The 55,083-nt window shown below is 70.3% G+C and carries 55 protein-coding genes and 1 tRNA gene (1 of these 56 only partly in view); 36 read left to right on the top strand and 20 right to left on the bottom strand.

Annotation, left to right across the window (positions count from 1 at the left end; genetic code table 11):
* On the bottom strand, positions 1-2,458 hold the 5' portion of the coding sequence (locus ABS78_RS18935; RefSeq protein WP_293383053.1) for a hypothetical protein. Its footprint begins 188 nt before the window's first position; only the first 2,458 of its 2,646 coding nucleotides appear in the window; it begins with the start codon at positions 2,456-2,458; its stop codon lies off the left edge, out of view.
* A 96-nt stretch (positions 2,459-2,554) separates the two neighbouring features.
* Here ABS78_RS18935 and ABS78_RS18930 point away from each other — a divergent pair, with 96 nt between their 5' ends.
* On the top strand, positions 2,555-4,198 hold the full coding sequence (locus tag ABS78_RS18930; RefSeq protein WP_293383051.1) for a SpoIIE family protein phosphatase: 1,644 nt from the start codon (positions 2,555-2,557) through the stop codon (positions 4,196-4,198).
* On the opposite strand, the gene ABS78_RS18925 is transcribed toward ABS78_RS18930, so the two are convergent.
* A complete protein-coding gene (locus tag ABS78_RS18925) occupies positions 4,185-4,970 on the bottom strand; it encodes a hypothetical protein (protein WP_293383049.1) in 786 nt (261 codons plus the stop codon). The genes ABS78_RS18930 and ABS78_RS18925 overlap by 14 nt on opposite strands.
* 159 nt (positions 4,971-5,129) lie before the next feature.
* Here ABS78_RS18925 and ABS78_RS18920 point away from each other — a divergent pair, with 159 nt between their 5' ends.
* Entirely contained in the window at positions 5,130-7,658 is a 2,529-nt protein-coding gene (locus ABS78_RS18920) for a circularly permuted type 2 ATP-grasp protein (RefSeq protein WP_293383047.1), read from the top strand.
* Positions 7,655-8,548, top strand: a complete 894-nt coding sequence (locus tag ABS78_RS18915) for a transglutaminase family protein (RefSeq protein WP_293383045.1) — start codon at positions 7,655-7,657, stop codon at positions 8,546-8,548. Before ABS78_RS18920 ends, ABS78_RS18915 begins: the two co-directional genes overlap by 4 nt.
* Here the strand turns inward: ABS78_RS18915 and ABS78_RS18910 are convergent.
* Complete coding sequence (locus ABS78_RS18910) at positions 8,545-9,204, bottom strand: DsbA family protein (RefSeq protein WP_293383043.1); 660 nt, start codon at positions 9,202-9,204, stop codon at positions 8,545-8,547. The two genes, ABS78_RS18915 and ABS78_RS18910, sit on opposite strands and share 4 nt — an antisense overlap.
* A gap of 91 nt (positions 9,205-9,295) precedes the next feature.
* On the opposite strand from ABS78_RS18910, the gene ABS78_RS18905 reads away from it, so the two are divergent.
* Positions 9,296-9,949: a helix-turn-helix domain-containing protein gene (locus ABS78_RS18905; RefSeq protein ID WP_293383041.1), complete on the top strand. Its 654-nt coding sequence runs from the start codon at positions 9,296-9,298 to the stop codon at positions 9,947-9,949.
* A gap of 41 nt (positions 9,950-9,990) precedes the next feature.
* Positions 9,991-11,466 carry an MBL fold metallo-hydrolase gene (locus tag ABS78_RS18900; RefSeq protein ID WP_293383039.1) on the top strand — a complete coding sequence of 492 codons (1,476 nt, stop codon included), beginning with the start codon at positions 9,991-9,993 and terminating at the stop codon, positions 11,464-11,466.
* Positions 11,467-11,482: 16 nt separating this feature from the next.
* On the opposite strand, the gene ABS78_RS18895 is transcribed toward ABS78_RS18900, so the two are convergent.
* The 3 genes from ABS78_RS18895 to ABS78_RS18885 form a co-directional block, all read right to left on the bottom strand.
* On the bottom strand, positions 11,483-12,223 hold the full coding sequence (locus ABS78_RS18895) for an enoyl-CoA hydratase-related protein (RefSeq protein WP_293383037.1): 741 nt from the start codon (positions 12,221-12,223) through the stop codon (positions 11,483-11,485).
* Positions 12,224-12,322: 99 nt separating this feature from the next.
* Positions 12,323-13,213, bottom strand: coding sequence for a formylglycine-generating enzyme family protein (locus ABS78_RS18890; protein ID WP_293383035.1), 891 nt, complete (start codon positions 13,211-13,213; stop codon positions 12,323-12,325).
* 235 nt (positions 13,214-13,448) lie between these two features.
* Positions 13,449-13,700 (bottom strand): hypothetical protein, encoded by a 252-nt coding sequence (locus tag ABS78_RS18885; protein ID WP_293383033.1) that lies wholly within the window; start codon positions 13,698-13,700, stop codon positions 13,449-13,451.
* Between the two features lie 211 nt (positions 13,701-13,911).
* On the opposite strand from ABS78_RS18885, the gene ABS78_RS18880 reads away from it, so the two are divergent.
* Positions 13,912-14,355 carry a helix-turn-helix transcriptional regulator gene (locus ABS78_RS18880; RefSeq protein ID WP_293383031.1) on the top strand — a complete coding sequence of 148 codons (444 nt, stop codon included), beginning with the start codon at positions 13,912-13,914 and terminating at the stop codon, positions 14,353-14,355.
* An 18-nt stretch (positions 14,356-14,373) separates the two neighbouring features.
* On the opposite strand, the gene ABS78_RS18875 is transcribed toward ABS78_RS18880, so the two are convergent.
* Positions 14,374-15,045 (bottom strand): TlpA disulfide reductase family protein, encoded by a 672-nt coding sequence (locus ABS78_RS18875; RefSeq protein ID WP_293383029.1) that lies wholly within the window; start codon positions 15,043-15,045, stop codon positions 14,374-14,376.
* Here ABS78_RS18875 and argH point away from each other — a divergent pair, their 5' ends adjacent.
* Genes argH through lysA form a run of 3 tightly spaced genes read left to right on the top strand, consistent with a single transcriptional unit; the run spans position 15,046 to position 18,052 of the window.
* The gene (gene argH / locus ABS78_RS18870; RefSeq protein WP_293383027.1) at positions 15,046-16,476 is read left to right on the top strand and encodes an argininosuccinate lyase; all 1,431 of its coding nucleotides are present in this window, start codon (positions 15,046-15,048) and stop codon (positions 16,474-16,476) included.
* The gene (locus ABS78_RS18865; RefSeq protein ID WP_293383025.1) at positions 16,473-16,787 is read left to right on the top strand and encodes a hypothetical protein; all 315 of its coding nucleotides are present in this window, start codon (positions 16,473-16,475) and stop codon (positions 16,785-16,787) included. Before argH ends, ABS78_RS18865 begins: the two co-directional genes overlap by 4 nt.
* The gene (gene lysA, locus ABS78_RS18860) at positions 16,784-18,052 is read left to right on the top strand and encodes a diaminopimelate decarboxylase (RefSeq protein WP_293383023.1); all 1,269 of its coding nucleotides are present in this window, start codon (positions 16,784-16,786) and stop codon (positions 18,050-18,052) included. The genes ABS78_RS18865 and lysA overlap by 4 nt, the downstream gene beginning before the upstream one ends.
* An 8-nt stretch (positions 18,053-18,060) precedes the next feature.
* Here the strand turns inward: lysA and ABS78_RS18855 are convergent, their stop codons facing one another.
* From ABS78_RS18855 to ABS78_RS18845, 3 genes are read right to left on the bottom strand one after another with little or no spacing between them, the layout of a single operon-like run.
* Positions 18,061-18,522, bottom strand: coding sequence for a GNAT family N-acetyltransferase (locus ABS78_RS18855; protein WP_293383021.1), 462 nt, complete (start codon positions 18,520-18,522; stop codon positions 18,061-18,063).
* On the bottom strand, positions 18,519-19,046 hold the full coding sequence (locus ABS78_RS18850) for a phosphoribosyltransferase family protein (protein ID WP_293383019.1): 528 nt from the start codon (positions 19,044-19,046) through the stop codon (positions 18,519-18,521). Before ABS78_RS18850 ends, ABS78_RS18855 begins: the two co-directional genes overlap by 4 nt.
* Positions 19,039-19,842, bottom strand: coding sequence for a DUF3426 domain-containing protein (locus ABS78_RS18845; RefSeq protein WP_293383017.1), 804 nt, complete (start codon positions 19,840-19,842; stop codon positions 19,039-19,041). Before ABS78_RS18845 ends, ABS78_RS18850 begins: the two co-directional genes overlap by 8 nt.
* 57 nt (positions 19,843-19,899) lie before the next feature.
* On the opposite strand from ABS78_RS18845, the gene ftsE reads away from it, so the two are divergent.
* From ftsE to ABS78_RS18825, 4 genes are read left to right on the top strand one after another with little or no spacing between them, the layout of a single operon-like run.
* On the top strand, positions 19,900-20,640 hold the full coding sequence (ftsE, locus tag ABS78_RS18840; protein ID WP_293383016.1) for a cell division ATP-binding protein FtsE: 741 nt from the start codon (positions 19,900-19,902) through the stop codon (positions 20,638-20,640).
* Positions 20,637-21,530: an FtsX-like permease family protein gene (locus ABS78_RS18835; protein ID WP_293383014.1), complete on the top strand. Its 894-nt coding sequence runs from the start codon at positions 20,637-20,639 to the stop codon at positions 21,528-21,530. Before ftsE ends, ABS78_RS18835 begins: the two co-directional genes overlap by 4 nt.
* Positions 21,530-22,156 carry a YdcF family protein gene (locus tag ABS78_RS18830; protein ID WP_293383012.1) on the top strand — a complete coding sequence of 209 codons (627 nt, stop codon included), beginning with the start codon at positions 21,530-21,532 and terminating at the stop codon, positions 22,154-22,156. Before ABS78_RS18835 ends, ABS78_RS18830 begins: the two co-directional genes overlap by 1 nt.
* A 10-nt stretch (positions 22,157-22,166) precedes the next feature.
* Positions 22,167-22,871 (top strand): lysophospholipid acyltransferase family protein, encoded by a 705-nt coding sequence (locus ABS78_RS18825; RefSeq protein WP_293383010.1) that lies wholly within the window; start codon positions 22,167-22,169, stop codon positions 22,869-22,871.
* 30 nt (positions 22,872-22,901) lie between these two features.
* Here ABS78_RS18825 and ABS78_RS18820 read toward each other — a convergent pair whose 3' ends face one another.
* Entirely contained in the window at positions 22,902-23,441 is a 540-nt protein-coding gene (locus tag ABS78_RS18820; RefSeq protein ID WP_293383008.1) for a gamma-glutamylcyclotransferase, read from the bottom strand.
* A gap of 63 nt (positions 23,442-23,504) precedes the next feature.
* Between ABS78_RS18820 and ABS78_RS18815 the strand changes: the two genes are divergently transcribed.
* Together ABS78_RS18815 and ABS78_RS18810 are read left to right on the top strand one after the other, a co-directional pair.
* A complete protein-coding gene (locus ABS78_RS18815) occupies positions 23,505-24,551 on the top strand; it encodes a DUF2125 domain-containing protein (RefSeq protein ID WP_293383006.1) in 1,047 nt (348 codons plus the stop codon).
* An 18-nt stretch (positions 24,552-24,569) separates the two neighbouring features.
* Complete coding sequence (locus tag ABS78_RS18810) at positions 24,570-25,193, top strand: class I SAM-dependent methyltransferase (RefSeq protein ID WP_293383004.1); 624 nt, start codon at positions 24,570-24,572, stop codon at positions 25,191-25,193.
* Between the two features lie 21 nt (positions 25,194-25,214).
* On the opposite strand, the gene ABS78_RS18805 is transcribed toward ABS78_RS18810, so the two are convergent.
* The gene (locus ABS78_RS18805) at positions 25,215-25,409 is read right to left on the bottom strand and encodes a hypothetical protein (protein ID WP_293383001.1); all 195 of its coding nucleotides are present in this window, start codon (positions 25,407-25,409) and stop codon (positions 25,215-25,217) included.
* 162 nt (positions 25,410-25,571) lie between these two features.
* On the opposite strand from ABS78_RS18805, the gene ABS78_RS18800 reads away from it, so the two are divergent.
* Positions 25,572-25,790: a hypothetical protein gene (locus ABS78_RS18800; protein WP_293382999.1), complete on the top strand. Its 219-nt coding sequence runs from the start codon at positions 25,572-25,574 to the stop codon at positions 25,788-25,790.
* 96 nt (positions 25,791-25,886) lie between these two features.
* Here ABS78_RS18800 and ABS78_RS18795 read toward each other — a convergent pair.
* Positions 25,887-25,963: transfer RNA gene (locus ABS78_RS18795), tRNA-Met, on the bottom strand.
* 117 nt (positions 25,964-26,080) lie between these two features.
* On the opposite strand from ABS78_RS18795, the gene ABS78_RS18790 reads away from it, so the two are divergent.
* From ABS78_RS18790 to ABS78_RS18780, 3 genes are read left to right on the top strand one after another with little or no spacing between them, the layout of a single operon-like run.
* Positions 26,081-27,109 (top strand): glycosyltransferase, encoded by a 1,029-nt coding sequence (locus ABS78_RS18790; RefSeq protein ID WP_293382996.1) that lies wholly within the window; start codon positions 26,081-26,083, stop codon positions 27,107-27,109.
* Positions 27,109-28,923 (top strand): asparagine synthase-related protein, encoded by a 1,815-nt coding sequence (locus ABS78_RS18785; RefSeq protein WP_293382993.1) that lies wholly within the window; start codon positions 27,109-27,111, stop codon positions 28,921-28,923. Before ABS78_RS18790 ends, ABS78_RS18785 begins: the two co-directional genes overlap by 1 nt.
* Before the next feature lie 15 nt (positions 28,924-28,938).
* Positions 28,939-30,174 (top strand): PQQ-dependent sugar dehydrogenase, encoded by a 1,236-nt coding sequence (locus ABS78_RS18780; protein ID WP_293382990.1) that lies wholly within the window; start codon positions 28,939-28,941, stop codon positions 30,172-30,174.
* 199 nt (positions 30,175-30,373) lie between these two features.
* Here the strand turns inward: ABS78_RS18780 and ABS78_RS18775 are convergent, their stop codons facing one another.
* Positions 30,374-31,315 carry a nitronate monooxygenase gene (locus tag ABS78_RS18775; protein WP_293382987.1) on the bottom strand — a complete coding sequence of 314 codons (942 nt, stop codon included), beginning with the start codon at positions 31,313-31,315 and terminating at the stop codon, positions 30,374-30,376.
* A gap of 111 nt (positions 31,316-31,426) precedes the next feature.
* Entirely contained in the window at positions 31,427-32,539 is a 1,113-nt protein-coding gene (locus tag ABS78_RS18770; RefSeq protein ID WP_293382984.1) for an NAD(P)/FAD-dependent oxidoreductase, read from the bottom strand.
* 183 nt (positions 32,540-32,722) lie between these two features.
* Between ABS78_RS18770 and ABS78_RS18765 the strand changes: the two genes are divergently transcribed.
* The 3 genes from ABS78_RS18765 to ABS78_RS18755 all read left to right on the top strand — a co-directional run bounded on the left by ABS78_RS18765 (position 32,723) and on the right by ABS78_RS18755 (position 36,792).
* Entirely contained in the window at positions 32,723-34,015 is a 1,293-nt protein-coding gene (locus ABS78_RS18765; RefSeq protein ID WP_293382981.1) for a tetratricopeptide repeat protein, read from the top strand.
* A 68-nt stretch (positions 34,016-34,083) separates the two neighbouring features.
* Positions 34,084-35,244: a serine hydrolase gene (locus tag ABS78_RS18760; RefSeq protein ID WP_293382978.1), complete on the top strand. Its 1,161-nt coding sequence runs from the start codon at positions 34,084-34,086 to the stop codon at positions 35,242-35,244.
* A gap of 75 nt (positions 35,245-35,319) precedes the next feature.
* Positions 35,320-36,792 carry an amidohydrolase family protein gene (locus ABS78_RS18755; protein ID WP_293382975.1) on the top strand — a complete coding sequence of 491 codons (1,473 nt, stop codon included), beginning with the start codon at positions 35,320-35,322 and terminating at the stop codon, positions 36,790-36,792.
* A gap of 5 nt (positions 36,793-36,797) precedes the next feature.
* Here ABS78_RS18755 and ABS78_RS18750 read toward each other — a convergent pair whose 3' ends face one another.
* Positions 36,798-37,007 carry a hypothetical protein gene (locus ABS78_RS18750; RefSeq protein WP_293382972.1) on the bottom strand — a complete coding sequence of 70 codons (210 nt, stop codon included), beginning with the start codon at positions 37,005-37,007 and terminating at the stop codon, positions 36,798-36,800.
* Between the two features lie 159 nt (positions 37,008-37,166).
* On the bottom strand, positions 37,167-37,943 hold the full coding sequence (locus ABS78_RS18745) for a DUF169 domain-containing protein (protein ID WP_293382969.1): 777 nt from the start codon (positions 37,941-37,943) through the stop codon (positions 37,167-37,169).
* 132 nt (positions 37,944-38,075) lie between these two features.
* Here ABS78_RS18745 and ABS78_RS18740 point away from each other — a divergent pair, with 132 nt between their 5' ends.
* Positions 38,076-39,023, top strand: a complete 948-nt coding sequence (locus tag ABS78_RS18740) for an alpha/beta hydrolase (protein ID WP_293382966.1) — start codon at positions 38,076-38,078, stop codon at positions 39,021-39,023.
* A gap of 3 nt (positions 39,024-39,026) precedes the next feature.
* On the opposite strand, the gene ABS78_RS18735 is transcribed toward ABS78_RS18740, so the two are convergent.
* A complete protein-coding gene (locus ABS78_RS18735) occupies positions 39,027-40,235 on the bottom strand; it encodes an acyl-CoA dehydrogenase family protein (protein WP_293382963.1) in 1,209 nt (402 codons plus the stop codon).
* 202 nt (positions 40,236-40,437) lie between these two features.
* Here ABS78_RS18735 and ABS78_RS18730 point away from each other — a divergent pair, with 202 nt between their 5' ends.
* From ABS78_RS18730 to ABS78_RS18700, 7 genes are all read left to right on the top strand, one after another.
* The gene (locus ABS78_RS18730; protein WP_293382960.1) at positions 40,438-41,076 is read left to right on the top strand and encodes a hypothetical protein; all 639 of its coding nucleotides are present in this window, start codon (positions 40,438-40,440) and stop codon (positions 41,074-41,076) included.
* Positions 41,073-41,990 (top strand): YwqG family protein, encoded by a 918-nt coding sequence (locus ABS78_RS18725; RefSeq protein WP_293382957.1) that lies wholly within the window; start codon positions 41,073-41,075, stop codon positions 41,988-41,990. Before ABS78_RS18730 ends, ABS78_RS18725 begins: the two co-directional genes overlap by 4 nt.
* A 105-nt stretch (positions 41,991-42,095) precedes the next feature.
* Positions 42,096-42,272, top strand: coding sequence for a hypothetical protein (locus ABS78_RS18720; RefSeq protein ID WP_293382954.1), 177 nt, complete (start codon positions 42,096-42,098; stop codon positions 42,270-42,272).
* A 33-nt stretch (positions 42,273-42,305) separates the two neighbouring features.
* Entirely contained in the window at positions 42,306-42,977 is a 672-nt protein-coding gene (locus ABS78_RS18715) for a spermidine synthase (protein ID WP_293382951.1), read from the top strand.
* Positions 42,974-43,468, top strand: coding sequence for a YkgJ family cysteine cluster protein (locus ABS78_RS18710; protein WP_293382948.1), 495 nt, complete (start codon positions 42,974-42,976; stop codon positions 43,466-43,468). The genes ABS78_RS18715 and ABS78_RS18710 overlap by 4 nt, the downstream gene beginning before the upstream one ends.
* A 378-nt stretch (positions 43,469-43,846) precedes the next feature.
* Positions 43,847-44,380 carry a hypothetical protein gene (locus tag ABS78_RS18705; protein ID WP_293382945.1) on the top strand — a complete coding sequence of 178 codons (534 nt, stop codon included), beginning with the start codon at positions 43,847-43,849 and terminating at the stop codon, positions 44,378-44,380.
* Positions 44,364-44,903 carry a hypothetical protein gene (locus ABS78_RS18700; protein ID WP_293382942.1) on the top strand — a complete coding sequence of 180 codons (540 nt, stop codon included), beginning with the start codon at positions 44,364-44,366 and terminating at the stop codon, positions 44,901-44,903. The genes ABS78_RS18705 and ABS78_RS18700 overlap by 17 nt, the downstream gene beginning before the upstream one ends.
* A gap of 33 nt (positions 44,904-44,936) precedes the next feature.
* Here ABS78_RS18700 and ABS78_RS18695 read toward each other — a convergent pair whose 3' ends face one another.
* A complete protein-coding gene (locus ABS78_RS18695; RefSeq protein ID WP_293382939.1) occupies positions 44,937-48,377 on the bottom strand; it encodes an indolepyruvate ferredoxin oxidoreductase family protein in 3,441 nt (1,146 codons plus the stop codon).
* 142 nt (positions 48,378-48,519) lie between these two features.
* Between ABS78_RS18695 and ABS78_RS18690 the strand changes: the two genes are divergently transcribed.
* The 3 genes from ABS78_RS18690 to ABS78_RS18680 are packed head-to-tail and all read left to right on the top strand — an operon-like array spanning position 48,520 to position 50,891.
* On the top strand, positions 48,520-49,017 hold the full coding sequence (locus tag ABS78_RS18690) for an Lrp/AsnC family transcriptional regulator (RefSeq protein ID WP_293382937.1): 498 nt from the start codon (positions 48,520-48,522) through the stop codon (positions 49,015-49,017).
* On the top strand, positions 48,998-49,963 hold the full coding sequence (locus ABS78_RS18685; protein WP_293382934.1) for a hypothetical protein: 966 nt from the start codon (positions 48,998-49,000) through the stop codon (positions 49,961-49,963). The genes ABS78_RS18690 and ABS78_RS18685 overlap by 20 nt, the downstream gene beginning before the upstream one ends.
* Positions 49,964-49,994: 31 nt before the next feature.
* Complete coding sequence (locus ABS78_RS18680; RefSeq protein ID WP_293382931.1) at positions 49,995-50,891, top strand: pirin family protein; 897 nt, start codon at positions 49,995-49,997, stop codon at positions 50,889-50,891.
* Between the two features lies 1 nt (position 50,892).
* Here the strand turns inward: ABS78_RS18680 and pgsA are convergent, their stop codons facing one another.
* Complete coding sequence (pgsA, locus tag ABS78_RS18675; RefSeq protein WP_293382928.1) at positions 50,893-51,513, bottom strand: CDP-diacylglycerol--glycerol-3-phosphate 3-phosphatidyltransferase; 621 nt, start codon at positions 51,511-51,513, stop codon at positions 50,893-50,895.
* Positions 51,514-51,823: 310 nt separating this feature from the next.
* Between pgsA and ABS78_RS18670 the strand changes: the two genes are divergently transcribed.
* The 3 genes from ABS78_RS18670 (at position 51,824) to ABS78_RS18660 (ending at position 54,778) form a co-directional block, all read left to right on the top strand.
* Positions 51,824-52,507 carry a TetR/AcrR family transcriptional regulator gene (locus ABS78_RS18670; RefSeq protein WP_293382925.1) on the top strand — a complete coding sequence of 228 codons (684 nt, stop codon included), beginning with the start codon at positions 51,824-51,826 and terminating at the stop codon, positions 52,505-52,507.
* A 66-nt stretch (positions 52,508-52,573) separates the two neighbouring features.
* Complete coding sequence (locus ABS78_RS18665) at positions 52,574-53,380, top strand: enoyl-CoA hydratase-related protein (protein WP_293382922.1); 807 nt, start codon at positions 52,574-52,576, stop codon at positions 53,378-53,380.
* 123 nt (positions 53,381-53,503) lie between these two features.
* Positions 53,504-54,778 (top strand): MFS transporter, encoded by a 1,275-nt coding sequence (locus tag ABS78_RS18660; RefSeq protein WP_293382919.1) that lies wholly within the window; start codon positions 53,504-53,506, stop codon positions 54,776-54,778.
* Positions 54,779-55,083 lie beyond the last annotated feature (305 nt).

Raw genomic sequence — 55,083 nt, 5'->3', positions numbered from 1 at the left:
CGATGGAGGCGGCGGACAGATCCGGCCGCGTGCGGATCGCGCCGACCAGATCCACCAGTGTGGGTTCGTCGTCGCCCCCCGCCAGGATGCGGACGAGGCTTTCGCGATAGGTCGGCGCCAGGCCCGGCTCGACCACGCCGCGCGCGAGGGCGGCCAGCATCTCGGGGGGTGCGAGATCGCGAAGCGCCTGAGCCGCGACAACCGCATCGAAGCCCTGGGACGTGGCGGCCGCCCGGGCGAGGTCGGCGATCAGGTCTCCCGTATCGGCCGCCTTCCCGCCCTCGCGCCTGCGATGCAGCAAGGGCTCCAGGCGCCGCCAGGTGGGATGATCGACACCCGCCGCGATGGCTTCGATCGCATTGCCCCGGACCTTGGGGTTGGCCGAGTGCAGCGACACGATCAGGAGGTCGAAATCCGGCAACCGACCGCCCAGGGCCAGAAGCTCGAGTACGAAGTCGACGGCCTCCGCGATCCGCTGACGCGCCGCCTCGGCCAGAAGACCCAGCGCAGGCGAACGATCGGCCTGGGCTTCGAACCGCTCCACGAGCCCCTGGCGAAGGGTGGTGTCGGCCAGCTCCTCGCCCACCAGGCGGTCGAGCTGGGTCAGGAACTGGGCGTGCGACAGCACGCAGAGCGCACGGGCGGCCACGGCGCGGGCGCGATACGGCGCCTGGCCGTTCGCCATGGCCTGGATCAGGCGCGGCGCCGCCGCCTCGCCCATCTCGACCAGCATGGCCTCGGCCGCCCGCAGCTCGCGCGGCGTGAGCTGGGCGACGGCGGGCAGGATCTGCGGGATTGCATCGACATCGCCGATCGTGGCCAACATGCCGAGGACCGTGCGGCGACCCTCCTGGTCCAGGCTGTCCAGGGCGGCCACCAGCGGGCCGACCAGCCCGATGTCCCCGACGTCCGCGCGGGCCGACAGGGCTTGCAGAGCCGACTCGCGAACCGATGGCGAAGGGTCGGCCAGTCCCGCGGCGAGAACCTCGACCGACGCGCCGTCGCCGGCCTCGTCCGGCGGTCGCGACGACGGGGCGCCGGCGGGATCGTCGAGCAACGCCCGCGCCGCGCTCGCGGCCCCGGAATCCGGCGTATCGACCCGGGCCTCCAGAGCCGCACGGGCGGCCTCGTCGAACTGGGGCGCGGACTGGGCCAACTCGCCGAAATTCAGCCAGCCGCGGCGCATGTTGGCCGCCATGGCGGTCGGGTAGGTATGGCGAAGCAGCATCACGACCCCGACCAGGGTCGCGCCCAGCAACACGCCGATGCCCGACAGCTCCCGCATGTCCACGTGCTTCGCGAGCAGAAGCAGGAACGCGCCCGACAGCAGGCTGGCCAGCGGCTCGCACAACCCTTCCACAACGGTCCGGAAGGGCCGCTTCACATGGGAGGGCGTCGCGTTGAAGAGCAGGTTCTGGTTGTTGTACTCGATCGACGTCAGCACGCCGTGATAGGCGAAGAACGCCCCCAGAGCGGCCATTTCGCCGCCCACCAGGAAGAACACTGCGAAGACCGCGAAGTAGGTGAGCGGCAGGATCAGCGCCACGTTGCGCACCCCCATCCGCGTCACCAGACGGTTGAACACGAAGAGGCAGACGATCAGGTTGAACACGCTGGCCGCCGCATAGAGCTGGCCGAACAGCGCCGCCAGTTCGGCCTCGCTGCGGCCTTCCTGAAGTACGACCGAGTACTGATACTCGGCCAGGTTGGTCATCAGCAGGGTGACGAAGAGCGTGCCCACAAGGGCGACCGCGTAGGGCGAGGTGCGGAACACCTCGGCCACCATCCGCGCCTGATCGCGCACGCCGTGACTCCCTTCGTCCAGATCCGAGTCGCTGTCGGCGATCCTGCGCCAGCGGCGACGCAGCATCAGCGCCACCGGCGCCGTGGCGAGCGCGAGGCCGGACCAGACCAGCATGAAGCCGTGCATGGGCAGGACGTTCGCCAGCAGGCTGACGATCAAGGCTCCCAGCGTGGTTCCCAAAGCGCAGAAGGCCGCGAACAGCGGGAACAGACGCTTGGCGTCCTGGATGTCGAAGTAGCTGTCGGTGAAATTCCAGAACAGCGAATAGAGGCCGATGTACCAGACGGCCAGGTACAGCTTCAGCGCATAGTAGAGACCCGTGTTCCAGGGCGCGGGAAGGCCGAGTTCCATCAGGCCCCACAGCAGGGCGCCGCCGAAGATCAGCAGGCCGAGCGTCACCTCCACCACCCGGTCGATGGAGAACCGGACCAGCAGGTACGAGAACACGGCCGTGTAGACCAGCATCACCACCGGCGTGAGCAGGAAGATCACCGGCAGCTTGTCGGCGCCCACGTTGGTGAGAAAGGCCGCGTCACCGGCGGCGAAACCCACGCCCATCCCGGTCTGGAGGAGGAGGCCGAACACCCCGAACTGGAGAAGTTTCGACCATTCTCCCGCCTCGACCTTGAAAAGCCGGCTCGCAAGCCCCCGCACCCGCACCCCCGATCCGTCCTCGTTAACGGCCTGTCCGTAATTCCCCTATGATTAGCAGGACGTTCCCTTCGAAACCGTTGCGGGTCCCTGAGCGCGATGACCGACGCCACAGACGCTGCGCCCCAACGACGGTGGCGATTCCGGCTCAAGACTCAACTTCTGTTGTTGCTGGGCGCCCTGAATCTCGTTTCCGCGGTCGCGTACTCGACAGTCCTGTACCGGATCGACCGGCGGGAGATCATGGCCGGGATCGACGGACGCCTGACCACCGCGGTGCTGGCGGTGAACGAAATGGCGCCCGATCTGTACCACGCCCGTATCGTCGGCCCCGACTCCATACCCCAAGAGGAGTATGGAAGGCTCCAGTACCGCCTGTCGCGGTTCGCCCAGCGCGCTGATCTCGTCTACGTCTACACCTACATGCGCTTCGGCGACGATATCCGCACGGTCTCCACCAGCGCCACCCAGCGGGAGATGGAGACGCGAAGCGAGGTGCCGTTCTTCGCCCTCTACGAGCGCCCGCCGGCCGCCCTTCGCCAGAGCTTCGCCGACGGCAAGATGCGGTTCGACGAATACGACGACGAGTTCGGTCACTTCCGCTCGCTCTACCTCCCGGTGCGGGGGGTGGACGAACGAACCTATGTGGTCGGAGCTGACGTCGACCTGCGCATGGTCCGCCAGAGACTCGCCGGCGCCCTGCGGATGGCGATCACCGTCGGCATCATGATCTTCGCCGCCTCGATGGCCGTCGGCTGGCTGCTGGTCGACCGGTTGGTCCAGCCGCTCATGCGCCTCACGACCTTCACCGAGAACATGGGTCAACGAAACTTCCAGCCGGACGAGCGCGAGGTCGCGGCGATGAACGCCATCAGCCGCCGGCGCGGCGACGAGGTGGGCAGCCTGGCCGAGGCCATGACCGCCATGATCGCCCGCTTGCAGCGCTACCTGGCCGACATGCAGGCCGCGACCGCGGCGCGCGAGCGTGTGGAGGGTGAACTGTCGGCCGCCCGCGACATCCAGATCGGCATGCTGCCCCGCACCTTCCCGCCGTTTCCCGAGCGGGGTGAGATCGACGTCTACGCCCTGCTGGAATCGGCCAAGCACGTGGGCGGCGACCTCTACGACTACGCTCTCCTGGATCGTGACAGGCTGTTCTTCGTGGTGGGCGACGTCTCCGGCAAGGGCGTGCCGGCGGCCCTGTTCATGGCCATGACCATGACGCTGTTCAAGGCGACCTCGCTCACCACGCGATCGACCGGCGAGATCATGGCCCGCGTGAACGACGAGCTGGCCCGCGACAACGCCGGCCAGATGTTCGTGACGGCGTTCTGCGGGGTGCTGGATCTGCGGACGGGCGAGGTGGAGTACGCCGACGGGGGCCACGAGGCGCCGTTCGTCCGGCGGGCCGACGGCGGCGTCTCACGTCTGGCCAAGGGCGGCGGGATCGCGCTCGGCGTCATGGACGACATGCCGTTCCGCACCGAACGCTTCCAGCTTTCGCCCGGCGACGCCCTGATCCTGTTCACCGACGGCGTGTCCGAGGCCGCAAACCTCGCCGACGACCTGTTCACTGTAGGCCGCATCGAGGCGGCCCTCGCCGAGGCCCGGACGGGGGGGTCGGCGCGCGCGCTGGCCGAGGGCCTGGCCGACGATGTGCGCGTCTTCGTGGGAGAAGCGCCCCAGTCCGACGACATCGCGATCCTGGTGGTGCGCTGGGACGGCCCGCCTAGGTCAGGCTGACGGGCGCCCAGTCGCGGCCGTGCATGCGCTTCAGATACAGGCGCATGTCGGCGATCATCTTTCGCAGGTCTTCGATCGACGCCGGCTCGGCGCGCAGGGCGGCCGCCATCAGCGGGTCGGCGTCGACCTCCCAAGGCAGAAAGTCGAAGGCGGTCTCGGCGTCGAGCATCCACAGGATCGGATAGGGCCGGCCGAACAGGACGCCCTTCAGCGGCTCGCGGCCCATGATGTAGACCGCAGCGCTGGCCGCGTTCCGCGCGCCGAGCACCGTCTCGAGCACGTCGAGAGAGATCGTCAGGCAACCCGGCCGGGAGAACTTCGAGATGCGGAATCCCAGGTCGATGTCGGGGCCGATATAGTCGATATGCGCCCCGTTCTTGGAGGAAAGCTCGGGAATCTCGATCTGGATGTTCGGGCCGTCCACGTCGGCCAACCAGGCGGCGCCCTTCAGCCGCAGCGGCAGTTCCTCGAAGTGCCGCGCCTCGTACATCCGCATCGTGCGCTGGAGCACCAGGAGGATCGAGGTGAGTTCCTCGGCGCCCGTCGGCTCGGTGGCGAACACGACCTCGTCGCCCATGACCTTCCAGACGTCGATCGAGGGCGTCGCATCGTCGTCCAGGAACTCGAAGCCGATCTGACCCGCGAGCATCAGCGGAAAGCTGGAGAAGAAGGTGCGAAAGACTTCCAGCCAACCGTCCGCGCCCTGGCCGGTGAACCGGGCCTTGAATTCGGTCGAGCCGGCCATGTCGACCGACAGGAACAGGCGAGGCATTCGGGCTTCCCTCCCCGCGGACCCCGGGCCCGCTTCGCGGCCATAGCAGAGGCTTGGAGTCGCGGCCAGCGAAGCCCCGGACGGCTCGACCCGGACGCGCGCTATGATACCGTCCGCCGCCGAACGTGGGATCTCTGACCGCAGGACCGGGGGAAACTGGTGGCCGCCGACACATCCGTTGCGACGCGGCGAGGGAAGCCCGCGGCCGAGCCGGGGGCGACCCGCCGCCTGCGGGAGTGGCTGCGGGCGTATGAGCCCATCCCGGGCGTTCCCGACGAACTCTTCGACGCGCGGGGCCGCCCGCGCGACCATTGGCTGGACTTCCTGGGGCACTTCGCCGCTTTCCCGGCCGGCGATCCGGGTGCGCGCTTCGCCCTGCCCGCCCGGCATCTGCGCGACGCCGGCGTCGCCTACCGTCCGGCGGCGGACGAAGCCGAGCGCACCTGGCCCATCGATCCTCTGCCCTTGATCCTGACCCAGGCGGAATGGGACGAGATCTCCTCCGGCGTCGCCCAGCGCGCCCGGCTGATGGAAGCCCTCCTCCGCGATATCTATGGTCCGGCCCGGATGGTGGCGGAAGGTCGCCTCCCGGCCGCAGCCCTGACCGGCAGCGGCGACTTCATCCGCGCCGTACGCGGAATCGCGCCGCCCGGCGGCCGCCACACCCACATCTACGCCGCCGACCTGGGCCGCGGCCCCGACGGTCGCTGGTGGATCCTGGGCGACCGGACTCAGGCGCCGTCCGGCCTGGGCTACGCGCTGGAGAACAGGCTGGCCGTCAGCCGCGCATTCCCGAACCTCTACAACACGATGAACGTCCATCGGCTGGCGCCGTTCTTCGACGCCCACCGGCGCGGCCTGGCCTCGGCCGCCGATCGCAGCGATCCGCGCATCTGCCTGCTGACGCCGGGCAAGTTCAGCGAAACCTATGACGAGCAGGCGCATCTCGCCCGCTATCTGGGTTTCCTCCTGGTCGAGGGTGACGACCTGGTGGCCCGCGACGGCAAGGTCTATGTGCGGACCATCGCCGGGCTGAAGCGGGCCGACGTGATCCTGCGGCGCGTGGACTCGGGCTTCATCGACCCGCTGGAACTGAACAACGCCTCGCGGCTGGGCACGCCGGGCATGCTGGATGCCATCCGCGCCGGCGGCGTCACCGTGCTCAACATGCCGGGTTCGGGGGTGCTGGAGTCCCGCGCCCTGATGGGCTTCCTGCCACGCCTCTGCCAGGAGTTGCTGGGCGAGGACCTGGCCATGCCCCACGTCGCCACCTGGTGGTGCGGCCAACCCGCGGAACAGGCCCTTGTCGAGATCCGCCTCGACGACCTGGCCATCGCGCCCGCCTTCAACGCGCCCGGCGGGGACAGCATCCTGTCGCAGTCGCGGATGGTCGCCGACATGACGCCCGCCGAACGCGACGACCTGATCCAGAGCCTGCGGGACCGACCCGCCGACTTCGTGGGCCAGGAGGTGGTCCGGCTCTCGACCATGCCGGTGCTGAAGGACGACCGCCTCTCGCCCGCGCCGTTCGTCCTGCGCGTCTTTGCGGCGGCGACCCCGGACGGCATCCGCGTGATGCCGGGCGGCTTCTGCCGCACGTCGGACCGTCCCGACGTCCGGGCCATCTCGATGGGCGAAGGCGCGCGCGCGGCCGATGTCTGGGTGATCGGCGAGAAGCCCGTCGAGCGCATGACCCTGATGCCCAGCGCCGACAGCGTGCAGGTGCGCCGGATCATGGGCCACCTGCCCAGCCGGGCGGCCGACAACCTGTTCTGGCTGGGCCGCTATATGGAACGGGCCGAGGGCACCCTGCGCGTCGTGCGCAGCCTCTGCACCAGCAGCATCGCCGCCGAAGCGGCCGCCCATGCCGCGGGCGAGACGTTCGAGAGTCTCCAGCTCCTACTGACCGAATGGGGCGCGCTCAGCGCCCCGGCGGCCGACGTCGTGCACGCCGCGGGGCGCGCGCTGCTGGACCCCGACGCCTGGGGTTCGGTGATCTCGACCATCCGGGCCGAGATGCGGACGGCGGCCTCGATGCGCGAGCGTCTGTCGGCCGACTTCTGGGCGCTGCTCGTGGGGATCGAAGGGGGACTCGCCAAGGCCGGACGGCTCGAGACCGAAGCCGACGTCCTGCGCCTGACCAACCGGGCCCTGCAGACGATGGCGGCGCTGTCGGGCCTGGCTCAGGAGAACATGAACCGGGTGGCCGGCTGGCGGTTCCTGGACATCGGCCGGCGGATCGAGCGCGGGGTCAACGCCTGCCGCCTCTCGCGGCTGCTGGCGCGCGACGAGGCGACCACCGACGATCTCGACCTTCTGCTCGACCTCAACGACAGCCAGATCACCTACCGCGCGCGCTACCTTGCGGGCCTGGCGCTGACGCCGGTGCGCGATCTGGTCATGCTGGACCCGTTCAACACCCGCTCGCTGGCCTTCCAGCTCCAGACGCTCAAGGAGCACCTGTCGGTGCTGCCGCCCCTCAATGACGACGGCATGCTGGAGGAGCCGCAACGCATCCTGCTCACGCTGGTCGCCGACGTGGAGACCGAGGACGCGCGCAAGCTCACCGCCGACAAGGCCCTTCGGTTCGAACGCGCCCTGATGCGGTTCTCGAACGCCGTCGCGGACCGCTACTTCCTCCAGGGCGCCAGCGCAGTCCCGACGGTCAAGCTGGTGGGGCTGGCGTGATCTACGACCTGAAGCACAAGACGATCTACAGCTACGGGGACGCCGCGGTGACCTATGCGCGCTGCGTGCTGCGCCTGACGCCGGTGTCCAACGCCCATCAGACCGTGCTGGCCTCCGACCTGAAGGTGACCCCCCGGCCGTCCGTCACCGTGGACCGGACAGGCCCCTTCGGGGAACGGACGCTGACCGTCGTGGTCGACCGACCGCACAACACGCTGACCATCGAGGCCGTCTCGCGCGTGGACGTCCATTCGCCCCGACCGCCGGACGCCGGCGGAAGCCCGGCCTGGGAGACTGTGCGGGCCGCGGCCCTGACGGAACCCTCGATCGAGGCCGATGGACCGGCCGTCTACATCTATCCCACCGAGCGGACGCCGATCACCGCGGCCATCACCGACTACGCCCGCGAGAGCTTTCCGCCCGGTCGGCCGATCGTGGAGGCGGCGCTGGAGCTGAACCGGCGCATCCACGCCGATTTCCGCTACGATCCCGGCGCCACAAAGGTGACGACGCCCGTGCTGGAGGCTTTCGACGCCCGCCACGGCGTCTGCCAGGACTTCGCCCACGTGATGATCACGGGCCTGCGCGGGCTGGGCCTGCCCGCCGCCTACGTCAGCGGCTATCTGCGCACGGTGCCGCCGCCGGGCCAGCCGCGGCTGGAAGGCGCCGACGCCACCCACGCCTGGATCGGCGTCTGGTGCGGCGCGGGCCTGGGCTGGATCGGTTTCGACCCCACCAACGCCATCCTGGCGGAGGACGACCACATCATCCTCGCGGTCGGGCGAGACTATGCCGACGTGGCGCCCATCGACGGCATCATCCTGGCCTCGGGCCCGCAGTCGCTGCGGGTGGAGGTGGACGTGATCCCCGAGACCGAGACCGCAAACTAAGCGGCCGGCTTTTCGGTCAGCCCGTGCTGGCGGAGCCGCCACAACAGGACGTCGATCCGATCCTGACCGAAGAAGGGCTCGCCCTCGAAGACGAAGGTGGGCACGCCCCAGTGGCCGGCGGCGTCGAGGGCCGCATGACTGGCCTGGACCTCGGCCTCCAGCCGGTCGCCCTCGGCGGCGACGACGGCCTCCAGCGTGGGCAGGTCCAGGCCGGCGCGGGCCGTCGCCCGGGCCAGGTGGTCGCCCTGGTCCCATCCATCGGTCTGACCGTCCCAGATGATGCGTGCGACCTCGCAGATGAAGGGAATGCCCCGGCCCGCCTCGCAGGCGGCCTGGCCCAGGTGGGTCAGCCGGCGGATATAGGGCTGTTCCCGAGGGATCTCGCGCGTGGCGAGGTTCATGACGATGGGATCGGGCCGTGGCGGCCCGAACGTCATCCCCAGCATCTGGGCCGTCCGATAGCAGTCACGGCCCAGATACATCAGCCAACGGGGGTCCTGGCGGTCGAAGAACCCGTCCACGCGCACCGCGAGGGGATAGACCGGCCGGATGCGCATCTCCACGTCGTAGCGCGCGGCGATCTCGGCGATGCGCGTCGTCGCCAGGTACGAGTACGGGCTGCGGAACGACCAGAACACGTCGACTTGCAGGGTCATTGGCGCCTCCCCGACGCGGTCTTGATTTCGTAGGGCTTGATTTTCTGACTATATAGTTCAATAATGACCATATAGTCAAATTTGAACGACCATGTCCCAGCCTCGCCCCGACCGCCGCCGCCAGCGCACCCGCGCGGCCCTCCTGAAGGCGGGCCAGACGCTGTTCGCCGAGCGTTCGGTGGACGGCGTCAGCATCGACGAGATCGTCCAGGCCGCCGACGTGGCCAAGGGCAGTTTCTACAACCACTTCGCCGACAAGGACGCCCTGGCGCTGGCCCTGGCCGACCAGGCGCGCAAGTCGGCCGAGACGACCGTAGCCATCGCCGGCGAAGGCGTCGCCGATCCCGCCCAGCGGGTGGCCCGGGCCTTGTGCCTCTTCATCCGCAACGCGGCGGACTACCCCGAGCCGGCGCGCATGATGCTGCGCCTGTTCCACGGCGCAGCCGTGCCGGACGCGCCCATGAACGCCGGCGTCCGCGCCGACATAAAGCAGGGCCTGGGGACGGGACGCTTCCAGGGCCTCGGTCTGGAGGCGGGGATTCTGCTGGCCGTGGGCGTGGTGCAGATCGGCGTCGCCCGCACCCTGGAGCGCGGGACCGCGGACGGCGCCCGGCCTCTGGCGCGCGACCTGGCCGAGGGCCTCCTGCGCGGGCTGGGTGTCGCCGCGGGCGAGGCGCACGACCTCGCCGAAGCCGCCGTCGCCGACATCTTCAAGCCGGCCCGGACCGCGCGCCCGGAAGCCTGAGACGAAAGAGAGGCCGCCACGGCCTCGGGGGGAGAACAAGCATGGCCGTCGTCACTCGAATCCTGGTCGCCCTCTATGGCGTCCTCTTCGCGATCCTAGGCGCGGGCTTCTGGCTGGCGCCGGAGCGGTTGGCCGAACGGCTTTCCGTCGAGCCCATCGGGGTGGCGGGCCTCTCCACGTTGCGCGGCGACTTCGGCGGCGCGTTCCTGATCCTCTCGGCGCTTTGCCTCGTCGGCCTCTGGCGCCGCAGCCACACGCTGCTGAGCGTCGGGGCGGCCCTCCTAGGCCTGATCGTCACCGGCCGGCTCCTCACCTGGGCGGTCACTGGCGACGCTTCGGGCGTTCTGCCCAACGTGCCGATCGAGGCCATCGGCGCGCTGGCCCTGGGCCTGCACGTCCGCACGCTGGGCGACGGCTCGGCGCCCCGGCGGCCGCTGCGGGCAATCGCCATTTCGGCCCTCGTCATCGCGGGCGTCGTGCTCGCCCTGGGCGCGACGCTCAACAACGCCGGCGTCCAGGATCGCCTGCTCGCGACCTTCGCCCGGCAGGGCGTGGCGCGCGACACCTCCGCGCTGATGAAGGACGACGCCCTGCGTGTCGCCGTCTGCGGCACCTCGGCGCCGCTGCCCAGCCCCAAGCGCGCCAAGTCCTGCGTCGCCGTGATCGCGGGGGGCAAGATCTACATCGTCGACGTCGGACCGGAGTCCGTCGAGAATCTCATGCTCTGGGGCATCCCGCTCGGCCAGGTGGACGGCGTCTTGCTGACCCACTTCCACTCCGACCACATCGGCGACCTGGGCGAACTGAACCTGCAGACCTGGGTCCAGGGCCGGCCCGGTCCCCTGGCGGTGTACGGAGGCCCCGGTGTCGAACGTGTGGTGGCGGGTTTCAACGAGGCCTACGCCCTGGACCAGACCTATCGGACCGCCCACCACACCGAAAAGCTGATGCCGGCGGCGACCTGGCCGCTGGTCGCCCGGACCGTGACGATGCCCGAGGGCTCGCCCGCGCCGACAGCGGTCATCCTCGAAAAGGACGGCCTCAAGATCACCGCCATCGAGACAAACCATGCCCCGGTGCATCCCGCCTACGCCTATCGGATCGACTACAAGGGCCGCTCGGTCGTCGTCACCGGCGACACCACCGCCGACGCCCGGCTGACGGCGGCGTCGAAGGGAGCCGACATCTTCCTGTCCGAAGCCCTGAACCGCGAGATGATCCGGACCCTCGAGGGTCAGGCCCGCGGCGCCGGCCGCGATCGGGTCGCCCACATCATGGACGACATCCAGAGCTACCACATCTCGCCCACCGAGGCGGCCGAGGCGGCGAACGAAGCCGACGTGCGGCTGCTGGCCCTCTATCACCTGCTGCCGGCGCCCGATAATCCCCTGCTGAAGGCCATCTTCCGCCGCGGCCTGAACGAGACGCGCAAGGGCGCCTGGCACATCGCCGACGACGGGACGCTCTACACCCTGCCGCTGGACTCCACCGCCGTGGACATCGGAAAGGTTCCCTAGGGATCAGCTGGGGGGATCAGCCGCGAGACCGGGCCCGGATCATCAGCATCTGGGCCCGCTCCTCGGCCTCCATCGCCGCGTCGAAGCTGCCCGTCTCCAGGGCGAGGTCCAGGGTCCGCTTGGTGAGGCGCAGGGCGTCCGGCCCCGCACGAACCATGTCACGGGCCAGCGCCAGGCCCTGGTCGTCCAGCTCGGCTTCCGGCGTCACCGCCGACACCAGGCCCGCGTCCAGCGCCGCCTGGGCCAGGAGCGGCCGGCCCGCCAGCAGCATCTCGCGCGCCTTGGACAATCCGATCATCCGCTGGAGCCGCCAGCTCACGCCCAGTTCCGAGCCCGACAGGCCGATGTTGATGAAGGCGGGATGGAACGCCGCGCTCTCGCTGGCCAGGATGACGTCCGAGGCGAGCGCGATGGCCAGCCCGCCGCCCGCCGCGGCCCCTCGTACGGTGGAGATCAGCGGCTGGGGGCACGCCCGCATGGCCTTCATCAGGTCGCGCAGCACCCAGTCCCCGTTCGGCCCGTCGCGCAGGGCCTCGGGCGTGCCGCCGGCCTTGAGGTCGGCGCCCGACGAGAACGCGCGGCCGGCGCCGCGGATGACCACAACCCGGACCTCGGTCCTGCGCCGCAGCCCCTCGAAATGCGTCAGCAGGCCCTCGGCGGCCGGATGATTCAGGGCGTTCAGCCGCTCGGGCCGGTTCATGGTCAGGCGCTGGACGCCGTCGCCCAGGTCCTCGACCAGCAGCATCTCCTCGCTCACCGCAGCCTCCCGAATGGTTTGGGCGACCCTGCACGGGCCGCCGCGACCCGGCAACGGCGCCCCAACGTCAGGATCGCGCGGCCCGCGCGGAACCCGGGATCAGACGTCGCGCACGCAGCGGAACCCGGCGTGCGAGGTCGAGGTGTCGGCCATCTGGGGGTGCCGCGCGGCGGGGCGGTAGCGACGGCAGTAGTTCTCGGCGCAGAGGTGCGAGCCACCCTTCATCACGCGCCGGGGGCCCAGCTTCGCCAGGTCGTCGCTGGCCGCCGGGCCCCGCGGATTGACCGAGGTGCAGCACGGGCTCGCCGGCGCCTGGGGCATGGCGTACCAGTCGGAGGTCAGCTCCCAGACGTTCCCGATCATGTCGTAGAGGCCGTAGCCGTTGGGCGCATAGCTCCTGACCGGCGAGGTCCGTTCCCAGCCGTCGGTGAGGAGGTTCTGATAGGGGAACTGGCCCTGCCAGTAGTTGGCCAGCGTCGCGCCGCCCGGCTCGAGTTCGTCGCCCCAGGCGTAGTCCCTGCCGTCCAGGCCGCCGCGCGCCGCGAACTCCCATTCGGCCTCGGTCGGCAGCCGCTTGCCGGCCCATGCCGCATAGGCCACGGCGTCGTCGTAAGTCACATGGACCACCGGATGGTCCGCCAGGGCCTCGTGCGAGCTGCCCGCCCCCAGCGGCTTGCGCCACGAAGCGCCGAACCGATAGTCCCACCATGCGCCGGAGTCGTGCATCGGCACCGGCCCGCGCGTCGGCTGGAACACCGCCGACCCGGCCTTGAGCATGTCGGGGTGCGCCATGGGGTACTGCTCCCGCGTCGGCGCGATCTCGGCGAAGGTGACGAAGCCGGTTTCGGCCACGAAACGCGCGAACTGGGCGTTCGTCACCGGCGTCAGGTCCATCCAGAACGGGTCCACCCGCACGCGTCGCACGGGCGCCTCCTCGGGGTAGGCATGATCCGAACCCATCGCGAATTCGCCACCCGGGATCAGCGCCATGCCGTCCGCGGAAGAAGTGACAGGGGAGGTGTCAATTTCACTCATGCGCCCTAGGTGACTCCGCAGCCCCCAGGATGTCCACCCGCGATCCGCGCTTTCAGGCCTTCCGACGTGGTGCGGTGCGGCGAAGCGGCCGGCGCAGGACGTCGCCTTGCGCCGGCTCAGGCTGGGCGTCCGCGGCTTCCGGACGCCTTGGCCCAGAAATCGGCCACCCGACTCGAGAGGGGGTCTCGCTTCAGGAATCCAGCGTCCGCATCGTGTGCGCCACGTGGAACGAGCCGGAGTGCGACAGAACGATCCAGTCGCCGCTATGGGCGATGACCGGCCCCTCGGGGGTGCGCACCTGCACCGCCGCGGCCTCCGCCACCGACTGGGCGTCCTCGCCCAGCCATTGCCAGAGCACCGCCCAATTCTTCCGATCGTGCGCAGGGGGAACCCTGAGCGCCGCGCCGTGGTCGAAGGGAGGATGCAGGGGGATGACGCGCATGGCCTTCGCAGAATCACGCTTCCGAACGGGCGCAGTTCGGCGGTGCTTCGGTCACCAAGACCTTAACCGCGAGTCTGTCGAAAGACCTCGCAGGGGTTGAACGGCGGTCGCGCGGCGGCCGAAAAGGCTTTGCCTTTCGTTAACAAAGGCCTTTAGTCGCAACTAGCGCTTGCGAGGTCGGACGGGGACACTCGCACCATGGAGATACGTTATGTCCGAGATTTCGACGAAGGCGCCCGACCCGATGGACATCGCCCTCGGGGCGGCGGTGCGGATTCGGCGCCGCACGATCGGAATGTCTCAGGAAGCCCTCGCCGAGCAGTGCGGCGTCAGCTTCCAGCAGATCCAGAAGTACGAGAACGGCACAAACCGGATTTCCTTCTCGCGGCTGGTCCAGATCTCGCGCGCGCTGAAATGCCGCGTCACCGACCTGATGGATGTGTTCGACGGAGCCGACAAGGAGACCGGCGAGGACCTCGACCTGCTCACCCGCATGCGGACGCCGGGCGCGCTCGAACTGCTGTCGGCCTACGAGCGGTTGCCGTCCGACGTCCGAAGCTCGCTGGTCAATCTGGTCCGCACCCTGACGGCCGAACGGGCCGCGGCGGCCCCGACGCCTCGCGAGAAGGCCGAACGCACGACCGTCCCCGCCTGAGGCTCGACCCGAGCCCGATCACCCCGCCGCCAGGGCCGCGTCGACCACGGCGCGCGCCTCCGGCGACGCCCAGTCCGCCTCACCCTCCACGCGCCCGACCTCCAGCCCGTCCTTGCCATAGACGACGGTGGTCGGGGCGCCCGGCGCCATCGGGACCAGCTTGAAGGGCATCTTCTTCTCCCGGTCGTGGTAGAATTTCAGCGGGTCGTTCTGGGCGATGAACAGCCGCGCCTTGGCCGCGTCCTCGACGGTGTCGATGCTCACGGCCACCACCTCCACCGGCTGCCCCTTGTAGGCGGCCTGAAGCTTGGCCAGCGTCGGCATCTCCACCTTGCACGGCGCGCACCACGTCGCCCAGATGTTCATGACGACCACCTTGCCCTTCAGGTCGGCCAGCTTCATGGCCTTCCCGGCATCGTCGTAGAAGACATAGTCCGGCGGCGGTGTCGGCTGGTCCGGCCGCTTGAATTTCCCGGCGAAACCCTCGGCGGCTCTGGTCGCCGACTGACCTGGCGCCGACGGCGTTCCGGGCTGGTTGGAAGATGCCTGGGCGATGATGTAGACAACCGCCGCGACGCCCACGAGGGCGGCGCCCCAGAGGGCCCAGTTGAGGAACCCGCCCCTGGGCGTCCCCGCCCGACCGCCCGGTTCCTCAGCACCCTGGCCGCCCGCTTCCGGACCTTCGCTCATATGACCTCGTCTCCTTCCGACCCGCCCGCAAGCCCGCCCCCGGCGAACCTCGGGGGACAGGCCATGTGGGGCGGCCGATTCTCCCAGAAGCCGGCCGAGCTGATGCAGGCCATCAACGTCTCGATCGGCTTCGACAAGCGGCTCGCGGCGCAGGACCTGGCCGGCTCCCGCGCGCATGCGGCGATGCTGTTTAGCACGGGAGTCGTTTCAGGCGAGGACGCCGCCGCGATCCGGGGCGGCCTGGACACGATCGCCGCCGAGATCGAGGCCGGGACCTTCCCGTTCCGCGACGAGTACGAAGACATCCACATGAACGTCGAGGCGCGGCTGCGCGAGCTGATCGGCCCCGCGGCCGGACGGCTGCATACCGCCCGCTCGCGCAACGACCAGGTCGCGCTCGACTTCCGCATGTGGGTGCGCGACGCGTGCGACCGCACCATCGCCCAGTTCCGGACGTTGCAGCGCGCGCTGCTGGAAAAGGCCGAAGCCCACGCCGACACGGTGATGCCGGGCTTCACCCACCTCCAGCCGGCCCAGCCCGTGACCTTCGGCCATCACCTGATGGCCTATGTGGAGATGTTCGGCCGCGACGCCTCCCGGTTCGCCGACGCCCGCGCGCGGATGAACGAAAGCCCCCTGGGCGCCGCGGCCCTGGCGGGCTCGCCCTTCCCCATCGACCGCGTCCAGACCGCGACGGCGCTGGGCTTCGACCGTCCGACGGCCAACTCCCTCGACAGCGTGGCCGACCGGGACTTCGCGCTCGAGTCCCTGGCCGCCGCGTCCATCGCGGCCACGCACCTGTCGCGCCTGGCCGAGGAGATCGTGATCTGGATGACCCCGCAGTTCGGCTTCATCCGCCTGTCGGACGCGTTCACCACCGGCTCGTCGATCATGCCGCAGAAGAAGAACCCCGACGCGGCCGAACTGGTCCGCGCGAAGGTCGGCCGCCTGCTGGGCTCGTTCACCCAGCTCAGCGTGGTGATGAAGGGGCTGCCGCTGACCTATTCGAAGGACATGCAGGAGGACAAAGTCCCCACCTTCGAGGCGTTCGACGCCCTGGAGCTGTCGCTGTCGGCCACGGCCGGCATGGTCCTGGACCTGGAACCGGATGTCGAGCGGATGTCCGCGGCGGCCGGCGCCGGCTTCTCCACCGCCACCGACCTCGCCGACTGGCTGGTGCGCGAACTGGGGATGCCCTTCCGCGACGCCCACCACGTCACCGGCTCGGCCGTGAAGCGGGCCGAGGTCCTGGGCGTGGGCCTTCCGGACCTTCCGCTGGCCGAGCTTCAGGCGCTGGATGCGCGGATCACCGCGGGCGTCTACGATGTGCTGACTCCCGAGGCCTCGGTCGCGAGCCGCAGGAGTTATGGCGGAACCGCGCCGGATCAGGTCCGGGCGCAGATCGAGCGTTGGAAGGAAGCCCTCGCATGACCCTGGGCATGACCCGCACACTGGCGCTCGCAGGCGCCCTGATCCTCGCGGCGGGCCTGGCCGGCTGCGGCAAGGTGGGCCAGCTGGAAAGGCCCGGCCCGCTCTTTGGCGCCGAGCGCAACAGCACGCGCGCCGCCGACGACGCTCAGCGCCAGCAGGACCCGAGCCGCCCGGTCGACACCGTCGATCCGCGCGACCGCTCGACCGACCCCGCGCCGCCGCGCACCCTGCCCATTCCCGGCACCAACACCGGCCCCGGCGGCCTGCCGCCCCAGGGCGCTCTGCCCGATCCCTACGCCAACCCGCGATGAACCATTTCGAGCTGCGCGAGGGCGAACTCGCGTGCGAGGGCGTACCGCTGTCGCGCATCGCCGAGGCGGTGGGCACGCCGGTCTACGTCTATTCCACCGCCACCCTGGAGCGGCACTACACCGTGCTGCGCGACGCCCTGCTGGCCGCGGGCCTCAAGGACCCGCTCATCGCGTTCGCGGTGAAGGCCAACTCCAACGTCGCGGTGCTCCGGACGCTCGCGGACCTCGGCGCCGGCGCCGATGTCGTCTCCGAGGGCGAGATCCGACGCGCGCTGGCGGCCGGCGTTCCGCCCGAGCGGATCGTCTTCTCCGGCGTCGGCAAGACCGAGGCCGAGATCGCCTTCGCCGTCGAGACCGGCGTGGCCGAGATCAACGTCGAGTCCGAGCCGGAACTCCATCTGGTCAACCGCGTGGCCCAGGGTCTGGGCCGGCGGGCCGTGGTCGCGATCCGCGTCAATCCCGACGTCTCGGCCGGCGGCCATGCCAAGATCGCCACCGGCAAGGCCGAGAACAAGTTCGGCGTCAGCTTCTCCGAGGCCGAGCGCCTCTACGCCAACGCCGCCAACATGGCCGGCGTGCGGCCCGCGGGCGTCGCCTGCCACATCGGCAGTCAGATCACCGACCTCGCACCCATGGAGGCCGCCTTCGCGAAGATGCGCGGCCTGGTCGAACGCCTGAAGCGCGAAGGCCTGCCGGTCGAGCGGCTGGACCTGGGCGGCGGCCTGGGCGTGCCCTATTTCAACCAGCCCGAGCCCCCCTCGCCCGCCGACTACGCCGCCATGATCGGCCGCGTCATGGCGGGGCTGGACGTGCAGCTCGCCTTCGAGCCCGGCCGCGTCATCGCCGCGAACGCCGGCGTCCTGCTCGCGCGGGTGAACCACATCCACGAGCGGCCCGAGGGCCGTCGGTTCCTGGTGCTGGACGCGGCCATGAACGACCTGCTGCGGCCCGCCATGTACGACGCCTACCACGACATCCGCCCGGTTCGCCCGCGCGTCGGCGAGGCGGCCCCCTACGACGTGGTCGGCCCCGTCTGCGAGACGGGCGACACCTTCACCCGCGACCGCGACCTGCCGCCGTTCGAGCCCGGCGACCTGGTGGCCTTCATGTCGGCCGGCGCCTACGGCGCGGCGATGGCCAGCGAGTACAACTCGCGCCCGCTCGTCCCCGAAGTTCTGGTCAAAGGCGACCGGTTCGCCGTCGTGCGCCCCCGCCCGACCTACGAGGACATGCTGGCCCGCGAGCAGGCGCCGCCCTGGCAGTAGGCGGGCCCTTACAGGTCCAGATGCAGGAACTGGTTGAAGGCGCTCTTCTCGTAGTCGCCGAACGCGGGACCGTCGCGGAAGCCGCGCTTGCGATAGAGCGCCAGCGCCGCCTCGAACGCCGGGCCGCTGCCGGTCTCCAGGCTGAGCCGCGCCAGGCCCCGGCGTCGGGCCTCGCTCAGGATATGGTCCAGGATCGCCGCGCCGACGCCCTGGCCCAGATGCTCCGGATGGGTCCGCATCGACTTGATCTCGCCCACGCCGCCGCCCAGCATCCGGAGCGCGCCGACACCCGCGATGGCGTCCCCGCGCCAGGCGCTCCAGACCGTCACCTGGGGAACCTGAAGGCCTGAAAGGTCGAGGGCGAAGGAATGGCCCGGCGGTGAACTGTCCCTCATCCCCATCAGGTGCAGCGCGAGCAGGTCCCGCGTCGGCTGGCCCGAGAGATCGTCCTCGCGGATCGTAAGGGTCAATCCATCGCCCCGATGTACGGCAGCCCGCGCAGGGTCCCGGCGACATCCAGGCCGTAACCCACCAGGAATCTGCCCGGCGCCTCCCACGCCACGAAGTCGGGCTCCATCGATCGCGGCGTCGGCCAGGGCTTGCGGGCGAAGACCGCGGTCAGGACCTCGCTGGCGCCCGAGTCGCGGACCAGGCGATACGCCTCGGACAACGACAGGCCGGTGTCGAACACGTCGTCCACGATCAGCGCCTTGCGCCCCGCAACGGGTCTCTGGAGATCGGCCCGCACCTCGCATCGTCCCGACGACTGCCGCTCGTCCTTGTACGAGGCCAGCCACAACGCGTCGAACCGCACCAGGCGGCCGCGTCGGGCCAGCGCGCGGGTAAGGTCGGCGGCGAACCAGAGGCCGCCCGTCAGCAGGCACACCACCACCGTCTCGTCGTCGATCCGGGGCGCGATCTCGGCGGCCAGGGCGTCGACACGGCGGGCGACTTCGTCCTCCGCGATCAGGACGGCGGGTGTGGGATCAGTCATGCGCCTCCAGGGCGTCGGGGCTGCCGGGCGGCAGCGGCTGGGCTTCGGCGGGCGGCGGCGCTGCGGTCGTCGACGACGTCGGCGGCGGAGCCCGAACCTCCGCGTCGGGGTCGAACGCCACTTCGAGGTCGTGTGCGCCGGACGGCGGATCGAGCAGCGAAAGCGCGAAGTAGCGGGTGGCCCCCGGCGGCACCTTGGCGTTCAACGGCTGCGCCGCCACGCCCGCCACCACCTTGCCGTTGCGGTCCAGCAGGCTGACGCGAATCGGCGGTGCTCCAACGGCGTCCTTGCGGACGTTTCGTATGGCTCCCGTGACCGAGAGCACGGGCCTGCCGCCCTGGAACCCCGGCTTCGAGGCGACCCCTTCGATCACGAGGCCCAGGCTGTTCACCGGAAGGCCGACGGCGGCGAAGACCGGCGCAGTGGCCGGGATCGCGCCGGCGATCTGATGCCGCAACACGATGGCCGCCCCGGCCCCCAGGGCCAGGGCCGCCAGCACGCCCAGGCCGATGGGCAGCACCGGCGAGCGTTTCGGCTTCGGGGGCGGCGCGGGCTTTCGACGCGTCCGCGGCTCAGGCGCGGCGACGGCGTCTTCCGCGACCGGCGGTGGGGATTCGGGTGGCGGCCCCTCGACGACGAGATCGTCCTCGGGCGGCGACGGCTCGGGTTCGCCCGGGTCCTGGAAGGCTCGCCAACGGGCGCCGCAATTGGTGCACTTCACCATCCGGCCGCTGCGCGGGATGCGCAGTTCGTCCACGAAATAGCTGGTGGCGCACTCTGGACAGGTCAGTATCATGATGGGCGAATCGGACGCTCCAGCACCCTCACTCCGAGGTCGCCGATTTCGGCCTCCATGTCCAGAAACGCCCACACCGCCGCGGTCGAACCGCCGGCCGACGAAATCCTCCGTTTCTCCGGCGTGTCCATGCGCTACGGGCGCGGGCCCGAGGTGCTGAGCGACGTATCGCTGTCGCTGCCGCGCGGCTCGTTCCACTTCGTGACCGGCCCGTCCGGGGCCGGGAAGAGTTCGCTGCTCAAGCTGATCTATCTCGCGGCCCGGCCGTCGTCGGGCTCGATCCGCCTGTTCGGCGAGGATGTGGGCGTCCTTCCCGGCCGCGACCTGCCGCGCCTGCGGCGCCGGATCGGCGTGGTCTTCCAGGACCTGCTGCTGCTGGACCACATGTCGGCCTTCGACAACACCGCCCTGCCGCTGCGCATCGCCGGCCACAAGCCGGCCGAATATCGCAACGACGTGGCCGAACTCCTGGCCTGGGTCGGCCTCAAGGCCCGGATGCACGCCCTGCCCCCCACACTGGCGGGCGGAGAGAAGCAGCGGCTGGCCATCGCCCGCGCCGTAGTGGGCCGGCCCGAGATCCTGCTGGCGGACGAGCCGACCGGCAACGTCGACCACGAGATGGCGCTGCGCATCTACCGCCTGTTCGTGGAACTCAATCGCCTGGGCACGACCGTCATCATCGCCACCCACGACCAGGATCTGGTCGCCCGTTCGGCGCGGCCCGTGCTGCATCTCGACAAGGGCCGCCTGCGCCCCCTGCCGCCGCAAGGTCCGGTGGAACAGGCTGCGGTCGAATGAGCGAGCCCTTCGATCCCGCGCGCTGGCGGCCGGCCTCCTTCCTGCCGGACAAGGACGCGCGCGACCCGGCGCTGCTCTTCGTGGTGGCCGTGCTGTGCTTCCTCGCGTGCCTCACCGCCCTGGCGGCCATCGCCGGGGCGCGGGCGGCCGACGGCTGGGCCAGCGAGATCTCCGGGGAAGCCACCGTCATCGTGCGCGCGCGCGGCGGCGAGACGCCCGACGCGGCGGCGGCCCGGGCCGCCGAGGTTCTGGCCGGCGTGCCTGGGGTGGCCGAGGCGCGCGCCCTGGAAAAGGAAGAGGCCTACGCCCTCATAAGGCCCTGGCTGGGCGACGTGACCGCCGACCTGGACGATCTGCCCGTCCCGCGGCTGGTGGCCGTCAGCCTCGATCGCGCCAAGCCTGCGACCGGCGAGGCGCTGGACGCGGCGCTCAAGGCCCAGGATCTGGATGCCTTGGTCGACGATCACTCGGTCTGGCTGGAGGACATCAAGAACGCTGCCGGAGTGGTCCGCTGGACGGCCGCGGCCGTCTTTCTGCTGATCGCCGGCGCCGCGGCCGCGGTGATCGCCTTCGCCACCCGCGCAGGGCTCGCGGCGCGGCGGGATGTGGTCGAGGTGCTGCATCTCACCGGCGCCGAGGACGGCCAGATCGCCGGCCTCTTCGAGATCCGCTTCGCCAAGGTCGCGGCGGTCGCCGGGGCCGCGGGCGCGCTGGGCGCAGCGGTCGCGGGGGCTGTGCTGCGGGTCGCCGGGGGCGGCCAGGGTCTGACGCCGGCCCTGCCCATCGCCTGGACCGACCTGATGGCGGTCCTGCCCTGCCCGCTGCTGGCCGCTCTGGTGGCCGCGCTTGCGGCGCGCATCACGGCCCGGCGGCTGATACACAGGCTCTGATGAAGTCCGTCGCCGCCTTCCTGGTCCTGGCGTTCATCTGGTTCTGCAGCCTGCTCGCCTTCGCCGACCGCGTCCAGGGCCAGACACCCGTGCGAGCGCCGCGCACCGCCGACGGCATCGTCGTGCTCACCGGCGCGGGCTCGAACCAGCGGCTGGCCGCCGCGATGGGCCTGCTCGAGGACGGCTACGGCCGTCGGGTCCTGGTGTCGGGCGTCAACCGCCAGGCCAGCCGCGAGGATATCCGCTACGTCTCGCGCGCCGTGCGCCGCCTCTACGACTGCTGCGTCGATCTGGGCTTCACCGCGGCCGACACCGTCGGCAACGCCCGCGAAACCGCCGACTGGGCGCGGGCCATGCGCTACGAGGACCTGATCGTGGTGACCGCCGACTACCACATGCCCCGCGCCATGCTGGAGTTGAACGCCGTCCTGGGTCCGGCGGGCGTGAAGACCCAGACCTACGCCGTGCCCACCCGCGCGCTGAAGGCTCGTGACTGGTGGCGCAACCCGGCGGCGGCGCGTCTGATGATCACCGAGTACAGCAAGTACCTGGCTATCCTGATCCGCGAGCTGGTGCTCGGCCTCGGTCCCCGCGACGATCCGCAACCGAAGACAACCCAACCGTGAGAGGGCCGGTGTGATCGTCGTCCGTTCGCTGACCTACGTGGCGCTGTTCTACCTGTGGACCGCCGCCTGCGCCGTCCTGGCCACGCCCGTGCTGCTGGGCCCGGCCCGCTGGACGCTGGCGCTGTTCCACATCTGGGGCCGGGGCGTCGTCGGCATGCTGCCCATCTGCGGGATCAAGGTGGAGGTGCGCGGCCGCGAACATATTCCCGCCGGCGCCGCCATCGTGGCGCCCAAGCACCAGTGCATGCTGGACGTGTTCGCCCAGTTCGCCTGGCTGCCGGCATCGGCCTTCGTGATGAAGAAGGAGCTGGCCTGGATTCCCTGGTTCGGCTGGTACGCGCGCAAAGTCGGCACCATCGTCATCGATCGCGAGGGCGGCGCCACCACCATGCGGCAGGTCATCCGCGAAGGGACCGAGTTGTTCAAACAAGGCCGTCAGGTGGTGATCTTCCCCGAAGGCACCCGTAAGGCGCCCGGCGACACGCCGGACTACAAGCCGGGCATCGCGGCCCTCTATCGCGAACTGAACGTGCCCGTCTGCCCCGTCGCCACCAACGCGGGCGCCCACTGGCCGGCCCACGGCTTCGTCCGCCGGCCGGGGACCATCGTCTTCGAATACCTCGAACCCATCCAGCCCGGCCTCAAGCGGGCCGAGTTCATGCGCCTGCTGGAAGAGCGGATCGAGACGCGCTCGACCGAGCTGTTGGCGCTGTAGCGGTCGGCGTCCTTCTTCGTCGTCGGCAGGTCAGGCCGAATGGCTTTCCAGGGTCTCCACCAGGCCCAGCAGCCGCTCCATCGCGGTGTCCCGCACCCGCATCTCGCGCAGGTGGACGACGAGGTCGCGCAGGTACTCGACGTTGCGGCCGGACAATCCCGTCGCGCCGGCGATGAGTTCCGCCTGCCGCTCCAGGCCCAGCGCGCCCGCCCACTGGGGATGGCGTACATCCGACAGGAAACACAGGGCCTCCACGCGCCGACCGTCGTCGAGCCGCACGTTCCGACGCGCCTCCACATAGGTCTCGGTCGGCTGTTCCCGCTCCATCAGATAGGCGTAGGTCCCGGCCCAGTCGGCGTCGTCCACGCGATAGGCCGCGCCACGGCAGGCGCCGCCCGGCGCCAGCCCCAGCACCAGGCCGGGCCGCTCGTAGGTCCCACGGTGATGCACCGAATAGATGCAGAAGGCGCGGCGACGTCCGTGTAAGGTGGCCTTCCGACGCTCGGCGAAGGGAAACCCCGGCCGCCACATCAGCGAACCGTAGCCGAAGACCCACCTGTCCGACGCCATTCCCGCTTGTCCCGGCCACGCCTGCTGGCCAAAACCTCTTGGCCGAACCTCACCGGAATGTCTGTGCCCGATCCGTCCCCGCCCCGCAAATACAGCCGCCGCACGCCCATCGTCGTCGTCGCGATCACCGTGCTCCTCATCGCGGGATGGTCGGTCGCCTGGTTCTGGGCGCGCGGCCAGGCCCAGGCCGGTCTGGACCGCGGCGCCGCAGCGCTCCGCGAGGCCGGTTACGAATTCGGTTGGCGCGAGCGGAAGATCGGCGGCTATCCCTTCCGGCTGAACGTCGAGCTGACCGAAGCGCGGCTTCGCGACCGTTCGGGCTGGGCGCTGGAGGCGCCGCGCCTGGAGGGCCAGGCCTTCCTCCACGCTCCGACACGCTGGCTGATCGCCGCGCCCGAGGGACTCACCTTCGTCCGCCCCGCCGGAGGGCCGGTCCGCGTAACGGGCAAGTACATCCGGGCGAGCGCCAGCCATCCCGGCGACACGCCGCCCAGCCTGTCGTTCGAGGGCGTGGGCCTCGCCTTCCAGCCGGCGGCGGGCGCCAATCCCTTCAGTCTCCAGTCCGCCGAGCGGGTGGAGTTCCACGTCCGCCGCGCGCCCGCCGAAGTGGGCGACGAGGCCGGCGTCTGGCTGTCGGTGAAGGACGGCAAGGGCGGCCAGTTTCCGGGCCTCCTGGGCCGCATCGCCGGGGACAAGCCGATCTCCATCGAATGGGACGGCCGTCTCTCCAAGGCCAGCGCGCTGAAGGGCGGGACCTGGCCCGCCATCGTCCGCAACTGGTCCGCCGCCGGCGGACGGATGGAGGTCAAGCGCGGCGGTCTCACGGCCGGCGACGCGCTGCTGGGCGTCAATTCGGGAACTCTGCGCGTCGGGACCGACGGCCGGGTCAACGGCCTGCTGGACGTCTCCCTGCGCGAGGCTCCCAAGGCCCTGGCCCAGATCGGCGCCGCCGGCGCCATTCCCGCCGACCGGGCCGCGGCCGCGGCGGCCGTGGCCGAGGCGCGCGAGACCGGCGACGTCGCCCGCGCCACGCTCCATTTCGAGGCGGGCCAGACCACCCTCGGCCCCGTAGCCATCGCTCCGGCGCCGAAGGTGTACGATCCGGACTAGCTGGGCCATCCTGCGGGCATGGCCTCGCTCTACGACCGCTTCGTCCTTCCGCGCCTCCTCAGGTGCGCCTGCTCGGCCCCGCCGATGATGAAGCAGCGCGCCAAGATCGTGCCCCAGGCCCACGGCCGCGTGCTGGAGCTCGGGATCGGCATGGGCCTGAACCTGGCGTTCTACGATCCGGGCAAGGTCTCGGAGGTGATCGGCGTCGATCCCGCGCCCGAACTTCGGGCCGTCGCCCGGGCCGCGCCGCGCGATCCGGCGCTGAACGTGCGGGTGGACGACGGGACGGCCGAGAACCTCCCCTTCGAGGCGGCCAGCTTCGACTGCGTCGTGTGCACCTTCACGCTCTGCTCGGTCCAGGCGCCGGCGAGGGCGCTCGCCGAGGCCCGCCGCGTGCTGAAGCCGGACGGTCGCCTCTTCTTCTGCGAACACGGATTGGCGCCGGACGCCGGCGTGGCGACATGGCAGCGCCGGATCGAGCCGATCTGGAAGCGCATGGCGGGCGGCTGCCATCTCACGCGGCCGGTCACCTCGGCCATCGCCGCCGCCGGCTTTCGGATCTCGCGCCAGGACAGCATGTACCTGCCCGGCACGCCGCGGTTCGCAGGCTGGAACGAGTGGGGCGAGGCCGCCCCGGCCTGAACCCCCTACGCCTCCAACCCTTTACGCGTCCGGTTGCACCGGCAGGGCGAACGCACGCATGCGGCTGGGAAGCCGCATCGCGGCCCGGGTCGCCTCGCGCACGGTCTCGAAGTGCTGGGCGAGATCGGACGCTTCGGTCCAGGCGATACGCGCGCCCTGGGCCAGGTATTCGAGCCCGTCCGGCTTGGAACGGGCCACCACAACGGAAGACGCCATCGGCATTGCCTCCATCCGGCCGACGTGCCGTTTTGGCCCGTCTGAGGTGTTACGCAACAAACGGCGTGCCAGACGCAGGGTTAGCGGGGATTCATCTTGCCGGCCTCGCCGAGGACGCCGAATCGCGGCGTCATTCGTGGCTGTCCGGGTCGGAGGATGGACATGCCGCAGGTGAACTACACGGTCGATCTCATCGACGGCGTCTGGACGGTGGGCCTCAACGACAAACGGTTCGGCCCCTATTCCAGCCTCGACGCCGCCGTCGCCGCCGCGAGCCAGGCGGCGCATAAGGCCGAGGCCCAGGGCTATGACGCGATGGTGACCATCCATGCCGAAGACCCGACGCCGGCAGCCGGCGCAACGGATCGCGACGCGGCCTGACGGGCGTCGGACGCTGTTTGAATCATCATCACGATCCGCGCGGAACGCGCGAGAGCAGGTTGGAGCCGTCTTGGGAAACGTCGCGTGGCGGGCGCCTGGTGGCGGGGGGCGGGCTCGAACCGCCGACCTGTGGGTTATGAATCCACCGCTCTAACCAGCTGAGCTACCCAGCCAAGCCAGGCGCCCGCGTCACGCGAGGCGCGGGTTATAGGGGGAGAGGCGTCCGGCTTCAAGCGCTCCGCTGCAAGCGCTTGGGCGCGCGCCCGCGAAGCGCTAGGGTCGCATCCGGCATGAGCGTCCTGCACCTCCTGGGAACGGCCGGCGAAGGCGGCGCGGAGACCTATTTCGTCGACCTGGTTGAGGCGCTTCGGCGCGCGGGCGTCGACGAGGCTGCGGCGATCCGCCGAAATCCTGCGCGCGAGGCGCGGCTGGCTCAGGCCGGCGTCCCGGTCCGGGTGCTGCGCTTCGGCGGTCCGCTCGACATCCTCACCCGGCCGGCGGCGGCGGGATTCGCCGCGATCCACCGCACGCGCGTGGCGCTGGCCTGGATGAACCGCGCGGCGCGCCATACGCCCCGTGGCCCGTGGGCGCGCATCGGGCGCCTGGGCGGATACTACAACCTCAAATATTACAAAGGCTTCGACCATCTGGTCGCCAACACCGACGACATCGCCGACTGGATCGTGGATCAGGGCTGGCCGGCCGGCCGGGTGACCTGCATCCCTAATTTCGCCGCGGTGCCGGCCGAGGGCGAGGGTGTCGCGCGCGCCGGCCTGGACACGCCCGAGGATGCGCCGCTCCTTCTGGCCCTGGGCCGCCTGCACGAGGCCAAGGCGCACGACGTCGCGTTGCAGGCCCTGACGCGGATCCCGGACGCTTGGCTCTGGGTCGCGGGCGCCGGGCCGCTGGAAGCCAAGCTGAAGGGCCTGGCCGAGGCGCTGGGCGTGGCGGGCCGCGTCCGGTTCCTGGGCTGGCGGACCGACGCCTCGGCCCTCTATCGGACGGCGGACGTCTGCGTCTTTCCCTCGCGCTACGAGCCGCTGGGCAATGTGGTGATCCAGGCCTGGGCGCACGGCCTGCCCGTCGTGGCGGCCGAGAGCCAGGGTCCGCGCGCCCTGATCCGCGACGGCGACGACGGCCGCCTGGTCCCCATCGACGACGCCGACGCCCTGGCCGCGGGCGTCCGCGAACTGCTGGACCAGCCCATGCTGCGCGCGCGCTTCGCGGCCTCGGGCGCGGCCCGCGTCGAGGCCGAGTTCTCGGAGGCGGCCGTCGTCTCCCGCTGGCGGCGCCTGTTCGCCGACCACGGAGACACCTGATGTGCGGCATCGCCGGGACGCTGGGCGGCGAGGGGCAGGCCGCCGCCGAACCCATGATCCGCGCCCTGGGCCATCGCGGCCCGGACGGCGTCCGGGTGGAACGCGCCGGCGTCGCGTCGCTGGCCCACGCCCGCCTGTCGATCATCGATCTGGACGGCGGCTGGCAGCCGCTTCACGCCGCGGGCGCGACCGTCATCGGCAACGGTGAGATCTACAACTACGTCGAGCTGATCCGCGATCACGGCCTGGCGGACGCGCTCGCCACCGGCTCGGACTTCGAGCCCCTGCTGCACCTCTACGCGCGCGAGGGCGAGGCGGCGTTCGCCCGGCTGCGCGGCATGTACGCCCTCTGCCTGATCGGCGCCGACGGCCGCGCCTGGCTGGCCCGCGATCCCTTCGGGATCAAGCCGCTCTACCTGATGCAGCACGCCGGCGGCCTGGCCTTCGCCTCCGAACCGCGTGCGTTCTTCGCGGCGGGTCTGATGACGCGGGCGCTGGACGAGACGGCGGCCCGGCAGTTGCTCGATCTCAACTATGTGCTGGACGAGAAGACGCCCTTCCAGGGCCTGCGCCGCCTGGTCCCCGGCGAGGTGGTCGAGATCCGCGACGGCCGGATCGTCGGCGGCTGGCGAAACGCCCCGCTCCTCCCCCCTGTCTCCCCCATTCATGGGGGAGGGGGACCGCTCGCCGCAGAGCGAGCGGTGGAGGAGGCGAACGACGGAACGCCGCGCCTGATCCCGCCCCCTCCACCATCCGCGCTCGAGCGGATGGTCCCCCTCCCCCGCCTGGCGGGAGAGGCGAAGCTCCTGTCCCGGCTCGACGCGGTGCTGGAGGACAGCGTGCGGGTCCATCAGCGTTCGGATGTCCCCTACGGCCTGTTCCTCTCGGGCGGCGTCGACTCGGCGACCATCGCCACGCTGATGGCGCGGCTGAACCAGCGGCCCGTCACGGCCTTCACCTGCGGCTTCGACGCGCCTGGCGCTGCCGACGAGCGGGCCGCGGCCGAGGCCGTGGCCAAGGCGCTGGACCTCGACTGGCGCGAGACCACCTTCGGCGAGGCCGACTTCTGGCGGGTGCTGCCCCACGTCGCCTGGGCGCTGGACGACCCGACGGCCGACTACGCCGTCCTGCCCACCTGGAAACTGGCCGAGGCGGCCAAGGGGACCCTGACCGTCGTCCTCACCGGCGAGGGCGGCGACGAGTTGTTCGGCGGCTACGGCCGCTATCGCCGCGCGCTTCGGCCCCGCTGGCTGGGCGGTCGGCCGGCCGAGCCTCGCGGCGCGGCCGACGCCACGCTGGCCGCCTGGCGCGCCGCCGCGAAAGGACCCGAAGGCCTCTCCCCGCTCCAGGCCGCGCAATGGGCCGACATCGCCACCTGGCTGCCCGCCGACCTGCTGCTGAAGCTGGACCGCTGCCTGATGGCCCACGGGCTGGAAGGCCGCACCCCCTTCCTGGACCGCGAGGTGGCCGCCTTCGCCTGGAGCCTGTCCGATCGCGCGAAGGTGCGCGGCGGCCACGGCAAGTGGCTGCTACGGCGCTGGCTGGAACGCGCCTGCCCGGCCGCCCGGCCCTGGGCCAGGAAGCAGGGCTTCACCGTGCCGGTGGACGCCTGGATCGCGCCCCGCGCCGCCGACATCGCCCGGCGGATCGGCGAGGTGGAGGCCGTGCGCCGCCTCGCGGGCCCCGACGCGGGCGCGCGGATGCTGGCCGAGGGGCCGATGCGGTGGCGGCTGTTGTTCTTCGCGGTCTGGGCGCTGATTCACCTGGACGGCGCGCAACCGAACGACGCCCTCGCCGCTGTTGTAGGGACGTAAGGACGAGGACGACCCATGAAATCGCTGATGCTCGCCGCCGGCGCCGCCGCCGTGCTCGCCGCCTGCAACGCCGACCGCAGCGCGGCGCAATCCGAGACCCGGACCCGGGGAGCACCCGTCGAGACCGGGGCCGCCAACGGCAAGGGCCAGCAGCCGGCCTTCGCGGGCCAGACCCGCGCGCCCGAGATCAAGGCGAACGTGACCTACGACGTCAGCGATTACGTCACGGGAATCTCCAAGCCCTGGGGCCTGGCCTTCCTGCCCGACGGGAGCCTGTTGATCACCGAGAAGCCCGGCCGCCTGCGCCACTTCAAGGACGGCGTGCTCTCGCCCCCGGTCGCGGGCGTGCCCGCCGTCGACGCGCGGGACCAGGGCGGTCTCCTGGGCCTCGCCATCGACCCGGACTACGCGCGGAACGGCCTCGTCTACCTGTTCTACGCCGAGCCGCCGAAGGGCGGGAAGAACAACGCCGCCGTCGCCAGGGGCCGGCTGGCGCTGGACGGCGGCGCCCCGCGGCTGGAGGGGGTCGAGGTGATCTGGCGCCAGACGCCCGCTCTGGCCTCCACCAAGCATTACGGCGGTCGCCTGGTCTTCGCCCGCGACGGCACGCTGTTCATCACGGGCGGCGAACGCTCGATCACCGAGGGCCGCATGCAGGCCCAGAGGATGGACGGGACCTTGGGCAAGGTGGTCCGGATCAACGCTGACGGCTCCGTTCCCAAGGACAATCCGTTCGTCGGCAAAACCGGTGTGCCGGGCGAGATCTATTCCATCGGTCACCGCAACATCCTGGGCGCGGCCCTACATCCGCAGACCGGCGAGCTCTGGGAGGTCGAGCACGGGACGCGCGGCGGCGATGAGCTCAACATCGTCCGCGCCGGCAAGGACTACGGCTGGCCCACCATCGCCTACGGGATCGAGTACGCCGGCGGGGCCATCACCGGCGGGATCACCCAGCAGGCCGGCATGGAGCAGCCGGTCTACTACTGGGATCCCGTGATCGCGCCGGGCGGCATGGCCTTCTATACGTCCGACACGGTTCCGGCCTGGACGGGCAGCCTGTTCGTCGCCGGCCTTGCGCCCAAATATCTGGCCCGGCTGACTCTCGACGGCGAGCGCGTCGTGGGCGAGGAGCGCCTGTTGACAGAGGTGGGCGAGCGCCTGCGCGACGTCGTGGTCGGCCCGGACGGCGCGCTGTATGTCGCCACCGACAACGACAAGGGCCGCGTGCTGCGCGTCGCGCCGAAGTAGGCGGCCCCCCGCAAGCATCCTTTCGAGCCACGAACCCACACGAAAGGGCCCAGTCCCCGAGCCTCCGCGCGAGCGGAGGCTCCATCATGGAAAACCACGGAAAACACAGAAGGCACGGAAATCGCAGCTTCGCCTCCGTGTCCTTCCGTGGTTGTCGAAATTCGAGAGGCGCCGCTTCGCGGTCTCGCGGTTCTACCGTTCAGCCCGCGCGGCCGTACTTCGCGCCCAGCTCCGCGGTCACCGCCTCGAACTCGGCGATCGTCTCGGCCAGGATCTCGGCCACCGGCTTCACGCTCTCGATGCGCCCCGCCACCTGGCCGGACAGCGCGATCGCCGCCTCCATGTCGCCGCCGAAGTAGAGGTCGAGCGCGTTCGCCAGTTCGCCCATGATGTTGGCCGGCGGCTCCAGCTCCAGCCGGGTGGTCCGCTCGGTGCGCAGCGCCCGCAGCGCCGGCCCCGGCCCCTGTCGGTTCAGGAAGACCGTGTCGGTCTCCTTGGCGTTCACGATCATGTCCTTCCAGTTCCGGTGGACCGGGCTCTCGGCCGCCGAGACCATGCGGGTGCCCATCTGCACGCCCTCGGCGCCCAGGGCGAACGCCGCCGCCATCGAGCGACCGTCGGTGATCCCGCCCGCCGCGATCACCGGCACGCCGAGCTTGCTGCAGATCAGCGGGAGCAGGACCATCGTGGCCACGTCGCGGCTGTTCTTGAAGCCGCCGCCCTCGCCGCCCTCGACGACCAGGCCGTCGACGCCCGCCGCCACCGCCTTCTGCGCCGCCGCCAGCGTGGGCACCACGTGGAACACCGTCAGACCCCGGCCCTTCAGCGCCTCGCAGTACTTGTTCGGATCGCCTGCGGAGGTCGTGACGAACTTCACGCCCTGGTCGGCCACGAAGCTCACGATGTCGGGGTCGCGCACGAAGGCCTGGGCCACGTTGATCCCCCACGGCTTGTCCGTGAGGGTCTTCATCTTCACGAACTCCTCGCGCAGTTCGTCCAGCCGGCCCGACGACGTCTCGATGATGCCGAACCCGCCCGCGTTCGACACGGCGCTGGCCAGTTGCGCGCGGGCGATCCAGCCCATCGGCGCCTGGAGGATCGGATACCGGCTGCCCAGGATCTCGGTGATACGGTTCTTCATGCGACGTCTCTCCCTCTGCCCGGAACTATCGCCGCGACGGCGTCGGATCCAGGCGGCCACTTAATATGAACAAGAATTCCGGTTCATGAAAGATCGGGGAAGCATGTAGCGTCACAGTCCCAGCCGCGCCGCCACCTCCTCGCCGATCGCCAGGGACGAGGTCAGGCCGGGGCTCTCGATCCCGAACAGCACCACCAGCCCGGGCAGCCCGTGGATGTCCGCGCCGTCGAGGCGGAAGTCGGGCTGGGGCTCGCCCGGACCGTGCAGCTTGGGCCGCACGCCCGCATAATCGGGACTGAGCGCGCCCTCGGGCAGCCCCGGCCAGAACTTGCGGATGTAGCGATAGAACTCGCCCGCCTTGGACGGATCGACGCTGTAGTCAGGCGCCTCCACGTACGACAGGTCGGGCCCGAAAACCCCCTGCCCGCCCAGGTCGCGGCGATAGTGGGTGCCCAGCGCGCCCGGAATGGGCGGCGGATAGATCAGGCGGCGGAACGGCGCCTTGCCCGAAAGCCGGAAATAGACGCCCTTGCCGTAGTGGGCCTGCGGGATCAGGTCCGCGGGGAACCCCTCGATCCGCCCGGCCACCGCCTGGGCCGACAGGCCGGGCGCGGTCACCAGAAGGCGGCAGGTCAGCGTGGTGGGCTCGGCGCCGCCCGCGCGCACCTCGAACCCGCCCGTCTCCAGCGGCGTCGCCGCCTCGAACGGCGTGGACAGCACCACCGCGCCGCCGGCCGCCTCGATCTCCCCTTGCAGCGCCAGCATGTAGGCGTGGCTCTCGAACACCCCGCTCTCAGGCGACAGCAGGGCGCCGGCGCAGGCCAGCTCCGGCTCCAGCGCCAGGGTCTGGTCACGGCTCAGTTCCGTCATGCCCTCCACGTCGTTGAGCCGGGCCTGCTCCAGGATAGCCGCCAGCCGCGGCAGCTCGGCCTCGGTCGTCGCCACCACGAGCTTGCCGCAGCGGTCGTATTCGACGTGGTGCGCGTCGCAGAAGGCGTACAGCCTTCGCCGCCCCGCCACGCACAGCCGCGCCTTCAGCGAACCGGTGGGGTAGTAGAGGCCCGCGTGGATCACCTCGGAGTTCCGCGAGGAGACGCCCTGGCCGATGGCCGCGTCCTGCTCCAGCACCGCCACGACCAGGCCGCGCCGCGAGAGGGCGTAGCCGCACGCCAGCCCCACGGCTCCCGCGCCCACGACCACCGCATCGAAATCGAACTCGGCCATGCCCCCGCATAGCGCGGAACGCGGTCACCGGGAAATTCAGCCCTTGCCGGCGAGACCAGGCGGCAAGCCAGCGCATGATCGGTTTCGCCCCCACATTTGGAGATGACGCCAGCGCGCCCGCCCCCCAGGATCGACCTAGAGCCGCGCGATGGCAGGATGCGGCCCCGATCCGAGGACGCGCGCATGACGAGGGACCATCACGGCCTGGAGATGACCGGGGCGAGCGCTGCCGCGGCCGACCTCTATCAGACCGCCCGCGAACGCTTCCACTGCTACGCCGGCGACAGCTTCTCGCCCCTGAAGGCCGCCCTCTCCGACAGCCCCGGGTTCGTCATGGCCCACGCGCTCAAGGCCTGGATGACGCTGGTCGCGGCCAACACCGAAGTGGCGGCGATGGGTCTGCACGCCCTGGAGACGGCCCGCGGCCTGCCGATGAACACCCGCGAAGCCGGCCACGTCGCCGCGCTGGATCGCCTGGTGGCGGGCGAGGTCCAGGCGGCAGCCCGCATCATGACCGAGGTCTCGCGCGAGCATCCGCACGATGTCCTGGCGCTCCAGGTGGGCCAGACCCTGGACTTCCTGCTGGGCGATGCGCACGGCCTGCATGACCGGATCGCCGCGGCGCTGCCCGCCTGGTCCCCCGACCGCCCGGAATGGCACGCGATCCAGGGCTTGCTGGCGTTCGGGCTGGAGGAGACCGGCCGCTACGAGGAGGCCGAGGCGGCCGGGCGCTGGTCCGTCGCCCTCGAGCCCACCAACAACTGGGGCCAGCACGCCGTGGCGCATGTCATGGTCATGCAGGGCCGCCACGCCGACGGCGTCCGCTGGATGCGCCACGAGAACACCGCCTGGCAACCGGAGGCTCAGCTCGGCGTCCACAACTGGTGGCACACGGCCCTGTTCCACCTCGGCCTCGGCGAGACCGACGCGGCGCTCGAACTCTACGACGGGCCGCTCTACGGCGAGGGGTCGACCTTCGCGTTCGACATGGTGGACGCCGCCGCCCTGCTCTGGCGGCTCCATCTCCTGGGCGTGGATTGCGGGGAACGCTGGGGGGCGCTGGCCGACAACTTCGCCCGCGAGCCGCGCGGCCAGTCGGCCTTCGTCGACGTCCATGCGATGATGGCCTTCGTCGGGGCCGGCCGCGAGACCGAGACTACGGCCCTGCTGGAGGCCCAGTCGGCGGCGCTGCGGGGCCCGGGCGACAACGCCGGATTCGTACGCGACGCAGGCCTGCCGGCGTGCGAGGCCATCCGCGCCTTCGGCGACGGCGACTACGCCCGCGCCGCGCGCCTGCTGGGCGACGCGCGCGACCGCCTCCACCGCTTCGGCGGCAGTCACGCCCAGCGGGACGTCCTGGATCTCACTCTCATCGCCGCAGCCGGCCGCGCCGGCGACGCGCGACTGGAGACGGCGCTGCGGGCCGAACGCGCCGGCGCGATCCCGCTTCCGGGATATGCGCGCCGGGCCATGTGAGGCGGACGACTAGGCGCCGACGACGTGGCCCCCTAGCCTGCTTGGCAAAACATGGGGAGGTTTCGAATATGCGGACTGTTCTCGGGCTGGCGGCGGCGCTGGCGTTCGGCGGCGGGGCGGCCGCCCAGGTTCCCGTAAAGCCGGACGTACCCTCGATCCTCGTCTGGTCGCCACAGCAGCAGGCGGACTGGTACCGCTCGATCGAGAGCGTCTACAAGGTCGAGACCGTGGCCCGGGGCGACAAGGTGCGCCCGCTGCCCAGGGCCGCCCGCCAGGTCGCGCCCACCTGGACGCACGCCGGCAAGTCCTGGACCGTGCGCGACTACATGGACGCGCATCGCGTTTCGGGCGTCCTGGTGCTGAAGGATGGCCAGATCGTCCTCGAGGAATACGGCCTCGGCCGCGGGCCCGACGACCGCTGGACCTCGTTCTCGGTGGCCAAGTCGGTGACGTCCACCCTCGCAGGCGCCGCGATCCGCGACGGAAAGATCACGAGCCTCGCGTCGCCCGTCACCGACTACATCCCCGAACTCAAGGGCTCGGGCTACGACGGCGTCACCGTCCGCCAGCTCCTGATGATGAGTTCGGGCGTGAAGTGGAACGAGGACTACGCCGATCCGAACTCCGACGTGGCCCGCTCGGTCAGCCTGCCGATCGAGCCCGGCAAGAATCCGTTGGTCACCTACATGGCCCGCCTGCCCCGCGCGCACGAGCCGGGGACCCTGTTCAACTACAACACCGGCGAGACCGACCTCGTGGGCATCCTGGTCTCGCGCGCCACCGGCAAGAGCCTGGCCGCCTACGCCTCGGAGAAGATCTGGCGGCCCTATGGCATGGAGCGCGACGCCATCTGGATGGTGGATCCCGCCGGCCATGAGCGGGGCGGCTGCTGCATGTCGATCACGCTGCGCGACTACGGCCGCATCGGACAATTCATGCTGGACGGAGGCATGGCCGACGGGACGGCCGTCCTGCCCGATGGCTGGACCACCGAGGCGACGACGCCCCAGATCGTCAAGGGCGCGCCACCGCCCGGCTACGGCTACTTCTGGTGGATGCGGCCCCAGGGCGGCTACGAGGCGCGCGGCATCTTCGGCCAGGGAATCCTGATCGTGCCCGAGGAGAAGCTGGTCGTGGTGGTCAACTCCGCCTGGCCGACCGCCGTGGGCCAGGAGCTGGGCGCGGCGCGGCTCGCGCTCTACGAGGCGATCCGGGCGGCCGCGAAGTAGCCTTCACGGCCCCGTTCGTTGTGGCCCCTCCCCCGCCGTGACAGTCTTCCGGCGCGGGCAAACGGGAGAAACGCCATGACAGACGACCTCGACCCACACGGCCGCCGCCTGCCGATCAAGCTGGACTCCACCTCGAACGGCGAGTTCGCCCCGATCCCGCTGGACCGCAGCGAGATTTACGCCAACCACCTCGCCTCCGAACGCGCCGAGGGCTTCGCAAAGCGTCTCGGCGTGGGCCGGCGGACATTCCTGACCTCGGCCTGCGGCGCAGCCTCGACGTTGGCGGCCTTCAACGCGGCTCACGCCGCCGCGGGCCGCACGGGCGGCTATTTCGAGGTGGCGGACGCCGCCGCCCTGGAGCCCCAGCTCGCCCAGGCGCAGTTGGGAAAGTCCGAGTTCATCTTCGACGTCCAGGGCCACTTCGTGAACCCGACCGGCGCCTGGCTGAAGACCTTGCCGCCGGGCGCACGCCCCCTGTCGGACTTCGACAAGGCCAAATGCGGACTGGCCGAGGGGCCGGACGATCTCGCCTATCTGCGCTGCCTGGGCGCCGAGGAGTTCGTGAAGGACGTCTTCCTCGATTCCGACACCGACATCATGGTGCTCTCGTTCGTCCCCTCCACCCGCGAGGGCGAGCCACTGACCATCGAGGAGGCCGCCGCCACCCGCGCCATCGTCGAGAGGATGGAGGGCTCCAAGCGGCTAATGCTGCACGCCCGGGTCAATCCGAACCAGCCGGGCGACGTGGAGGACATGGCGCGCCTCAAGGGCTTCGGTATCACCGCCTTCAAGACCTACACCCAGTGGGGTCCCGGCGGCGAAGGCTTCTGGCTGACCGACGACGTGGGCGTGGCCTTCATCGAGAAGGCCCGCGAGCTGGGCGTGAGGAACATCGCCATCCATAAGGGGCTGCCCTTTGGCCCCAGGAGCTACGAGCACTCGACCTGCCGGGACATCGGGCCGATCGCCAAGCGGTTCCCGGACATGAACTTTCTCATCTATCACTCGGGCTATGTGGCCGGGAAAGCCGAAGGGCCCCACGACCCCGCCCGGACCGACGGCGTCGACTCTCTGGTGACGTCGTTGGCCGAGGCCGGGATCGCGCCGAACAGCAACGTCTACGCGGAACTGGGCTCGACCTGGCGGTTCGTCTCCACCCGCGACCCCACCAGCGCGGCGCACATGATGGGCAAGCTGTTCAAGGCGGTGGGCGAGGACAACGTGCTCTGGGGCACCGACTCCATCTGGTACGGCTCGCCCCAGGACCAGATCCAGGCGTTCCGGACGTTCCAGATCTCGGACGAACTCCAGGCGAAGCACGGCTATCCGCGAATGACCCCCGAGCTCCGCGCCAAGGTGTTCGGCCTGAACGCGGTGAAGCCCTACGACCTCGACGCCGCGACCGTGCGGAAATACCTGGCCCACGATGCCGTGGCCCGCGACAAGGCCGAGTACGCCGAACGGCCAAATCCCTCGTTCGCCACCTACGGCCCGCGGAACCGGCGTGAGTTCATGAACCTCATGCGCGCCAGCGGCGGCGGGCCATAGCGCGCCTACGCCCCCTTCCACCGGAAGGCGGCCAGCGGCATCAGCCGGCGCACGGGGCGGCGCGGGTCGTCCACCCAGGCGTTGGGGCCGGCCAGCCCCACGATGCGGAAGATCGGCATGCCGCCGGCCTCGACCGACACCACCTCGCCGACCTCGACAGGCCGGGCTGCGGCGTGGTCCAGGAGCCGCCAGCGAACAGCGGGCAGGGTCGCCATGATCTTGTCCTTACATCTCCATCGAGTCCCGCAGGGGCGCGGGACGATGGCGACAGGATGAGCCGGCCCGGCTGAGGCCGGCCTGAGGGACGCGTTTATCGGCCGTTCAGTGAACGCGACGCGTCAGCGCCGAAGACTTCGAACCGCGAAACCCAGCCCCTACGGCCCGTAGCTCACCGCCATGCCGGCGCGGACATCCTGCTGCACGCCGTACTGGGGGAAGGGATAGCGGAAGCCGTTCTTCGCCAGCGCACGCATTCCGGCGATGGCCTTACCCAGGTGTTCGGGCGGTGTGGCCATCAGCATCTCGTCGTCCAGCACCCCGCCGTAGCGGCGCTCGGCGAAGCAGGGGATCGACAGGCTGGGCTCGCGCTTCGAAAGCGCCCGGCCCCAGCTGTCGGCGCAGGCGCTCTCGCCCACGACGCTCCAGTCGAAGCGCTTGTAGCCCGACCATTGCAGGCCATTGATGAAATAGATCATCGCGCCGGGCGTCGCATAGAAAAGGGCGATATCCCAGTCCGCCACCTTACCCGACGCCAGCGGCCCCACCGCCAGCGCCTCGAACTGGCCGTCGGGCACGCAGGCCATCGCCGCCTGGTGCGCGCTGGCGTCGGCCTCGGTCTCGAACCAGACGCCGGTCATGTGGCGACCCGATTTCCAGTCGTCGGTCTTGGCCCCGCCCAGCCCCACGACCGCCCGGCACTGGGCGCCCACGAGGTCGTCGGCGGTGATCCCCACGGTCCAGCCCAGGCGCGAAGCCTGGCCCACCACCTGATCCAGCGTGTGCACATGCTGCGGCCGCCGGATGCGCGGGATCGCCTCCATATCGGCCCGGTCGCGGAACAACTTCATGCCGAAAGGGATCGAACGCAGCCTCAGGAGCTGCTCCAGGTCGGCCGTCGTCGCGGCCCAATCGGGCGCACCCACGTCGTTCATCATCCTCCCCCCTTCGTCTCGTCGCCAGAAGCGTGGGCCGCCGCCCGGCGCGGCGCAAGCCCGGAGGCGACTGAGCGCCTTGACCCGGACGCCTGAGCCTCGCAGCCTCCGCCGAAACCGGGAGGATCGAGGATGCGACGGTTGAATCTGGCCGCGCTGGCGGCCGCAGCCGCGATTGGGTTGTCGGGATGCCTGGCCGGCGACATCCCCTACGCCACGCTCGAGACCCGGTACGCCAGCCCCGCCTCGCGCTACGCCGACCTGCCGGGGGGCCTGCGGGTCCACTATCGCGACCAGGGCCCGCGGGACGCGGCGCGGACTCTGGTGCTGATCCACGGCTTCTCGGCCTCGCTGCACGCCTGGGAGCCCTGGGTCGAACGCCTGTCGAACGACTACCGGATCGTCACCCTGGACCTGCCCGGTCACGGCCTGACCCGCGCGCCGGACGACTACGTGGCCTCGACCTCGGCCAGCGTCGCGGTGGTCGACGATCTGACCCGGCGGCTGGGGCTCGGCCGCTTCGTCGTCGGCGGCAACTCCATGGGCGGCGGCGTGGCCTGGACCTACGCCCTGGCCCACCCCGAGAAGCTCGACGGCCTGGTTCTGGTGGCCTCGGCCGGCTGGCCCGATCCCGAACGGAGGCGGGAGGGGACGCCGCTCGTCTTCCGCCTGCTGGCCAACCCGGCCGGGCGCGCGCTGCTGCGCAAAGTCGATCCCGGCCTGTTTGCGGAGAAGGGCCTGAAACAGGCCTATCTGGACGAAAGCCTCGTCACCGACGCGGTGGTGGACCGCTATGTCGACATGGCGCGCGCGCCGGGCCACCGCGCCATCCTGACCCGCGACCGCGGTGCGGCGCCGGCGATCACGCCACAGACCTTCGCGGCCATCCGCGTCCCGACCCTGGTGATGACGGGCGAACAGGACGCGCTCATCCCCGCCGCCCACTCGCGCGGGTTCGCGGGCGCGATCCCGGGCGCGACGCTTGTCATCTATCCCGACGGCGGCCACGTGCCGATGGAACAGCTTCCCGACCGCTCGGCCGCCGACCTGCGGACCTTCCTGGCGTCGCTGCCGGGTTGAGCCTCAGGTGCTCTGGGTGGTGTCGGGCAGGCCCAGGATGCGCTTGGAGACGATGTTGAACTGGATCTCCTGGCTGCCGCCGTAGATCGACATCGCCTTGCCCCACAGCCAGGCGCGCACCGCCTCGATCTCGTCGCGGTCGAAGCTGTCGCCCTCCCAGCCCAGCCCCTGCGAGCCCATCAGCTCCAGCGTCAGCTCGGCGCGGGTCTGGGCGTTCCAGGTGGCCGAGTTCTTGAGCACCGAGGGCGCGTTGCCGGGGCTGTTGTTGCCCTTGGCCTCCGCCGCCGCGCGGAGGAGGGTCAGGCCGTGGACCTTGGAATCCATCTCGTGCTTCGCCAGCCGGGTGCGAAAATCGGAATCCGCCAGGCGGCCCGTCTCGTCCAGGCCGATATAGGCCTTGGCGATCTCGTTCAGCGGCTTCGGCGGACGACCGCCCATCGCGGCGCCCGTCTGGCTGGCCCGCTCGTGCTGGAGCAGCCGCTTGCCCACGGTCCAGCCCACGTTGAGCTGGCCCAGCAGCGCGTCCTTCGGCGCCTTGGCGTCTGTCAGGAACGTCTCGCAGAACGGCGAGGCGCCCGAGATCAGGCCGATCGGCCGGGTCTCGATCTCCTTCTGGTGCATGTCCACCAGGAAGAAGCTGATGCCGTCGTGCTTCTTGGCCGACGGATCGGTCCTCGCCAGCAGGCCGCACCAGTCGGAGTACTGCGCCCCGCTGGTCCACGTCTTCTGGCCGTTGAAGACCCAGTGGTCGCCCTTGTCCTCGGCCCGCATCTGAAGCGACGCCAGGTCCGAGCCCGCGTTCGGCTCGGAATAGCCGACGCACCACTGCACCTCGCCGCGCACGATCGGCGGCAGGTGTCTCTTCTTCTGTTCCTCGGTGCCGTAGTCGAGGATCGTGGGGCCGATCATGGTCACGCCCATGCCGAACATCAGCGGGTTGAACGCCCCGATCCGGCTCATCTCCTGGCCGAGCACACGCGCCTGCTGCGAGGTCAGGCCGCCGCCGCCATATTCGGTGGGCCAGGTGGGCGTGCCCCATCCCTTGCCGCCCATGGCCTTCCGCCACGCCACCAGATCGGGCTCGTTCGAGCGCACCTCGGCCGAGGCCAGCGCCCCCTTGCCCTTCAGCGAGGCCGGGAAGTTGGCCTCCAGCCATTCGCGCGCCTCCTTGCGGAAGGCCTCGAGGTCGATGTCGGCGCCGAAGTCGGCCATGGCGGGGCTCCTGAAACTGTCCCCTCAGCTTACGGACCCTGACGTGGGGGCGACAAGATTCACGTGGGGGAAGGTCGGCGAGCGCGGGAAGACGATATGTTCTCTTTTTGTTCTTTACTTCTCGTGGAGTTGGAATTATGTTGCCTCGTCGCGTTGCAGCATCACTCGCGGCTCCCCCTGACAGCTTCACCGGAGAACCAAAATGGCAAGCTCAGGCTCGTACGCCCGAGGCGATCAACCACGCTCGGTTCCAGACGGCCTTAAGGATTCCTACGAGGAAGCGATCGCGAGACAGCGGGCCCACAACGCGAAACAGGAGGAGGCGTGGTACCGAAAGCACCCTGGTGTCGCCGAGTCCTTCATACCTGTTTGGGGTTCTGCGCGTGAAGCTGTGGCCGATGCGTACGATGGCGATATCGTAGGCGCCATCGCAAATGCGGGGCTGGCCGTATCTGACCTTGCCCCGGGCGCCTATGCGCTTAAAGCCGGAGCAAAGGGACTAGGTAAGACCGGTTCTCATACTTGGAATGCGACGCGGAAATGGATGAGCCGCAATGGGATGCTGCAACCCGGTCAGCATGGTCACCATGGCATTATTCCCCACAAGGGCTGGGGTAAGATCGTGCCCGAGATCATCAGGAACCATCCCGTGAATATCACAGCGACGCGCGACGTGGCGGACCACATGCGCATCCACGGCTCTTACAAGGGCTTGCCGCAATACGGTCCTGTCGAGCGATATTGGCGCGGTTCGCCTGACTGGGCCAAGCGTGCCCACGTCTGGGGACCGACCGGCGTTGCTACGGCGGTGGATTCGCACAACGAGCGCACCCGACAGTGACGAACCTCCAAGGTCTGTGGGAGCTGGGATCGCGCGCGCTCGCGGTGGTCGTCCTGGCCGGCGCCGGCCTCGGGATCCTGCTGGCGGCGCAATGGCTCTCCGGCCGAGGTGGTCCTCGTCCGGCCCGGCAGGCGACGCGGCGCAGCCGGGACGCCCCGCGACTGCGAGGGCGCATGCGCAGGTTGGCGAGGGACACCCTCTTGTTGGTTCCGACGTCCGCCACCGGATTCTCGAAGCTTGGCGGCGATCCCGATCTGCCTCCCGGCGCGTCCTGGCCTAAAGTTCGCGGTCGCCCTTGCGCCTTCCTGGGGCAGATCGACCTTTCGGCCTTCCAGCCGCATATGCGCCTCGAATGGCTGCCGGATGCGGGCCGGCTGTACGCCTTCGTCGATCCCGAAGGCTACGGCTATGCCGATCAGGTGCAGGTGAGCTTTCACGTGGAAGCTCCCGGAGAACCCCGACCTCCGCCTCTCCGCGCCCTCCGATTCCCCGAACGACGTGTCGCCTTCGAGCAGTACGCCTCGACACCCAGCCTCGACTGGCTGGGTGTCGATCTGACCGAGACCGATCTCACCGACGCCGAACTGGACCACCTCAGCAACCTGCCGGACGCGCCGTTCGGCGACGAGATCCAGCATCGCATCGGCGGGTATCCTTCCGAAATCCAGAGCGAGCAGATGGCGATCGCCTGCGAGTTCGCCCGCCGGGACCTGCTCCCCTCGCACACCGAATCCGAGATCGCGCCGGCGATCCGGCGGGCCGCCAGGGCCTGGCGTCTGCTTCTCCAGGTGGATTCCGACCCGGCCCTCGGGATGGCCTGGGGAGACGCCGGCCGCCTCTACGTCTTCGTGCGGGAGCAGGACGCGAAGGCCGGCCGCTTCTCGAAGACGGTCACGATCCACCAGACTCATTGAGGCAAGGCGGCCTGCTCGAAGTCCGCCGTGTCCTGGGGGAGCTTACGCAACCTTAACTTCACGAAACCGGCGAACGGGGCCATAGCCGCGCTCCGAGGAGCCCCCATGCCGTCCATCGCCTCGCTCGACCGCCGCTGCTTCCTTGAGGGCGGGATCGTCCGCGCCGAAGCCGTCGCGCCTGGGCGCGCGCCGCCGACCCTCGTCCCGCCCGCGGCGAGGTCGGCCCCCGCCGGCCTGCAACCCGGACCGGCTCGGCAGAGAGCCGAGCCCGCCGCCGCCTGACGCCATAGCCCCCGACGTTGTAAGGCTGGGGCGATGAATCCCTGGATACACCTCGACACCGCCCCGATTCCCGACGGGGGCGAGCTCAAGCTGATGCAGCGCGGCCAGGACTATTCGATCATGTCCGGCCGGATCGAGCTGATGAACAGCCGGCTCTACGGCTCTGAGGTGGCGCTCTTCCGCCTGGCGTGGGCGAAAGCGGGAGAGCGGCCAGCGCCGCGCGTCCTGATCGGCGGCCTGGGCATGGGCTTCACCCTGCGCGCGGCCCTGGCCGACCTGCCCGCCGACGCCCAGGTCGTGGTGGCCGAGTTGGTCCCCGAGGTGATCGCCTGGGCCGCCGGTCATCTCGCGCCGCTGTACGGCGACAGCCTGGCCGACGCCCGCGCCCGGATCGTCCAGGGCGACGTGGCCGACCGGCTGGCCGAGGCCCGGCCGCCCTACGACATGATCCTGATGGACGTGGACAACGGCCCGGACGGCCTGAACCGCGACGCCAACGACGGACTCTACGGGATGGCGGGCCTGGCCAACCTGAAGCGGGCGGTGAAGTCGGGGGGCGTCGTCGCCGTCTGGTCGGCCGGCCACGACGACGCCTTCGCCCGCCGGTTCGGCCGCGCCGGGTTCGCCGTCTCCGAGCACAAGGTGGGCGCCAGCCCCTCGGGCAAAGGGCCGCGGCACGTGATCTGGGTGGGCGTCTCGCGGTGAAGGCCTGCGGCCCCTGCACCCTGTGCTGCCGGGTCCTGGCCGTCGGCGAACTGGACAAACCGGCGGGACGAACCTGCGCCCACCAGAAGACCGGCGTCGGATGCGGGATCTATGAAACCCGCCCGAGCGGTTGCCGCACCTTCGAATGCGTCTGGCTGATGGACCCGGAGATGCCGCACCGCTTCCGCCCCGACCAGACAAAGGTGGTCCTCGACCAGGACGCCCAGGGCCTGCGCCTCATCGCCCGATGCGACCCTGCCAACCCGCAGGCCTGGCGGCGCAACCCGATGTACGCCGCGCTCAAGGGCTACGCCGCCGACACCTGGGGGACGGGCAGGATCGTCCTGGCCGTCGCGGGTCATCGGACGTGGCTGATCGCGCCGCGCGAGGACGTCGACCTGGGCGAGGTGGACTCCGACGCCGAACTCCGCGTGGTGGAGGGGCCGAGCGGGAAGGTCACGGTGGAGGTGGGGATGGCCGGGCTCAGATAGAATCTTCATCGAGCTTGCAAACAGTCGTGGACGCCTGGGACGCCAGATTATGTTCTTCTTTTGTTCTTTGCTTCGCGATTGATTTGAGCCATACTTCTCCAGTGCCGAGAAGGGCGTTCGCGGCGCGAACACGAGGAGAGAATCTTGGCAGGTTCAGGCTCATATGCACGAGGCGATCAACCGCGCCCGGTTCCGGACAAGCTTAAGGGTCCGTACGAGGAAGTGGTGCGCAGACAGCAGGCGATCAACGCGCAACAGGCGACGTCTGAGGCGCAACGACGCGCAGCCGCAGCGGGCGTTCCGCCAACGCTATCGGGACCCCCGATGCAAGGGGCGCAACCCCCTTCCGATCGTCGCAAATTCGATCACCCCGGGGCGTTGGAATCGATGATCCCCATATGGGGATCAGGAAAGGAGGCGCTCGCCGACCTCGAAGACCGCAATTATTCCGGCGCCGCGGTGAACGCCGCACTGGCCGCGTCCGATGTCGTGCTTGCCAAGGCCATCCTCACAGGACTTGCAAAGGGCGGGCTCAAACTCGCAGGTCCTCACGCTTGGCGAACCGCACCCTGGGAAGAACCCGGTATGCGCAAGTGGCTTGGGCAGCAGGGATTTCTGAAGCCGGGACAGCCCGGCCATCATTGGTTGCTCAAGCAGAGTTCGAACGCACCGGACTGGCTCAAGAACCAGCCTCCTTTCATAAAAGGCACGAGGGGCAACCTCGACCACGGGCGAATGCACGGCCCCTACACGCAGGGCGGAGTTCGATACCCGCCCTACAACCCTGCGGAACTCCTCTGGCACGAAACGCCTCAATGGGCGAAGGCGGCCTATGTCTCGTCGGCTGGACACAGCGGGATGGCGGTTGGCCGAGCAGGCGCCGATGAAACCGAGCTTGAGCGCCGCAGATAAAATGCGAGAGCCGGACCTCGCCTATCCCGCACTGGGCTTCTGGAAACCGCTCGCCCGCGACGGCCGGCGCGAGGGCGAGAGGTTTCGAGGATTTGCTTCGCCGGTCGATCTGCATCAGGTGAGCCAAGGCGAACTGGCCCGCGGCCTCCTCGACGGCTCCGAGATCGTCGACAACGCCGGCCGCCGCTTCCTCGTGCAGGACGTGCGGCGCGTCGGCCGGAAGACTCCTATGTGGTTTCAGTTCCTTCTGGCCCTGTTCGGTCAAACGGACGACGTCGTCCACATCCTGGAACTGGACCTCGTCGAAGGCCCGCCGATCACGTTTGCCGAAGTGCGGCAGCGCGTATGCGCCGCCATGGACCGCGATGCGGACGAGTGGCTGGAGGCGGAGTTGGAAGCGGCGGTGGAACGCGGCCGCGCGTCGGAGGGCCGCGGGCCGCTCGAAGCGGCAAAGTCCGCCGTCTCGGAAGCGAAAACAGTCCAGGAGATGTTCGACGGTATGGACGCCGTATGGCCGAGATAGACAAGCAGGCGTAGCGCGGCGGCGGCAAGCCGGTCAGGCGGTAGCCACCTCCCGTTCACGCGCCGTCTCCCACTGCTTCCACAGCCGCTTCGCCTCGGCCTTCGCCGGGCCGAGCGAGGCCTCCTTCACGTGGCCGAAGCCGCGGATCTGCTGCGGGACCCTGGCGATCCGTGCGGCCAGCGGCAGCCGCTCGGGCGTCAGGTCGGCCAGCAGGCGGTCGATGTCACGCTCGAAGTCGGCGATCAGGCCGCGCTCCATCTTCCGCTCGGCCGTGCGGCCGAAGACGTCCAGCGGGCCGCCACGCAGGCCCTTCAGCCTGGCCAGCGCCGGGAACGCCAGGTCCAGCATCCAGGGCGAGAAGGCCATCTTCACCGGCTTGCCGTCCGGCCCCTTGCGGGCCAGCAGCGGCGGGGCCAGCCAGACCTTGGCCTTGCCGCCGGTGAAGGTCTCGGCGCGGTAGGCGGCGAAGCGACCGTCGGTGTAGAGCCGCGCCACCTCGTATTCGTCCTTGTAGGCCATCAGCTTGTAGAGGCTGACCGCCACGGCGTGGGTGAGCTCGGTGGAGCCCAAGGACGCCTCGGCGGCGCGGACCTTGCCCACCTTGGTCAGATAGCGGTCCGCATAGGCGTCGTTCTGATAGGCCCTCAGCTCTCCGGCCCGGCCGTTGATCAGCTCGTCAAGGCTCATCTTCTCGGGCGTGGGGACATCGTCCTCGCGGGGGCCGCGGGCGTCGGGATCGTGGGCGGCCATTCGACCCAGTTCGAAGGCCTGGAGGTTGGCTTCGGCCTCCACGCCGTTCAGCCGGATAGCGCGGTAGAGCGCGCGGCTGGAGACGGGCACCACGCCCTTCTGCCAGGCGAAGCCCAGCATGATCATGTTGGCGTAGATCGCATCGCCCAGGTTCGTCTCGGCCAGGTGGCTGGCGGGCGCCGAGTCGTAGCTCTTCACCGCCCCGGCGATGCGGCGGCCCTGCTCGTCGGCGTCGAAGCGCACGTCGCGGTCGGTGACGAAATCGGCCGTGGGCGCGAAGTCGGCGTTGCCCACCGCCACGGTCCGGTCCTTGGCGTAGAGCGCCAGCGCGTCGGCGCCGGCCGCCGAGAGCAGATCGCAGGCGATCAGGACGTTGGCGCTGGCCGCCGGCACGCGGCCCCCGACCACCGTCGCCTCGGTCTCGCCGATGCGCACGTGGCTGAACACTGCCCCGCCCTTCTGGGCCAGGCCCGTCATGTCGACCACCGAGGCGCTGCGCCCGTCCACGTGGGCGGCCATCGCCAGGATCGAGGCCACCGTGGTCACCCCCGTGCCGCCGACGCCGGTGAAGACGATATTGCGCACGCCCGACAGGGTCTCGAACGTCGGCAGCGGCGTGGAATCGGCGGTCAGCGCCGGCATCGCCTCGCGATGGGCGTTCTCGGCGCCCTCCAGGGTGACGAACGAGGGGCAGAAGCCGTCCAGGCACGAATAGTCCTGGTTGCAGGTGGACTGGTTGATCTTCCGCTTGCGGCCAAACTCGGTGTTCAGCGGCTCGACCGAAACGCAGTTCGACTTCACCGAGCAGTCGCCGCAGCCCTCGCAGACCAGGGGATTGATCATCACCCGCATGGGCGCGGCGGCCATCTTGCCGCGCTTGCGCCGCCGCCGCTTCTCGGTGGCGCAGACCTGGTCGTAGATCAGCACGGTGACGCCGGGCGTCTCGCGAAGCTGGCGCTGGACCTTCATCAGGTCGCTGCGGGGGAAGACCTCGACGCCGGGGGCCAGGTCGCGCACGTCGGCATACCGCTCGGGCTCCGTCGCCACGACCACGACCTTCTTCACGCCTTCCGAGGCGAGCTGTCGGGTGATCTGGGGAACCGTGAAGCCGCTCTCGGCCTGCTGGCCGCCGGTCATGGCGACGGCGTCGTTGAACAGCAGCTTGTAGGTCATGCTCGCCCCCGCCGCGACGGCGGCGCGGATCGCCAGCGAGCCCGAGTGGTTATAGGTCCCGTCGCCCAGATTGACGAAGACGTGCGGCTCGTCGGTGAACGGCGAGGCGCCCACCCACGACAGGCCCTCGCCGCCCATGTGGCTGTTCAGGTCGGTGGCGGGATCGCTGAAGCTGGCCATGTAGTGGCAGCCGATCCCGGCCAGCGCCCGGCTGCCTTCGGGCAGGCGGGTCGAGGAGTTGTGCGGGCAACCCGAGCAGAAGAAGGGCTTGCGCTGCTGGTCGCTGGAGAGCGTGACCGCGGCCATCGAGGCGGCCGAGACCCGGTTCAGATAGTCGTAGACGCCATCCATGTGCGCGCCGGCGGGCAGGCGGTCGGCGATGGCCAGCGCGATCTCGGCCACCGAGAGGCTCGTCAGCTCCGAGAGCAGCGGCGCGCCCTTCTCGTCGGTCTTGCCCACGATCGCCGGCCGGGCGTGGGCCGGCAGGTCGTAGAGCGCGGCGCGGGCCTGGCCCTCGATCAGCGGCCGCTTGTGCTCGATCACCATCAGGGTCTCGAGGCCGGCGGCGAAGGCGCGGATTCCGATGGGCTCCAGCGGCCAGGGCATTCCGACCTTGTAGATGGCCACGCCGAGACGGGCCGCCTCCTGGGGCGTGAGGCTCATGGCCGCCAGCGCCTCGATCACGTCCTTGTAGGCCTGGCCCTGGCACACGATGCCCAGCCGCGGACGCGAGCCGCCCAGCATCACGCGGTCGATGCGGTTGGCGCGGGCGAAGGCCAGGGCGGCGGGGATCTTCTGAGTGCGGAGCCGCCGCTCCTTGTCGAGCGGCTGGTCCTTGAGGCGGATGCCCAGCCCCCCGGCGGGCTGGCGGAAGCCCTCGGGCGTCACGAAGCGATGGCGGCCGAGCGAGACGTCGATGGTCGCGCCCGAATCCATGGTGTCGGCCAGCGCGATCATGCCCACCCACAGGCCCGAGAAGCGGCTCAGCGCGTAGCCCAGCAGGCCGTAGTCCAGCACCTCCTGCACGTCGGCCGGCGACAGCACCGGAATCTCGAAATCCTGGAAGGCGTACTCCGACTGGGACGGCAGGGTGGAGGACTTGCAGTTGTGGTCGTCGCCGGCCACCGCCAGCACGCCGCCCTTCGGCCAGACGCCGGCGAAGTTCGCGTGCTTGAAGACGTCGCCCGTCCGGTCCACTCCCGGCGCCTTGCCGTACCACATGCCGAACACGCCGTCGTAGCGCGCGCCCGGGAACAGGTTCGCCTGCTGGCTGCCCCAGACCGCGGTCGCGGCCAGGTCCTCGTTCAGGCCTTCCTTGAACACGACCTCCGCGTCCTTCAGGAACCGGCCCGCCCGGTGCGCCTGCTGGTCCAGCCCGCCCAGCGGCGAGCCCCGGTATCCGGACACAAATCCGGCCGTGTCGAGGCCTGCGGCCCGGTCCAGCCGGCGCTGATCCATGAGGACGCGCAGGAGAGTCTGGACGCCGGTGATGAAGACTCGACCGTCCGTGAGCAGAAACTTGTCGTCGAGCGTCACTTCCTGGTGGCGCATCGCAATTTTTTTCCTTTCGGCCCTCCCCTAACGCCCTGCACGATCATATAAGACCGCCGCAATTGCTTGCCAAAAGCATGCCCCCGGCCAGTGGTTCCGGGGCAAGAACGATATGCAGTCGTGGCGTGGCCCGGAGGAAAAGTTGTCTGAGGCTCTCGACGCTGTGGATGCCAAGATCCTCGACCTCATCCAGCACGACGCCGGATTGTCCGTCGCCGAGATCGCCGATCGGGTCGGATTGTCCTCGTCTCCGTGCTGGCGGCGCATCAAGCGGCTGGAGGACGCGGGGGTCATCCAGCGTCGCGTGACCATCCTGGACCGCGAGCGTCTGGGCCTGGGGTTCGAGGTCTACTGCACGGTCAAGCTGAGCCTTCCGACCAAGGACAACCTGGAAGCTTTCGAAACGGCCATCGGCAAGCTGCCCGAGGTGGTGCAGTGCGCCACCGTCACCGGAGCCTGCGACTACGAGCTGCGGATCGTCACCCGCGACATGCACGCCTTCGACGACTTCCTCCGCGACCGGATCCTGTCGCTGGGGCTGGTCTCGAACATCGAGAGCCGCATCGTCATCCGCTCGGTCAAGAACACCACCGCCGCGCCCCTGGGCCTCGTCAGCCCCTATGTCAGCGCCCAGGGCTAGCGTCGCCGCCGCGCTGTTCCTGACCGCGACGTCAGCCCTCGCAGCGGAGCCCGCGGTCGAGGTCCTGGCCGCCGACGAGCGTCGCGACCTCCTGATCGAAGGTGTCGCGCACCATCAGGGACAGTGGTTCGTGAGCGCGGTCGCCGCCCGCACGATCTTCCGCATCGAGGACGGCCGGCTTGCGCCGTTCCTGCAAGACGATCCGGCGACCGGCGGGGTGTTCGGCCTGGCCGTGGACGCACGGCGCGGCGTGCTCTGGGCCGCGGAGGCCTGGGGCGACGGCGTGCCCGGAGGGTCCGGCGGGAAGCGCACGGGCCTGCTGGAGATCTCCCTGGCGGACGGGCGCATCCTGGCCCGCCATCCCGCTCCGGCGCCGGCGACAACCTTCGGCGACGTGGTGGTCGATCCGGCGGGGGCGGTCTACGCGTCGGACAGCGCCACCGGCGCCGTCTGGGTCCTGGCGCCCGGCGCCGCGGCGCCCCGGCTGGTCGGCAAGCCCGAGGGCGCGACTTCGGCCCAAGGCATGGTGCTGTGCCCGCTGGACGCCATGATCGTCTCCGACTACCGCACCGGCCTGCACCGCCTGGACCTGGCCGACGGAACCAGCCGGCCCGTCAAGGCCGAGGGTCGGATCGCCGGCCTGGACGGCCTGGTTTCCCTGCGCCTGCGCGACACGCTGGACGTCGCGGCCACCTACAACGGCCGGGAGCCCTATCGCCTGCTGCGGCTGCGCATCAGCGCCGACTGCGAACGGCTGGAGGCGGTGGAGAGCGTGCTGGCCGGCGAGGCCCTGCCCGATCCCGCCCTGGCCGCCGTCGCGCCCGGCGGCCTCGTCGTGGTCACCCGCAGCCAGTGGGCGGGTTGGACCGCCGAAGGGACGCGCAACGGCGTCGATCCCGGCCCGGCCACGGTTGCGTTCGTGAGGCTGGCGCCGCTCAATCCCTGACACAGCCCCGGACGCTGCGAAGGAACCGCCCATGATCGAACTCGTCATCGACCAGCGCCGCAAGGACCTCGGCGGATTCGAGGTGGGGCGCGTCCTGCCGTATGCGAAGCGGCGGATGGTGGGGCCGTTCGTCTTCTTCGACCACATGGGGCCGGTGGCGTTCCAGGCCGGGTTCGACCGCAAGGTCGATGTGCGTCCGCATCCGCACATCGGGCTGTCGACCGTCACCTACCTCTTCGACGGCGAGATCACCCACCGCGACAGCGTGGGCGCGATCCAGGCGATCCATCCGGGCGAAGTGAACTGGATGACCGCCGGGCGCGGGATCACCCATTCCGAACGGTTCGAGACCCTGCGGGCGCAGGGCGGCAAGATGCACGGCATCCAGGCCTGGGTCGCGCTGCCCGACGGGCAGGAGGAGATCGACCCCGCGTTCGCCAACCACGGGCCGGCCGACCTGCCCACCTTCGAGACGCCGGACGGCAAGCTGTGGGCGCGGCTGGTGGCGGGCAAGGGCTGGGGGGCGGAGGCCAAGGTGGCGACCCGTTCGCCGATGTTCTACTGCCACTGGCGGCTGAAGGCCGGCGGCCAGGGCGAACTGCCGGCCGAGTATCCCGAGCGGGCCGCCTATGTGGCCGAAGGCGAGGTGGAGGTCGCGGGCCAGACCCTGCGCGCCGGCCAGATGGCGGTGTTCGCCCCCGGCGAGCCGGTGCTGTTCACGGCCGCCACCGACGCCATCGTCATGCTGCTGGGCGGCGAGCCCGTGGGGCCGCGCTTCATCGAGTGGAACTTCGTCTCCTCGTCCAAGGAACGGATCGAACAGGCCAAGGCCGACTGGCGCGCCGGCCGCATGAAGCTGCCCGACGCCGACGACCAGGAGTTCATCCCCCTGCCCGAGCCGCCGCCGCCGGCCAGCCCGATGAGCTGACCTATTCCGCCAGGGCCTTGCGCGTCTGCGCCCAATACTGGAAGCCGGTGACGAGCGTGACCAGGGTGGCCGCCCACAGCAGGCCGTGGGCCACCCACTCGAAGCCGGCGCGCAGCGGTGTGCCGTCCGGCAGGCTGAAGGCGCCCCAGGCGGCCACGATCAGCTCGAAGGTGAGCGCGGTGAGCTGGAGCGTCGTCTTCCACTTGGCCAGCAGCGTGACGGGCAGCTTCACGCCCTTGCCCGCCCCCACCTCGCGCAGCGCGCTGACGGTGAACTCGCGGAACAGGATCAGACCGGCCGGCAGCACGACCATCGGCTGGGGGCCCAGGCTCATCAGGCCCAGGATGGCGCCGCAGACCAGCACCTTGTCGCCGATCGGATCGAGGATCGCGCCCCAGACGCTCTCGGCCTTGAGCTTGCGGGCCAGCCAGCCGTCGAAGAAGTCGGTCACCGCCGCCAGCACGAAGGCGTAGACCGCCCATCGCTGGAGGGCGAACTGCGCCTCGGGCGTCAGCCGGTTCGACCAGTACGGCACGGCTCCGGCCGCCGCGGCGAAGGCCACGAACATGAACAGCGCCATGACGAGGCGGGATCCGGTGAGGATGTTGGGCAGAGACTTCATCGTAAGGCGGTGAGCGTCCAAGCTTGAGCTGGGTTCCGAACTTACCTGCTTCGCGCGGCTCAGGGGACTGTGAACGCACGCGGATGCGCAGCGATGCGCCCGCAGGCGCCTGTCTCTTGCGCGATGCGGGTCGGCGCCAGCGGCCGACCGACGATTTCCGCAGGACTTTCAAGCGACAAGGCAGAATGGCATGGCGTCCGAAACTTCCGGGGCGCTGGACCCTGTGGTCTTCGCCCGGCATGCTCGGCCCGCCGGAGGGAATCAGGATCGTCCCACCGGCGCATTCCCTGCATCCGTTCCCCCCGGGGCCATGACGAAGCCGACGCCTCTGGAATTCGACGACTTGGACGGCGTGTCGCCCGCGCGGCAGAAGCGCAGCCGGATCGCGCAGGAACGGCTGCTGGAAGCGGCCGAGGCCACTTTCGCCAGCCGCGGCTACCACAACGCGCACGTCACCGACATCGCTGCCGCCGCAGGCTATTCCATCGGCGCGTTCTACCTGCGGTTTCGCGACAAGGATGCGGTGTTCCGGGCGCTGCGGCGACGTTTCGCCCTCCGGGGGCGTGAGAACATCGAGCGGTTCTTCGCCCTTCCCCGTTGGGCCGACGAGGGCCCGTCCCAGCTCGTCGGGGCCTATGTGAAGTCGACGTTGTCGGTGATGACCCACAACGCAGGTTTCTTCCGCGCCCTCTACCAGCGGAGCCTGGATGGCGAAGCCGCCGAGGACTGGCCCGAGCTTAGGATGGCCTCGAAACTCGCCGCCGGACGCCTCGCCGCATTCCTGCGCGCGCACGCGCCCGAGGTCGACCGACCCGATCTCGAGCCGTTCTGCACGGTCTGCCTGAGCGCCGTCGAGGGCGCCATCATCCACCGCCTGCTCAACGTCAGCATCAGCAGCGAGATCGACAACGCGTTCTTCCTGAAGTCGCTGACGCTCATGGCGACGGCGACGCTCGGGCTCCCGCCCGCGAGGGATAGACACCCGCCGGCGTGATTGACCCACGCCACGCCGGCTCATATAGGAATCAGAATTCTGGTTCTTAAAATAACGGAGGACGCCGTGGCCGATCATCTTCTGGAAGCCTTCGCCGACGGGGTCGCCACCCTGACGATGAACCGCCCCGAGGCGCGCAACGCCCTCACGAGCGAGATGATCCAGGGGCTGTCCGAGGCGCTGCCCCGGCTGGCCGCCGACCCCAAGGTGCGGGCCGTAGTGCTGACCGGCGCGGGCGGCGCCTTCTGCGCGGGCGGCGACGTGAAGGGCTTCGCGGCGGCCGGAAGCGGCGACGGAGCCGCTGCGGCGCCCGGCATGGAGCAGAAGGTGGCCGGCCTGCGCGCCAGCATGGAGTCCGTGCGCTGGCTGCACGAAATGCCCAAGCCCACCCTGGCGGTGATCCCGGGTCCGGCGGCGGGCGCGGGCCTGTCGCTGGCCCTGGCCTGCGACCTGCGGATCTGCGCCGACACCGCCAAGCTCACCACAGCGTTCTCGAAGGTGGGCGTGTCCGGCGACTTCGGCGGCTCGTACTTCCTGAGCCACCTGCTGGGCGCGGCCAAGACGCGCGAGCTGTACTTCACCGCCGACGTCATCACCGGCGAGCAGGCGGCGGCGCTCGGTGTCGTCAACCGGTCCGTTCCGGCGGCCGAGCTGCCGGCGGCGGCGGCGGCCTTCGCGGCCCATCTGGCCAGCCTGCCCACCATCGCGGTCGGGTACATGAAGCGGAACCTGAACGCCGCCGACCACGCCACCCTCTCCGAGGTCCTGGACCTGGAGGCGATGCACATGATCCGCACCATGGGCACCGACGACCACAAGGCCGCCTCGCAGGCCTTCGTCGAGAAGCGCGCGCCGGTCTTCACCGGACGCTGACGGCGACGGCGGCGGCGACGCCGCCGGACCAGGGAGGGGATCATGGCGGGTTCGGACGCGTCTGCGGACGCGCGCGGGGAGAGTGCGCCCGGACGGTCGCCTCACACAGAGGCGAAGGCCGCCGTGGCCAAGGGCGCGTATGGCGCGCTCGCCGTCCTCTTCCTGATCAATGTGGTGAACTACACCGACCGTCAGATCCTCTCGATCCTGATGGAGCCGATCCGGCAGGACCTCGGCCTCAACGACACCCAGCTCGGCCTGCTCTCGGGGCTGGCCTTCGCCCTCTTCTACGCGGTGATGGGCATTCCGATCGCGCGGGCCGCCGACCGTTTCTCGCGCCGGAACATCATCGCGCTCGCCCTCTTCGCCTGGAGCGGCCTGACCGCGCTCTGCGGTTTCGCACAGTCGTTCGGGCAGCTCATGCTGGCCCGGATCGGCGTCGCGGTCGGCGAGGCGGGCAGCGCGCCCCCGTCGCATTCCATCCTCGCCGACCTGTTCCCGCACGGCCGCCGAAGCACGGCCCTGGCGGTGCTGTCCGCCGGCGCGCCGCTGGGCGTGCTGTTCGGCCTGGCGATCGGCGGGATCGTGAACGAACTCTTCAACTGGCGGGTCGCGTTCATCGTGGCGGGCGCACCCGGGCTGGTCCTGATGGTCGTGCTGCTGCTCTTCGTGCGGGAACCCGTCCGGGAAGGGACGAGCGCCGCGCCGGCCGACCCGCCGGCCGAGGGCGGCCGCAGCGCCGCCTCGACCCTGAGCGTGCTGGCCCGGCTCTGGGCCATCCCCTCGTTCCGGGCCCTGTCGTACGCCGCGGCGCTCCAGGCCTTCACCGCCTATGGCGTGACCCAGTGGTCGCCGACCTTCTTCATCCGCACGTTCGGGGTCGGCACGGCGCAGCTGGGCCTGTCTCTGGGCCTGATGGGCGGGCTGGCCGCCGCGATCGGGACGATCGTCTTCGGCAACCTCGCCGACCGGCTGGGCCGCCGCGATCCCCGCTGGTTCGCCTGGCTCCCGGCCATCACGGTCGCGCTGTGCGTGCCGTTCAACGCCGCGGTCTTCTTCGCCCCCAGCTTCCCGCTGGCGCTGGTCGCCCTGGTGATCCCGAGCCTGCTCTCGAACGCCTTCGCCGCCCCCACCTACGCCACCATCCAGTCGATCGTCCCGCCGCAGATGCGCTCGACGGCCTCGGCCTTCCTGCTGCTCATCATGGCGGTGATCGGCATGGGGCTGGGACCGCAGGCCATCGGCCTGCTCAGCGACGCCTTCAAGGCCGCGGCGGGCGCCGACTCCCTGCGCTGGGCGATGACCGCGCTGCTGGTGGTCCAGGCCGCGGCGGCCTGGCGCTTCCTCGCGGCCGCCCGCAACCTCGGGACCGATCTGGAGAAGGCCGGCGTCCGCTAGGCGCGGGTCCGCCGGCGCCGACACGTGGCGAGGTCACGAGGCCGCGCCTTCTCCCTGGACGAGGGGAAGGGGCTCATGCGGATTGGTGGGCGCGCGTCGTGCGAGGGCTCTGCCTACACGGGGGACGCCGTGGAGCTGTGGACGTTGCGTCTGTTGGAACCACGGAAGACACGGAAAACACGGAAGGGGCCCGCAAGGGGCCTGGTTGTCCTGAGCCTCCGCGGGAGCGGAGGCTCGGTCATGGGACCGCGGAAAACGCGGAAGGGCGCGGAAAGCGCAGCTTCGCCTTCCGCGTCTCTCCGCGG

Source organism: Phenylobacterium sp. SCN 70-31 (assembly GCF_001724605.1).
In the GTDB taxonomy this organism is placed as follows: Bacteria; Pseudomonadota; Alphaproteobacteria; order Caulobacterales; family Caulobacteraceae; genus Phenylobacterium.
This window is presented reverse-complemented; position numbering and strand designations above follow the sequence as displayed.

Excerpts from the sequence above, each read along its gene's own strand:
- ABS78_RS18930 (WP_293383051.1), top strand. The coding sequence starts at position 2,555 with ATGACCGACGCCACAGACGCTGCGCCCCAACGACGGTGGCGATTCCGG.
- ABS78_RS18925 (WP_293383049.1), bottom strand. The coding sequence starts at position 4,970 with ATGCCTCGCCTGTTCCTGTCGGTCGACATGGCCGGCTCGACCGAATTC.
- ABS78_RS18910 (WP_293383043.1), bottom strand. The coding sequence starts at position 9,204 with ATGACCCTGCAAGTCGACGTGTTCTGGTCGTTCCGCAGCCCGTACTCG.
- ABS78_RS18905 (WP_293383041.1), top strand. The coding sequence starts at position 9,296 with ATGTCCCAGCCTCGCCCCGACCGCCGCCGCCAGCGCACCCGCGCGGCC.
- ABS78_RS18900 (WP_293383039.1), top strand. The coding sequence starts at position 9,991 with ATGGCCGTCGTCACTCGAATCCTGGTCGCCCTCTATGGCGTCCTCTTC.
- ABS78_RS18890 (WP_293383035.1), bottom strand. The coding sequence starts at position 13,213 with ATGGCGCTGATCCCGGGTGGCGAATTCGCGATGGGTTCGGATCATGCC.
- ABS78_RS18885 (WP_293383033.1), bottom strand. The coding sequence starts at position 13,700 with ATGCGCGTCATCCCCCTGCATCCTCCCTTCGACCACGGCGCGGCGCTC.
- ABS78_RS18880 (WP_293383031.1), top strand. The coding sequence starts at position 13,912 with ATGTCCGAGATTTCGACGAAGGCGCCCGACCCGATGGACATCGCCCTC.
- ABS78_RS18875 (WP_293383029.1), bottom strand. The coding sequence starts at position 15,045 with ATGAGCGAAGGTCCGGAAGCGGGCGGCCAGGGTGCTGAGGAACCGGGC.
- argH (WP_293383027.1), top strand. The coding sequence starts at position 15,046 with ATGACCTCGTCTCCTTCCGACCCGCCCGCAAGCCCGCCCCCGGCGAAC.
- ABS78_RS18865 (WP_293383025.1), top strand. The coding sequence starts at position 16,473 with ATGACCCTGGGCATGACCCGCACACTGGCGCTCGCAGGCGCCCTGATC.
- lysA (WP_293383023.1), top strand. The coding sequence starts at position 16,784 with ATGAACCATTTCGAGCTGCGCGAGGGCGAACTCGCGTGCGAGGGCGTA.
- ABS78_RS18850 (WP_293383019.1), bottom strand. The coding sequence starts at position 19,046 with ATGACTGATCCCACACCCGCCGTCCTGATCGCGGAGGACGAAGTCGCC.
- ABS78_RS18845 (WP_293383017.1), bottom strand. The coding sequence starts at position 19,842 with ATGATACTGACCTGTCCAGAGTGCGCCACCAGCTATTTCGTGGACGAA.
- ftsE (WP_293383016.1), top strand. The coding sequence starts at position 19,900 with ATGTCCAGAAACGCCCACACCGCCGCGGTCGAACCGCCGGCCGACGAA.
- ABS78_RS18835 (WP_293383014.1), top strand. The coding sequence starts at position 20,637 with ATGAGCGAGCCCTTCGATCCCGCGCGCTGGCGGCCGGCCTCCTTCCTG.
- ABS78_RS18830 (WP_293383012.1), top strand. The coding sequence starts at position 21,530 with ATGAAGTCCGTCGCCGCCTTCCTGGTCCTGGCGTTCATCTGGTTCTGC.
- ABS78_RS18820 (WP_293383008.1), bottom strand. The coding sequence starts at position 23,441 with ATGGCGTCGGACAGGTGGGTCTTCGGCTACGGTTCGCTGATGTGGCGG.
- ABS78_RS18810 (WP_293383004.1), top strand. The coding sequence starts at position 24,570 with ATGGCCTCGCTCTACGACCGCTTCGTCCTTCCGCGCCTCCTCAGGTGC.
- ABS78_RS18805 (WP_293383001.1), bottom strand. The coding sequence starts at position 25,409 with ATGGCGTCTTCCGTTGTGGTGGCCCGTTCCAAGCCGGACGGGCTCGAA.
- ABS78_RS18800 (WP_293382999.1), top strand. The coding sequence starts at position 25,572 with ATGCCGCAGGTGAACTACACGGTCGATCTCATCGACGGCGTCTGGACG.
- ABS78_RS18790 (WP_293382996.1), top strand. The coding sequence starts at position 26,081 with ATGAGCGTCCTGCACCTCCTGGGAACGGCCGGCGAAGGCGGCGCGGAG.
- ABS78_RS18785 (WP_293382993.1), top strand. The coding sequence starts at position 27,109 with ATGTGCGGCATCGCCGGGACGCTGGGCGGCGAGGGGCAGGCCGCCGCC.
- ABS78_RS18780 (WP_293382990.1), top strand. The coding sequence starts at position 28,939 with ATGAAATCGCTGATGCTCGCCGCCGGCGCCGCCGCCGTGCTCGCCGCC.
- ABS78_RS18775 (WP_293382987.1), bottom strand. The coding sequence starts at position 31,315 with ATGAAGAACCGTATCACCGAGATCCTGGGCAGCCGGTATCCGATCCTC.
- ABS78_RS18770 (WP_293382984.1), bottom strand. The coding sequence starts at position 32,539 with ATGGCCGAGTTCGATTTCGATGCGGTGGTCGTGGGCGCGGGAGCCGTG.
- ABS78_RS18765 (WP_293382981.1), top strand. The coding sequence starts at position 32,723 with ATGACGAGGGACCATCACGGCCTGGAGATGACCGGGGCGAGCGCTGCC.
- ABS78_RS18760 (WP_293382978.1), top strand. The coding sequence starts at position 34,084 with ATGCGGACTGTTCTCGGGCTGGCGGCGGCGCTGGCGTTCGGCGGCGGG.
- ABS78_RS18755 (WP_293382975.1), top strand. The coding sequence starts at position 35,320 with ATGACAGACGACCTCGACCCACACGGCCGCCGCCTGCCGATCAAGCTG.
- ABS78_RS18750 (WP_293382972.1), bottom strand. The coding sequence starts at position 37,007 with ATGGCGACCCTGCCCGCTGTTCGCTGGCGGCTCCTGGACCACGCCGCA.
- ABS78_RS18745 (WP_293382969.1), bottom strand. The coding sequence starts at position 37,943 with ATGAACGACGTGGGTGCGCCCGATTGGGCCGCGACGACGGCCGACCTG.
- ABS78_RS18740 (WP_293382966.1), top strand. The coding sequence starts at position 38,076 with ATGCGACGGTTGAATCTGGCCGCGCTGGCGGCCGCAGCCGCGATTGGG.
- ABS78_RS18735 (WP_293382963.1), bottom strand. The coding sequence starts at position 40,235 with ATGGCCGACTTCGGCGCCGACATCGACCTCGAGGCCTTCCGCAAGGAG.
- ABS78_RS18730 (WP_293382960.1), top strand. The coding sequence starts at position 40,438 with ATGGCAAGCTCAGGCTCGTACGCCCGAGGCGATCAACCACGCTCGGTT.
- ABS78_RS18720 (WP_293382954.1), top strand. The coding sequence starts at position 42,096 with ATGCCGTCCATCGCCTCGCTCGACCGCCGCTGCTTCCTTGAGGGCGGG.
- ABS78_RS18715 (WP_293382951.1), top strand. The coding sequence starts at position 42,306 with ATGAATCCCTGGATACACCTCGACACCGCCCCGATTCCCGACGGGGGC.
- ABS78_RS18695 (WP_293382939.1), bottom strand. The coding sequence starts at position 48,377 with ATGCGCCACCAGGAAGTGACGCTCGACGACAAGTTTCTGCTCACGGAC.
- ABS78_RS18685 (WP_293382934.1), top strand. The coding sequence starts at position 48,998 with ATGTCAGCGCCCAGGGCTAGCGTCGCCGCCGCGCTGTTCCTGACCGCG.
- ABS78_RS18680 (WP_293382931.1), top strand. The coding sequence starts at position 49,995 with ATGATCGAACTCGTCATCGACCAGCGCCGCAAGGACCTCGGCGGATTC.
- pgsA (WP_293382928.1), bottom strand. The coding sequence starts at position 51,513 with ATGAAGTCTCTGCCCAACATCCTCACCGGATCCCGCCTCGTCATGGCG.
- ABS78_RS18670 (WP_293382925.1), top strand. The coding sequence starts at position 51,824 with ATGACGAAGCCGACGCCTCTGGAATTCGACGACTTGGACGGCGTGTCG.